A 51,608-nucleotide genomic window follows, 5' to 3' on the forward strand; every position below is an offset into this window, starting at 1 on the left:
CTACGACGTCCCACCGAAGATCCTGATCACACCACGCTTAACTTAGCGGCATTGCACCACATCGTGTTCTGGCGCCACCACGGCGAAACCAAAATCGACAACCTCGTCCTGCTCTGCACCAAACACCACCGGCTCATCCACCGCAGCGAATGGAAAGTCCAAATCGCCCAAGACGGCCTACCGGAGTTCACCCCACCCGCTTATCTCGACCCCACCGGCGAACCCCGGCGCAACACCGTGCACCTCAGAGTTCGCATTTAGTCGACTGAATGCGGCGGCTCGGCCCGAGCCACTCACCAGATGGGCGAATTTTCAGGAAAGGAGGCGATTCCTTACTTCAGTGAGTTGGACGGGGCTCGCGCCGCCCGCCAGCAGGTAGGCGCGCACGCCGCCGTGCCGGTTCTCGAGATGGGCCAGTGTGCGGAGGATGGTGTCGCCGCTACAGCCTTCCGTGCGTGCGTAATCGGCGGCGATCGAAGCGGCCGGGACGCCCGCGACGCTCAGCGCGAGTGCCACGAGTACTCCCGTGCGGTCTCGTCCGGCGCTGCAGTGCACCGCGATCGGGCCGGGCGGGGCCTCGCCCAGCTGGAGGAAGACTTCGGTGATGCGGCGTTGGTTGACGTCGAGCATGGTTCGGTACGCGTCCGGCATGGTGGTGCCCTGCTCCGCCGGCTCGGCGATCAGCGGCGCGTTGCGGTACACGGGATCGGCCGCGAACGGACTGGGCTCCCGCTCGATCTCGTGCGCCCATCGGAGGTCCAGGATGCGACCGATCCCCACCGCGCGGACCGCTGCTATCCCGTCGGCGGTCAACCGGGTGTGGCTGTCCGATCTGAGCAGCGCGCCGGAACGGATCCGCCTGCCGTCGGCTGTCGGCAATCCGCCGACGTCACGGCCGTTGAGGCAGCCGTCCCACTCCAACGTCATCAGGCGACTCCATCACCACTCGCGGGAAGCGAACCGGTCCAATGCCTCCAGCTTCCAGGCCCGTTTCACGTCGCTCGACCGGTGACCCGATCCGTCGTCGATCAGCAGTTCCGCACCAGGCCAGGCCCGCGCGAGTTCCCAAGCGGTGTCCACCGGGCAGCTCAGATCCCGGCGACCGTGGATCAGCACGCCGGGAATGTCCCGCAGCAGACCGGCATCACGGATCACCGCGCCGGGTTCCAGCCAGCCGGCATGGGAATAGTAATGCGTGACAACGCGCGCGAACGCCAGCTCGTACTCGCCGATCGGACCATTGTGGACGGTCGCGCCGGGTTCCAGTGAGAGCACCGTGTCCTCCCAGGCGCACCACGCGCGAGCGGCTTCGGTCCGCACGTGCGGGTCGGGATCCTCCATGAGCCGCGCGTAGGCCGCGACCAGGTCACCGGAGTGGTCACCGCGAAATCGGGCCCACTCTTCGGGGAAGAACCGGCCGGCGCCGTGATACAGCCAGTCGATCTCGGAGGGCCGGGTGGTGCTGATGGCGCTGACGACGATCTCCGTGACCCGCTCCGGATACCGTTCGGCGTAGACGAGCGCGAGCGTCGTGCCCCACGAGCCGCCGGTGACGAGCCAGCGTTCGATGCCCAGGTGTTCCCGCAGGCGCTCCATGTCGGCGACGAGATGATCCGTCGTGTTGTGCCGCATGTCGGTCGCCGGGTCGGCGGCGTGCGGGGTGCTGCGGCCGCAGCCGCGTTGATCGAACAGCACCGTGCGGTAGCGGGCCGGGTCGAACATCCGCCGCATTCCCGGCGTGCAGCCCTGACCGGGGCCGCCGTGCAGCACGACCGCCGGTTTCCCCGCCGGGTCGCCGCAGGTCTCCCAGTAGACGAAGTTGCCGTCACCTACATCGAGCAATCCCTTGTCGTAGGGCTCGACGGGTGGATACAGGTCGGCCATGTGCCCAGCGTACCCAAGTCGATCAAGACATTCCGTGATTCCACGAAACACTTTCGCCGCAACGAAGTTCAGCACACCGGCCCTTTCTTCGGCGGGCCAGGAGGGGGAGATTCAGTGGTACCGGCGAAAAACCACCAGAGACGGGGACCCATGGCGGTTGACGGCACTGTTTTCACCCTTGGCGTGGAAGAAGAGTTCGTCCTCCTCGATCCGCTGGACGGCTCGGTCGCCTTGCGCGCGCCCGATCTTCTCGAGCACCTCGCCTCCGAACCGGACGTCACCGGCGAGCTGATGCTGTTCCAGATCGAGACCGCGACCGGCATCTGCCGCGGTCTCGACGAGGTGCGCTCGGAGCTGACGCGGTTGCGGCAGCTCGTCGCGAAGGCGGCGGAGGCCGACGGCTGCCTCATGGTGGCGGCGGGGATTCCGCCAGGTGACCTGCGCCGGGGCGCGATCACGCCCGAGCCCCGGTACCGGCGGATGGCCCAGGCGTTCCCCGAGCTGATCGACGAAGCGGGCACCTGCGCCTGTCATGTGCACGTCGGCCTGCCGTCGCGGGATCTGGGCGCGCGGGTCCTCGCCGGATTGCGGCCGTGGCTCGCCCCGCTGCTGGCGCTGACCGCCAACTCCCCGATCCAGTACGGCGCCGACTCCGGCTGGGCGAGCAGGCGGTTCCCGATCTGGGACCGGTGGCCGACGGCCAGGCCGCCGGACGAATGGTCCGATGCGGACGCGTACGACCGCAGTGTCGAGGACGCCTTACGCCGTGGCGCCGCCCTCGACGCGCCAGGCGTGTACTTCTACGCCCGGCTTTCCCCTCGCCATCCCACGGTGGAGGTGCGGATCGCCGACGTCTGCCTGTCGGTCGAAGACGCCGTGCTCCTCGCGGCACTGGTACGCGGGCTGGTCGCGACCTGTGCCGTGACGACCGACCCGCCGCGGGCCCGCGGCGCCCGGATCGGTGCGGCGTTGACGGCCGCCGCGCGCCGGGGTCTCGACGGGCCGGGTATCGACGTCTTCACCGGGCGGGAAGCCGATCAGCGCGACCTGCTCGGCGAACTCGTCGACTTCATCCGGCCCGCGCTCAGTGCCACCGGTGACACCGAGGACGTCGAGCAAGGACTGAACTCGCTTTTCGAGCACGGGACCGGCGCGGCCCGGCAGCGCCGGTTGTTCGCGGAAGCGGCCTCGCCCGGCGCCTTCGCCGCGGATCTCGCCCTCGCGACGATGAACGTCCCGACCCGGTGAGCCGGTCCGGCGTCACAGCCAGCCGGACTCCCGCGCGATCCGCACCGCGTCGACGCGATTGCGGGCGCTGAGCTTCGCCACGATCGTCGTCAGGTAGTTCCGCACGGTCCCGGCCGAGAGGAACAGTTCGGCCGCGATCTCGGTCGGGTCGGAACCGACCGACGCCAGCCGCAGGACCTCGATCTCGCGCGCGGTCAGCGGGCATTCCTCGCTGTCCCAGGCGGCGAGCGCCAGATCGCCGTCGACGACGCGCCGCCCGGCGGCGACCCCGCGGACGGCGTTCGCGAGCCTGTCGGCCGGCGCGTCCTTGCGCAGGAAGCCGTTGACCTTCGCGGCCAAGGCCCGGCGAAGGGTTCCGGGGCTGCCCAGCGAGGTGAGGATCAGCGTGCGTACGCCGGGCAGTTGTTCGTGCAGTTCGGCGGCCGCGGTGAGCCCGTCCTTGCCCGGCAGGTCGATGTCGATGAGCGCGATGTCGGGACGCGCGGACTGGGCGAGCGGGAGGATCTCGTCACCGCTGGCGCATTCGGCGACGACCTCGATATCGGCTTCCAGCCCGAGCAGCGCGACCAGGGCCCCACGGACAATGTGCATGTCCTCCGCCACCAGGACCTTGATCATCGCCCCATCTGCCTTTCTCCAGCGCCTCGCCCCCGAGCCGACAATACTATCCTCACACACCCGTCCCACGAAATGGAAACCGGCCCTTGACCGTCGCGGGGGGACACGGTCAAGGGCCGGTTCTGTGTTGCCGCGGGAATACTTTCTTCGAACCGCGCCAACACGGCCGGGGTGCGTCCGGCATGATTGCGCTACCAGGAATTCTGCGGCCCCCGACGCCTGGGATCCAGTGTGCGCACCACCGCCGACCTGTGGTTTTCGCATGTGAGATTTTCACGTCCCGCGGCACAGGAATCCATATCCGCCGGTGAATCAAGCACTTCAGGAGAAGCGGCGGCGAACACTACTGTCGGAAATCGCAAGGCAAGCCAGAATTCCTCGAGCGAAAGGACGGTACAATGGATGAGACTGTCCGGCGAGCCGTGGAGCGAGCCATTGGGGCCATGAACGAGAAACTGGGGGAAGAGCTCACTATCGACGACATCGCCCGCGCCGCGACGTTCAGCAAATTCCATTTCACCAGGGTGTTCCAGCAGGCCACCGGCGTTTCGCCCGGCCGGTTCCTGTCCGCGCTGCGGCTCGACGAGGCCAAACGCCTGCTGCTGACGACCTCGATCACGGTCGCCGACATCAGCCACCGCGTCGGATACAACAGTGTCGGCACCTTCAGCACGCGGTTCAGCAGCCGCGTGGGTCTCTCCCCCTCCGCGTACCGCCAGCAGGGCGGTTTCCAGCGACGGCTGGCGGGCGAACCCGGGCCCGGCGCGAAGCCGGCGATCGTCCGCGGGTTCGTGTCGGTGCCGCCGGAGATCTCGCCCGGCCTCGTCTTCGTCGGCCTCTTCCCGACGCGGATCCCCGAGGGCGCGCCCGTGCGCTACACGGTCATCGACGCGCCCGGCCCCTATCAGCTGACCGAGGTCCCGGAAGGCACCTGGCATCTCGTCGCGCACTGCGTGACCGGTCCGCTCACGCGCCGCGGCACCGGGTACACCGGCCACCACGGCCCGATCACGGTCGAACCGGGGGTCACCGCGCGGCTGGCGGACCTGCGGGTACGCCCGAAGCGCCTGTTCGACCCGCCGGTCCTGCTGGCGCTGCCCGATCTGCGGCACCGGCCGGAACCGTTCAAGCACGCCGCCTGATCTTCACCTGGGGTGTCATGAGGGGTCCCATCGGACGAATTTCGTCCGATGGGACTCCTCATGACGTTTCCAGGACCTCAGGCGGAGAGTCGTCCGGCCGAAGGGGCGAAGGCCTCGCGGATGTTCTGCCGCCACAGTTCGTAGGCGGGCGTCCCGTCGGCGGCGTTCTCCGCCACCTCGGTCCGGTCGGCCAGGTCGACGGCCTCCTCGATGCTCAGCCCGGCGAGCGTCCGCACGGCCCGGCGGGTGTGCGGCGGGACGAACGACGAGAACGTCCGTGCCTTCACCGCGAACACCACGCCGAGGCCGAGTTCGTCCTGGTGCTCCCCCGCCGCTTCGCGTAGCGTCGTCAGGCCCCGCTGGTCGCAGCCGCCCGCGAAGGTCGAGGCCAGTCCGACGCCGCTCCACAGGTCCGGACGGCGCCCGGCCGGGAAGCGGTTCACCGCGGCGGCGACCTTCACCGGGTCGGCACCGTTGATGAACCACAGCGCCCGCCCGACACCCTGATCGCAGGCGCGGGCGAAGTACGACGGCGCGCCGGCCCACGCGTACGGGGCGGGGACGAACTGCTCCTCGACCCATTTGCGGGTGTCGAAGTACGCGCGGTCGAAGCCGTAGCCGTCGACAGCCAGCCAGCTCATCGTCGGGTGGTAGGGCACGCCCTCCAGATCCGGCAGCACCTTCTTCCACAGCGGCCGGGGCAGCCGCGCCATGGCGAACCCGATGCCGATGTAGGTCAGGAACAGATGGGGACGGCCGGGGCCGCTCATCAGCTCGGCCGTGCGGTCCTTCCGGCCGCCGGGCATGACGTCGAGGATGGTGAACGCCATCGCCGCGCCCTCGTAGGCGAACCCGCGCATCTCCGGCTCCACCATGTCCAGCCGCCGTTCGGCCTCCCACAGCGCCGGGGCGTCGATCCCCCATTCGAACCCGCACACCACCGACTGCGGGATCGACTCCAGCCGGGCCGTCGCCGCCGTCGGCGGCACCCCGAATCCGCGGCCCTCGAAGCCGACCGAAGCCAGCGAGGGGGCGAACAGGACCTTGCGCAGGGCACCCAGCAATGAGCTCATCACATACGTCCTTTGTGGATAGTGTCGGCTTCGCGCGCGAACTCGGCTCATGCCGAGGAGACCACGCGGTGATCGCCGTGCGCTCGACGGCCGATCGAGGTGTCCGCCGGTACCGCCGAACAGTCCATTCCCGGAACCGGACAATGGTGAATTCACCCGTTCGCCGGACGAATTCACCGGGTCGCAACGTACTCACCGGGGAATGAAAAGCACTTCTGGCGGCATTTTTACCGTCTTCTGACCTGACGCTGAGTAATCGATCGATAGCACTTTCATGATTCCCGAAGCTTTCCCATCACCGCAGCTCACCAGGGCCTTGATCGGCTGAACATGGTGCCGGGAAAAGCACAACCTTGTATCGTGCGATTCAGATTCACTCTTCCGGGTTTGCTATGTACACTGAGAGTTAGCGCGTCTGGGGAAGAGGAGGTCGGAGTGATCCGAGTCCTATTGGCCGAAGATATGCACATGGTTCGCGGCGCTTTGGTCGCACTGTTGAACCTCGAACAGGACATCGAAGTCGTCGCCGAGGTCAGCTCGGGCGACAAGATCCTCCCGATGGCCGCGGAGTACCTCCCGGACGTCGCGATCATCGACATCGACCTGCCGGCCAAGGACGGGCTCTCCGCCGCTTCCGAGCTCTACCAGCAACTTCCCGGCGTCCGCACGCTGATCCTCACCTCGCTCGGCCGTCCGGGCACCGTGCGCCGGGCGCTCGACGCGAAGGTCAACGGCTTCCTGCTCAAGGACGCGCCCGCCGACAAACTCGCCAACGCGGTCCGCTCGGTCGCGATCGGCCGCCGCGTCATCGACAGCGAACTCGCGCTGTCCGCCTGGGAAACGGAAGATTGCCCGCTGACACCGAGGGAAGCCGAGATCCTGCGCCTCGCCGCGAACGGGCACACGGTCGCCGACATCGCGGCGGAACTGTTCCTCTCGCCGGGGACCGTGCGCAACTATCTCGCCACGGTGGTCACGAAACTCAACGCCCGCAACCGGGTCGACGCCATCCGCATCGCCACCGATTCCGACTGGCTCTGAGCCGTTCCGCGTCTTCTCCTTTGCCCCGAACGGTTCCCTGCGCCATGTCATGACGATCGCATACAGGGCAACCGATAAATCACGGTTCCCCGGATGTTTCCGGCACTGTTCCGCGGGTTCTCGCTCTGTCACCGTCACAGAGGGGGAGTTCTCCGGAGGGGCAGGGGAGACACGGGATGAGTACCGGACCGGTCGACATCACGACCACCGCGCACCGGAGGCCGGACGCGGTGCGCGCGCGGCTCCTCGGCCCGCTCGAACTGCACGCCGGCGGGGCCGACCGCGCGCCGACCACGCCGAAGCTCCTGCAGCTGCTGGCGATGCTGCTGATCCGCCCCGGCAAGACCGTCCACGTCGACTCGCTGGTCCACGAGCTGTGGAACGACACTCCCCCGCGTAGCGTGCGCCGCACCCTGCACACCTACGTCCACCACCTCCGCCGCCATCTCGACCCCGACGGTGACGGCGGCCTGCTGGTCACCAGCCCACCCGGCTACCGGCTGGACGTCGATCCGGCCATGGTCGACGTGTCGGAGTTCGGGGACCTGCTGTGCCTCGGCCGCGACCTGCTGGCCGAAGGCGACAACGCGGCGGCCGCGCACGCGTTCCGTACCGCGCTGGACCTGTGGTCCGGTCCCCCGCTGGCGAACATCCACTGTGGACCGACACTGGCCGCCTACACCGTCTATCTGCTGGAGCACCGGCGCAACGCCCGTGACCTGTGGATCGAGGCCGAGATCCGGGCCGGGCGGCACCGGGAGATGCTCGGCGTGCTCCGGTCGCTGGCCACCGCGAACCCACTCGACGAAACCCTCCACGCCCAGCTGATCCGCGCGCTGGGGCTCAGCGGGCGGCGCAGCGACGCACTGGCGTCCTACCAGTGGCTGCGGGCGAGGCTCGACGAGGAACTGGGGGTGGAACCCTGCGCCGAGCTGCGAGAACTGCACCGCGAACTGCTCTCCGAGGGACACCCGATCCGCTGATCGCCGGACCGGCCGACGAACACCACCCCGTCACCAGATCAAGGAAGTTGAGGAGTCAAGCATGACCGCTCGCACCTACGGCCAGTTCTGCGGCCTCGCCCGCGCGCTCGAGATCATCGGGGAACGCTGGTCCCTGCTCGTGATCCGCGACCTGGTGCTCGGCCCGAAACGGTTCGACGAGCTGCAGCAGGGCCTGCCGAAGGTCCCGACCAGCATCCTCTCGGCCCGGCTCAACGAACTCGAACGGCACGGCGTCGTCCAGCGCCGGGTGCTCTCGCAGCTCGACGCCGGTGTGGTCTACGAGCTGACCGAGTACGGCAACGATCTCGACCAGATCCTGTTGCAGCTGGGCCTGTGGGGCGCCCGGTCGCTCACCGACCCGGCGGCGGACGACCTGTTCACCCTCGACGCGGCCATCCTGTCGCTGTACACGACGTTCCAGCCGGACGCGGCCCGCGGCGTCCAGGGCGCGTTCGAACTGCATTACGGCGACCAGATGATCGTCCACGCGGTGGTGGAGGACGGCGCGGTGACCGCGGGCGAGGGACCGCATCCGGATCCGGACATCGTCATCGAGCCGCGCGGGCCGCTCATGCTCAAGCTGCTGAACGGCGAGCTGGACGCCACCAGCGCGCTCACCTGCGGCGCGGTGGCCATCAAGGGCGACGCGGCGCATCTGGAACTCTTCACGCGCCTGTTCCACATCCCCGCGGCCCCGTCGAAGGCCGAAGGGCTCGTCACGCACTGACGAGAAGGTATCCGCGCGCGAGCCGGCACCGCCGAGGTGCCGGCTCGCGGTCATTCGAAGCGCGCGGTGTCGCCGGCGCCGCGGCGGACGATCTCCGGCTCCCCCGACGAGAAATCGATCACCGTGGTGGGTTCGACGCCGCACTCGCCGGAGTCGATCACCGCGTCCACCACGTACTCCAGCCGCTCCTTGATGTCCCAGCCCTGGGTCATCGGCTCCTCCTGGTCGGGCAGCAGCAGCGTGCTCGACAGCAGCGGTTCGCCGAGTTCGCCCAGCAGCGCCTGCGTCACCACGTGGTCCGGGATGCGCACGCCGACCGTCTTCTTCTTGGGGTGCATCAGGCGGCGCGGAACCTCCTTGGTGGCCGGGAGAATGAACGTGTAGCCGCCCGGTGTGGACGCCTTGACGGCGCGGAACACCGCGTTGTCCACGTGCACGAACTGGCCCAGCTGGGCGAAGTCCTGGCACACCAGGGTGAAATGGTGGCGATCGTCGAGTTTGCGGATACTCCGGATGCGATCGATGCCGTCCCGGTTCCCGAGCTGGCAACCGAGGGCGAAGCAGGAGTCCGTCGGGTACGCGATGAGCCCGTCTTCGCGCAGGATGTCGACGACCTGTCCGATCGCGCGTCGTTGCGGATTTTCCGGATGTACGTCGAAATACCTGGCCATGCGCCGAGCTTAGGGCCACCCGTGTCCTGGCGCCGTGACAGGCCGTCCCGGCGTGGCGTACACAGTGGAGCCGTCCTCGTCGCACGTCTTCCATCGTGGCGTGTCGTGCGATCGTTCGCATGGTGCGAACGTCCCACACCCGCGCGGGTGAGTGGCGGGATTTCCCTGTCACCGAGGGGGAAATGTCCTCGCCTTCGCCGTTCTCCCTTACCCGAAAGGATCAACCGGGGTAACGAGCATGGGCTAGTATCCGAATACACCGCGATGGAAGGTCGTTCAGCACCCGGCCACGGCCATCGTGCGGGCGAAGCACGACGAAGTAAGACGTCTCCTGTCATCACTGGAGTGCCTGTGCCGGATCAGCTCGCGGTGACCGCCGAACCTCTGGGGACCGCCGGGATCGACCGGCGCCCCCGGCGGGCGCTGTTCCTGGCCGGGCTGATCATCACCGTCGTCTTCGTCAACTCCTGCCTGTTCGGTCTCCTCGCGGTGCTGTTGCAGCCCGGGGTGGACTTCTGGCAGGGCCTGCTGGCGGTGCTCTACGTCGGGCCCGTGCTGGCGATCCAGCTCCTGTACTTCAGCCGTCCGGCCGTCCGGCTGGACACCAGGCTCGCGAAGGCCATGCTGGCGGTCCAAGCCTGCCTGGCCTACCTGCCGACCCTGCACTTCGAGGCGGCGCTGAGCTCGCTGACCACCCTCGCGGCGGGCAGCGCGCTGCTGCTCTTCCGGCCACGGACGGGCTGGACGGTGTTCACCGTGTTCATGGCGGCCACTACGTGGATCCTGTGGACCTACGACGACACCTGGCTCGGGGCGGTGTTCGACAGCATCACCGCGGTCTTCTACGCGCTGGTCGTGTACCTGCTGACCTGGCTCGCGCGGCTGGTGACCGAACTGCACCAGGCCAGGACCGAACTGGCGAGGCGCGCCGTGGCCGAACAGCGGCTCGCCTTCGCGAGGGACCTGCACGACCTGCTCGGGCTCAGCCTCTCCGCGATCGCGCTCAAGGGCGAGCTGGTGCACCGGCTGCTGAGCAAATCGCTGGACCGCGCCCGCGAAGAACTCGCCGAGATCACCGAGATCGCGCAGCGCACGCTGTCCGACGTGCGATCGGTGGCCAGGGGCTACCGGGAGCTGTCGCTCGACAAGGAATCGCGGACCGCGGTCTCGCTGCTTTCGGCGTCGAACGTCGCGGTGCGGGTCGACCTCGAACAGGTCGAGCTGCCGGTGAAGCTGCGCACCCTGCTGGCGAAGGTGCTGCGGGAGGGTGTCACGAACGTGCTCCGCTACACCGGCGTCGAGCACTGCCAGATCACCGTGCGCACGAGCGAGGGCCGGGTCGCGCTGGAGATCGTCCACGACGGCACGGCGCACGAGGACGTGCCCGAGGAGACGGCCGAGAGCCTGCGCGAGGTGACCCAGGAGGTCGACGGGCACGGCGGGACGCTGAGCGCGGGCCTCGACGCGGCCGGCCGGTGGCGGCTGCACGCCGAGCTGCCGGTGCCCGACCAGGCCGAGCCCGCCGAAGCGGTGCTGGCACAGGGCCCGGGCCACTGGTCGAGGATCGACGCCAGGAACGTCCAGTGGACGCTGACGGCGGTCTTCATCCTCTTCGGTCTCTCCGCGATGACGCGGGCGTTCATGCTGACCGACGACGGCTGGTACCTCACGCTCATCGCCGGGTATCTCACCGCGTTGATCACCCTGCAATTGTCCTATTTCGCCCGGCCGAACGTCCGGCTGCGCTCGCGGCAGAGCTACGCGCTGCTCTTCGTCCAAGCCTGCCTGATCTTCCTGCCCCTGATCCCGCTCGGGCACGCGTGGGTGAGCCTGCCCAGCCTGTTCGCCGGTACCGCGCTGCTGGTGCTGCCCCCGCTGGCGGGATGGACGGCGTTCGCCGCGACCGCCGCCGGCGTCGTGCTGATCCGGATCGGCTACGGCACCGACTTCCTCGGCGGCTTCTACAGCTTCGCGTCGATCCTGAACACCGGGCTGATGGTCTTCGGTCTCATCTGGCTGATCCGGCTGGTGACCGAACTGGGCGAGACCCGCAAACGCCTGGCCGAGGTCGCGGTCGCGGAGGAGCGGCTGCGGTTCGCCCGCGATCTGCACGACCTGCTCGGCATGAGTCTTTCGGCGATCGCGCTGAAGAGCGAGCTGACCAGCCGGATCATGGACATCGACACCAGCAGGGCCTCCGACGAGCTGCTGGAGATCCTCGGGCTGACCCGGCAGGCACTGACCGACGTCCGCTCGGTGGCGAGCGGCTACCGGGAACTGTCGCTGGACCAGGAGTCCCGGTCGGCGCAGGCGGTGCTGGTGGCCGCCGACGTCCAGGTGCGGCTGGAGGTCGAGCACGAGGACCTGCCCGCGACGGTGCGCACGGTGCTGGCCGTGGTGCTGCGCGAGGGCGTGACGAACGTGTTGCGGCACAGCAAGGTCGAACGCTGCGAGATCGCCGTGCGGCGGACCTGTGACGGCGTCGCGCTGGACATCGTCAACGACGGTGTCGGCAACGGGCGGCCCGCCGGATCCGGCAAGCCGGTGCGCGTCGAGGCCGCCGGCAGCGGCATCACGAACATGTCCGACCGCGTCGCCGGTTTGGGCGGCGAACTGACCGCCGGGGTCGAGCCCGACGGCCGCTTCCGGCTGCGCGCGGTGGTCCCCGTCTAGAGCTCCCGGACCACGCGCTAGATCCAGCCGGACTCCTTGGCGATCCGGATGGCGTCGACCCGGTTGCGCGCGTTGAGCTTCGACACGATCGTGGTCAGGTAGTTGCGCACGGTTCCGGTGGAGAGAAAGGCCTTCGCGGCCACCTCCAGCGTGTCGCGGCCTTCCGCGGTCAGCCGCAGGACGTCGATCTCGCGTGGTGTCAGCGGGCAGTCCACGGTGTCCCACGCGGCCAGCGCCAGATCGCCGTCGACCATCCGCCGTCCGGCCGCGACACCGCGTACGGCGTTGGCGAGTTTCTCCGCGGGCGCGTCCTTCAGCAGGAACCCGTTCACCTTGGCCGCGAGCGCCCGGCGGAGCGTGCCGGGCCTGCCGAGGCTGGTCAGGATCAGCGTCCTGACCTCGGGAAGCTGTTCGTGCAGTTCGGTGGCGGCGGTGAGGCCGTCCTTGCCGGGGAGGTCGATGTCGATGACCGCGACCTGGGTGCGCGAAGTACGTGCGGCGGTGAGGATCTCGTCACCGGACGCCACTTCGGACACCACTTCGATGTCCGGCTCGAGCCGCAGTAGCGCCACCAGCGCCCCCCTGACGATGTGCATGTCTTCGGCCACCAGAACTCTGATCACCATCGCGCCGCCCCTCCGAGCACGCCCCCGTGACCCAACATAAACACGGCCGGGCGGAACGCGTTCCGCCGTTCGGGTGGCGAGTCGTCCCCGTCAAGCGGCGTCCACATCGTGGGCGTTACGGCGAATGAGTCACACCGCTACGGATTCCCCAGTCGGTCGGTTACTTTCCGTCGTCCTGCCGGGCATCCGCACGGCCAGGAACGCGGCGGCCACCAGTACGACCGCCAGCATCAGGTAGGTGGTGCGCGCCGCGACGAACGGACCGCCGGGCACCGTGGTCCGGAACAGCACGCCCGCGACCGCGGCACCGAGCGCGGACCCGACGTGGCGGGCGGTGTTGAGCACCCCCGACGCGGCGCCGGCGGATCCGGGCGGGATGGCGCGCAGGGCCTCGGTCGTCGCGGGGGCGATGGCGAGTCCCTGCCCGACGCCGACGGCGATCAGCGGGAGCACGAACACGGCGGCCGTCGACGTTTCGTCCGGCAACAGCGCGGTCCCGGCCACCCCGGCCGCGTACAGGCCGAGACCGCCGACGAGCAGCCACCGGCCGCCGAAGCGGTCCGCCAGCCTGCCCGCGACCGGCGCGACCGCGCTGAGCGCCAGCGTCCACGGCAGGGCCGCGACCCCCGACATCAGCGGGCTCATCCCGAGCAGGTTCTGCGTCTGGAGCACGAACACGAGCAGGAAACCGGCGATCGAGAACGCGGTCACCAGGGTGAGCACGGTGGCGATCCGGTAGCCGCGCTCGCCGTAGAGGTCCAGCGGCATCAGGGGGTCGCGTCTCCCCCGCTCCCAGAAGACGAACGCCACGAGCGCGACGACCGCGACCGCGAAACTCGCGATCGTGACCCAGCGCTGGCGCTCGCTCTCGATGAGGCCGTGGACGACCCCGACCAGGCCGAGGGTCACCAGCACCACGCCGACGACGTCGAACCGGTGCCGGTCCCCGGTCCGCGTGTCGGGTACCACCCGCAGCGCGAGCACGATCCCGGCGAGCCCGGCGGGCACGTTGAGGAGGAACACCGACTGCCAGCCGAACTCGGTGACCAGCAGCCCGCCGAGGGTCGGCCCGCTGATCGCCGCGATCCCGGCGACCGCGGTGAACAGGCCGAACGCCGCACCCCTCCGCTCGGCCGGGAAGATCGCCGCGATCAGCACGAACGCCTGCGGGCTCAGGATCGCCGCGCCGATCCCCTGCGCGACCCGGGCGGCGATGAGCCAGCCGGGGCCGTCCGCCAGCCCGCAGAGCGCGGAGGCGGCGGTGAACACGGCGAGTCCGAGGACGAAGAGCCGCCGGGGCCCGGCGAGATCACCGAGGCGGGCGAAGAAGATCAGCAGCGACGCCAGTGCCAGCAGATAGCCGTTGAGGATCCAGAGGATCTCGCCGAGACCGACGTCGAGGCGGCTCATCATGTCGGGGACGGCGGTGTTGACGATGGTGGTGTCCAGCAGGACGAGGAAGTTCGCGACGCAGAGCACGCCGAGGACACGCCACGGGTTCGTCTTGGCGGTGGTCATCACGTCTCCCTCCGGACGCGCGACCGGCCGTCTCCCGCGTTCGGGGCGCGGGAGACGGCCGGAGGGATGCGCTCAGCTCGCCTCGGCCAGGGGCGGGGCGGTGCAACACGCGCCGGTGAAGCAGTCGAAGACCTGACCGCCAGGGCGGTTGGTCCAGTTGTCGAAGCGGTCGATCACCAGGTCGACCTGGTTCACGGCGGAATCGGTGTCGATTCCCCGGACGGCGAAGAGCGAACGGACGTTGTCGGTCACAGCGTTCTTCATCGAGTGGCTCCCAGACGTTTTCGGAGGTTATCGGGGTGTTCCTTCGATGAAGAGATCGTGCTGCCCGGGGCCGGTCGTCAACCAGTGCCATGCATCATCGTGGAGTCGTGCTTTTCACCTACGCCAGAAGGTTCTCTTCGACTGCCCCGTTTCCGCGCGCACGGCTATCGAATGGAGTAGTCCGGGTGGATTCGCGTGACGGAGCGCGATCACGTGCTCTCATCAGGCGATAATGACCGAGCGTGGTCGCCGACCGGCACTGGCTTCACGAATGGCGTAGTCATTCGCGCGCTCAGGAAGTGAGCAGCCGCGCGAGGCCGGCGTATCCGCCGTCCTTCAACCGCACGCCCGACGTCTTGGCGTACGCGGCGTCGGCGCGGATCCCGAGTCCTTCGACCATCCGGTTCATGAAGTTGAACAGCGCACAGACGAGGACGGCGTCGTGCAGCGCGGCCTCGTCCCAGCCCGCCGCGAACACGGCTTCTGCGTCGGCGTCGGTCATCTTCGACGGTGTCCGCGTCAGCTTGCCCACGTAGGCCAGGACGGGCTTCATGCGCGCGTCGACGGGCGAGGAGTCCAGATCGGCCAGTGCGGCGGCCAGAAGGCCCTCCGGCACACCGAAAGCCTCGGCGGTGACGGTGTGGACCCCGTGGCAGTACTCGCACTCGTTGATGCCGGAGACGTACGCCGCGATCAGTTCCCGTTCGCCGGCGTCGAACGCCGACGGCGCCCGCATGACGAGTTCGTGCAAGTCCAGCAGCCGCGACGCGGGGGCCGGGAACTTCTGGAAGACCTGCAGCAGCGTGGTGTCAGTCGGCAAAGACTTGAGATAGGACATCGCGCGTACTCCCCTTTTCCGGCGCCCGCCCGTGTTCGGCGAACTGGTCGACGTCTTCGCGGCGCAGCCAGCAGGCGGCGAGGCAGGCGACCGAGGCCGGTCCCAGCCCGGTCACCGTGGCGGTGACCCGCGCCGTGGTCTGTTCCCATTCCTTGCGCAGCGAACCGGCCGTGGTCATCTCCGGGCCCGCCTCGATCAGCGGACGGACCGCGCGCCAGCGGGCGATCCCCGCCGCGACCAGCGCGTCGGTGCCGAGATCGAGCGCGTCGTGCCGGGCCTGGTCGACGGCGAGGGCGACCAGCGCGGGCTCGTCGGCGATCCGGGCGAGGCCGACCCCGGCGAGCAGGCGTTCGGCGTCCAGTCCCATCAGGATCACCCCCGCCTCGGTCGACGGGGCGTCGTCGATCGAGGGCAGGGTGAACCGGGAGTCGTAGGGCTCAGACACGGACGACATCCTTCGTGGCGACCCGCGGCGAGGCTTCCCGGCGCAGGTTCCCGGCGACGGTGGCCGCGACCCGGGCGGTGGCGACGCGGTGACCGTCGATGTTGCGGGCGGCCGGGCCCAGCGCCATCCCGGCGGCCGCGCCGACGGCGAAGACGCGAGGGGCGCCGACATAGGCGAAGGTGCGTTCGTCCAGCCGCGGCCAGCCACCGCGGTCGAGGACGGCTTCGGCGGGCATCAGGCCGTCACCGATCGACGGCGTCGTGCCGAGCGCCAGGACGGCGTGGTCGACGGTGACCGTCTCACCGCCTTCGAGGTGAAGGCGGACCCCGGGCGTCACCTTCGTGATCGCCTTGCCCCGGTGCACGACCAACCGGCCCTGGGCTTCGGCGGCTTCGAGCATCGGCCGGAACTCGAACATGATCGACGCGCGCCGGAAACGGCCCATCAGCTCGAGACGTTCCGACCAGCTCACGCCGTCGAAACGAGCGCGGCCCTCGGGGCGGAAGAACGACGAATTGACATCGGCGCACTGGTAGCGCTCGCCCGCTTCACGGACCACCCAGTGCACCTCGCGGCCTTGGGCGAGGCCGTTGGTGATCAGATGCGCCGCGGTGAGGCCCGCGCCGACGACGGCGAGCCGCTTTCCGCCGGAGGGAACGGGTTCGTCCCAGTAACTCACGCCGCGCGGCGGATAGCCGCCGCCCCACCAGGTGTCCGGGGCCGGACGGCGTTCCTCGCCGAGGCACAGCACCGCGTGCCGCGCGGTGACGGAGAACCGGTCGGCGCGCACGGTGACCGCGTCCGCCGTCGGCAGCACCTCGCGGACCGAGCCGCGCCAGGTCCGCTCCGTGACGTGGTGACTGGCGGCCAGATGGGCGCAGTAGGCCTCGAAGACATCGACGGGGACGACCGACCGGTGCCCGGCCTGCGCCATCCGGATCTCCCGGCGCTCCACCGGGGTCAGCACCGACCAGTGCAGCCGGGCGAAGTCCAGCAGTTCGCAGTCGCGATACCCCTCGACGCCGGGATGGTGTTCGTACGGTGAGCGCAGCACGCGCTGGCCGAGCAGGTCGATACGGTCGAAGAACCGGCCGCAGGGACGGCCGTCGCGGTCGACGATGACGAGGTCGCGGACGCCGTGGTGCCACAGCGCGGAAGCGACCGCGAGCCCGGCCGGTCCGGCCCCGACGATGACCACGTCGGCACCGGGCGGCGGTTCGGGGGCGATGGTCGCGCGGGTGGCCGGGAGGACCGGCCACTCCCGCCCGCGCGGCGATTCGAGCAGATGGGGTTCCGGGACGAAGGTGATCACCGGGGTGCTCAGCCGATCACGGTCACCGGGACGATCAGCTCGATCACGGGACGCTGCTTCATCCCGTTGCTGATCAGTTCTTCCAGCGTCTGCTGCGACTGCTCCGCGGTGTCGGTCGCGATCGGGCTGTAGCGGGAGTAGGAGTAGGTCGGCTTCCGCCCGCCCGCATCCAGCGAGTACACCTTCAGCACGGCCTCGCCGGGGCGGACTTCACCGTCGTAGAAGGTGAGGCGGCGCTGGTCCGGCGTCATGAAGGACTTCGAGAACTGGCGCGAAAGCACCAGGGTCTCGGCGTCGTTGACGAAGGTCGAATCCTCGTCGGTGACGACCTGCATCGCGACCCAGGTCTTGTCGGTCAGGTTGGTCTCGGACTTGATCACCTGCCAGCGGCCGGGCTCAGGCAGGTTGACGCTGACCGAGACGTCGTGGTCGGTGGTGTCGATCGCGCCGGAGATCATCAGGACCCGGCGGCGGACGTCGGCGACACCGGCCATTTGAATGTCACGCGCGCGTACCCGCGTGGAAACGTCCAGTCCAGGGAATTCGGGTGACGACATTTCGTGCCTCCATACCTCGATGACCGCACGCAGCCTTTTCGACCACACCGTTTCGGCAACACTGTCCGGCCGCTATGATTTCCCCATCCGCAAACACCGGAAGAATTTCACGCCGAAGCGGAAGATGTCAAGATGAGGAACGCACGATCCGTTGGTGCGAAAGGGTGCGGGTATCGATGACGACACTCGGCCGTTCAGCGGTATGAAGTTCGCCCTGGCCGCACTCACCTGCCTGATCAGCAGGTCAGGACCCGTCCGAATCCTCGGCCCACGCCGCGGCGGGCGTACCGTGCTCCAAGGCGCCGATATAGACGATCTCGAACGAGGAATCGGTCCGCTTGAGCCCTATTCTGATGACGAGGTCATGTTTCACCAGAATAATGAACTGATGCGGATCGCGGCCATCTCCGAAAATGTCGTAAATGAGGAAAGCCGAACCGTCGGCGACCGCGAACAGCGCTTCGTAAATCACGTTGCGGTCCGCTTGTGGTGCGTCGGCGGCCCATTCCTCCAGCACCTGCAAACCCGATGTGAGCTGGAGGCGCATAGCCATCCGAAGGCCTCCTCGAGGTCTCGCCAGGTCGCGGACGGTGTCCATTCTCCCGTCCGCGGGCCCCGGTGGTCTTCTCTGTTCGTGCTGTCCGTGCTGGTCGCGGCCCATATCGTCAGTTGTATCCAAGGACGATGTTTTCAGATACGAATTCGTTCTCCACGGCCCGCCTCGGCTCCGGAACGAACGTCGTCTCGTCGGTGTCGGTGATCCCGCGCGGGTCGAAATCATCGGTCACGACCCAAATTCGCACCTGTGCCGTCATGACGTTCCTCCCGGCCTTCGATGAACCGCTCACTTGACAACCAAGGATGGCCCCCGCCGATCGGAGTGCGATCGTGGCACGCTCGAAGATGACTGGAGGCCGCGATGAGCAAAGGACAAGTCGCCGGTGTGGGGGCCCCGGTAGTGCCCTTGTCATAGCCGAAAACTTAAGGAGCACACCATGACCGAACGCCTCGACCCGTACGAGATCTACGCCGACGACGAACTGGACGTCGATCTGCTCGGCCTGTCGTGGCCGGACCCGGCCGTCCCCGAACAACGGGACCGGCCATGAGCGCCGCGGAGCGGCAGCGGACCTGCGCCGCCTGCGGGGGCCCGTTCGAGCCTGGGGAGCGAACGGACCTGGAGACGGTGGTGGCCGGCGGGATCCTCTACGTCGCCGTGCACCCGCACCACAGCACGTACCCGCCGCGGCGGGAAACCGCGGCCGCGCACCGGCTCACGACCGTCGCGTAAGAGAAAGGCTCGTGAGTGGTAATGACGGTTCTAACCGTCATTACCACTCACGAGCCTTTCTCTCAGCGCAAGACCGAAGTACGCCAGGTCGCCCTTGTCCGCGACGACCACGCCGAGCGCGCGGGTGCGTCGGGCGGGGGCGCCGCCGAGGCGAGCGCGCCGAAGACGGCGACGAGCGCGGCCAGTTCGGCGTCCTCCGGGTCCCCCCGCAGGACCCGGAAGACCGGCGTCGTGTCCTTTTCGGACGGTGACATGTCTTCCCCGTTCAGATCGGGTGGTTGCCGTGCTTGCGCTGGGGTGCCGCCTTTCGCTTGTCCTGCAGCATGTCCAGGGCCCTGGCGACGGCCGAGCGGGTGTCGGCCGGGTCGATGATGTCGTCGACGAGGCCGCGTTCGGCCGAGTACTGCGGGTTCATGAACTCCTCGGTGTACTCGGCGACCAGGTGGGCGCGCAACGCGTCCGGATCGGCCGCGGCGGCGAGGTCCTTGCGGAACAGCACGTTGACCGCGCCCTCGGCACCCATCACGGCGATCTGGTTGGTCGGCCAGGCCAGCGACAGGTCGGTCCCGATGGACCGCGAGTCCATCACGATGTACGCGCCGCCGTAGGCCTTGCGCAGGATGACCTGGATCCGCGGCACGGTCGCCTCGCAGTAGGCGTGCAGCAGCTGCGCGCCGTGCCGGATGATCCCGGAATGCTCCTGCTCGACGCCGGGCAGGAAGCCCGGGACGTCCACGAGCGTCACCAGCGGGATGCTGAACGCGTCGCAGAACCGCACGAACCGCGCCGCCTTCTGCGAAGCAGGCCCGTCGAGCACCCCGGCGAACACCACCGGCTGGTTGCCGACCAGGCCGACCACCCGCCCGTCGATCCGCGCGAGCGCGCACAGCACGTTCCGGGCCCATCGCTCGTGCAGTTCGAAGAACTCCCCGTCGTCGGTCAGTTCCGCGAACACGTCCCGCATGTCGTAGGGCTTGTTCGGCTCCACGGGGACGAGGTCGGCCAACCGGGGCCGCCGGTCCCTGCCCGCGTCCTGCGACGGCTCGCGCGGCGCGGGGTCGAGGTAGTTCGACGGCAGCAGCGACACCAGGTAGCGGACGTCGGCGAGGCAGCTCTCCTCGTCGTCGTGCACCACGGTCGCGACGCCGGACGACGCGCCGTGCACGTCCGCGCCGCCCAGTTCGTCGTGGCTGACGCGCTCCCCCGTCACGGTCTCGACGACGTCCGGCCCGGTCAGGTACATGCGGGCGGTGTCGCGCACCATGAAGACGAAGTCCGCCAGCGCCGGCGAATACGCCGCCCCGCCCGCGCACGGCCCCAGCACCACGCTGATCTGCGGGATGACGCCGGACGCCTCGACCTGACGGCGGAAGATGCCGCCGTAGCCGTTGAGCGCCATGACGCCTTCCTGGATCCGTGCCCCGCCGCTGTCGTTGAGCCCGATCAGCGGCGAACCGGTGGCGATGGCCAGGTCCATCACCTTGTGGATCTTCGCCGCGTGCGCCTCGCCGAGCGAACCGCCGAAGACGGTGAAGTCCTGCGCGTAGACGAACACGCGCCGACCGTCGATGGTGCCCGAACCGGCGACGACGCCGTCGGTGTACGGCCGGTTCTCCGCCAGCCCGAGCCCGTTCGCCTGATGCCGCCGGTACAGCTCGACCTCGGTGAAGGAATCGGGATCCAGCAACAGTTCCAGTCGTTCGCGCGCGGTGTGCTTGCCGAGCGAGTGCTGCCGCCGGACACCGTCGAGCCGCCCGTCGACGATATGTTCGCGCAGTTCGTCGCGCTGGGTCCGCAGCAACGGCATCGTCGGTTCGGGTGGATGCACCGGTTCGGCGCCGCGGGCGAGCGGGATCACCTGCCCGTCGGTCGCCCTCGGGATCCGGGGGCGCCGCAGCCGGTCCTCCGGCAGCGGCACCACCTCGGAGTCCTCCGTGCGCTGAGCGCCCGGATCGCCTTGCAGGGTCACGCCGCCTCCCCCATACGGGACTCGCGCTCGAGCTCGTCGAGTTCGATCTCGCGCACGATGTCGCTCCAGCACACCCCCCGTCCGAGGCGGGGCATGGTGGTGACCACCGGCGGCCGCTCCGGCGAGAGGGCCGGGGCGGGCGTGGTGGGTTCGTTGATGGTCATGACAGTTCCTCTCCCGTCAGGCCGATGCCCGAATCCGGCCGTCGATCTGGTGGTAGCCACCGCTGTAGAAGACCAGCGAGTCCTGCGCCGTGCCGCGGCTGGAGGCGACCACCTTGCCGAGGAAGATCGAGTGGTCACCGCCTTCGTGGACCTCGGCGAGTTCGCATTCCAGCCACGCCAGCGCGCCGTCGAGCAGCGGGGCGCCGGTCTGCGGCCCGGCCGTCCAGTCCACCGAGTCGAACTGCGCGAGCCCGGCCGGTCGGCGCCAGTCGGCGAAGTACTTCGCGAGGTCTTTCTGGTCCGACGCGAGCACCGTGACCGCGTACGAGCCCGCCGTCACGATCGCGTCGTGCATCCGGGCGGCCCGCGAGACGCAGCACAGCACCATCGGCGGCTCCAGCGACACCGAGGTGACGGCGTTGGCGGTCATCCCGTGGGCCCGTTCGCCGCCGGCGGTCAGCACGGTGACCCCGGTGGCGAACTGGCCCATCACCTCCCGCAGCCCGGCCTGCGCCGACAGCCGACGCCGGGTGGCGGGTGTCGGCAGGCGTTTCAGCACCGGCCGCGAAGGTTCCGGGGACTCTTCTGCAGGCGCGCTCGTGCCCACGTCATTCTCCCTTGCCGTTGACCGCGTACGGGGCCAGCGCCTCACGCAGCTGCTCGGGCACCCTGCTGGGCACCGTCGCCGTGTTCGGGCCGCGCATGCACGCGATCCGCTGCCGTCCGCGCGCCACCAGCCGCTCGCCCTCGTCGGTGAGGTGGACGTAGTCGAAGGTGAACTGGATCTGGGTCTGCGTCAGCTCTTCCAGCCGCAGCCGGATGGACAGCTCGTCGAACGCGGTGATCTCCGCGTAGAACTCGCAATCGACCTTGAGCGTGAACAGCTTGAGGTCGTGGCGGACCTCTTCGAGTACCGCGGGTGCCTTGTCCTTCAAGAACATCTCGCGGCACCGGCCCTGCCAGCGCACGTAGTTCACGTAGTAGACGTTGCCCACCAGGTTGGTCTCTTCGAACCCGACCGTATGCAGGATCTCGTAGTAGTCGGCCATGGTCAGTTCTCCTCTCCCTGGAGCACCGCGAAGACGACGGGATCGGTCCGGTCGTTGACGGTCGTCGCCCAGGTGGCGATGCGGGCACTGCCGTGGGAAAGCACCGCCCAGCCGTCCGGGTCGACCCGGTGCACGGTGAGCGCCTGTGTCATGTCGCCGGTCTTGCGCACGCATTCCAGCGCGCTCCAGACCCGGGTGTGCGCGACCGAGAGCGGTTCGCGGGCATCGGCGGCGAGCAGTTCGCCGACCGAAAGCAGATCCTCGCCGAGCAACCCGGCCCAGTCCTCCGGTGTCCGCTCGATCGCCGTCTCGACGTCGCACGCGATCCGGCCGCTCCCGGCGATCGCCAGGGTGAGGTCGGCGCTGTGCGACGCGCTCACCTCGACCCCGTCGGCCTCCGGTTTCCCGTCCGGGCGGTAGCGGATCTCGAGCGGGGCGTCGACCGCGCGGCCGGCGGCCAGCGCCGTCTGCGCCCGTCGTTCCGGTGTGGTCTCGACGGAAACGCCCACCGGGTCCGGTTCGACGACGATCGCCCGGGACGAGCCGAGCAGCCGTTCGGCGGAACGCTCCAAATAGGACCCGAGCATCGACGGGACCCAAGGCCCTTCACCGTCGCGTTTGCGGACCGCGCGCAGCTTCAGCCCTTCCCAGCGCTCGACGAGCTTCCCGTCGGGGTTGCGGACGTCGAGGTCGTAGACGTAGCTGTCGCCGTCCTGCGACCGCTCACGGGCGTCGAGGAGCACGTACTCCGGATGCTGCTCGCCGGGTTCGGCGAGGTACAGCCGCTCGATCCCCTGCGGCAGCAGCGTCGCGTCCGGGACGCAGCACTGGATCGCGTGCATCATCGCGTCGCGGGTGCCCGGGTCGGCCAGAAGCTGTTCCTGCGGGAGGAACGGCGCGAACCAGTCGACCTCGGCGCCGGTCGCGATCTCCGCGACCGCGTGCCGCGCGCTGGCCCGCCGGTAACCGGTGACCCGCTGGAACCGCTTGCCCTGGAACAAAACCGTGCCGTACAGCTCGGTCGTCGGGTCGACCGGGACCGGTGGCAGCGCGACGTCGCGGACCACCGTGTCGCCGAGCGGATCCGGACGGCTGAACCGCAGCCGGGCACGGAAGTGGTCGGCGCTGAACCCGGTCTCCCCGCTGCGCAGCACCACGTCCACCGTTTCGGCGTCCCTGGCCAGCGCGGCGAGCCGGATCGTGGTCGAGCCGCCCGGCGAGACGATGATCGGCCGCAGGAACTCGACGTCGGAGAACACCGGCGCCGGCAGGCTTTCCGCGGCCAGCGTGGCCTTGGCGACCTGCGTCATCGCCTCCATCCCGATCACCGCGGGGAACAGCAGCTGACCGTCGAGCAGGTGGTCGGCCAGATACGGGTCGCTGCCCGCGGAGAGATCGGCCTCGGTGATCAGCTCGACCCCCGGGTAGTGCACCACGGCGCGGTCCACGAAGCGGTTCAGCGGCAGCTCGCGCTTCTCCACCGGCAGGGTGGCGAGCCCCGCGGTACGGCCGCAGACGACCAGTACCGACGGGGCCGCCGGATCGCCGACGACCTGACGGAGGATCTCGATGCCCTCCTCGGTCGGGATGGGGGTGATGCCGTCGCGCATCAGGGCGCTGACGACACCGAGCTTCTCGCCCATCCCGGTCCCGGACCAGACCGACCATTCGAGCGCGATCGCCCGCGCACCGGGGTGCTCGAGGCCGAAGCGCACGGTCAGTTCGGTCATCCAGTCGTTGGCCGTGGCGTAGTGCGCCTCGCCGCGCAGGCCCGCCCGCCCGATGATGCTGCCGAAGGTGACCAGCAGCTTGATCTTGTCCTTGTCGACGGCGTCGAGGACGGCGTTGAGGCCGCCGATCTTCGGCGCCAGTGTCTTGCGGAAGGTCTCCTCGGTCAGGGAGAACAGCGCGGCGGGCTCGTTGCGGCCCGCGCCGTGCAGGACCGCGGTGACCGGGCCGAACTCGGCCTGGATCCGGCCGATGGCGTCCGCCACCTGCCGGTCGTCGGTGACGTCGGCGCGTTCGTAGCGGTAGGTGATGCCCGCCGCCGCCATCCGGCCGAGGTTCTCCGACAGTTCGGCGTCGTCGGCCGGGTCGCTCCGGCCCAGCAGTGCCAGTTTCGCGCCGGAGTCCTTGGCCAGCGCCAGCGCGCTCTCCGCGGTGATGCCCTTGCCGCCACCGGTGACGAGCAGGACGTCGTCGGTGCCGAGCGGCGTGCCTTCCGCCTCGGCCGGTTTCAGGGCGCCGAGTTTCGGCACCGTGCGGACCCCGGCGGAGTCGTAGCGGACCTCGCTGAAGTCGTTCGTCGCGGCGACTTCGGTGACCACAGTGGACACCGCCCCGGCGACGGCTTCGGGGTCGACCGGGTTGACGTCGGCCAGATCGACGATCGTGGTGCGGGCCGACGGGTCCTCCAGCCGCAGCGTCTTCGCCAGGCCGGAAGCGCCGAGACCGTGCTGCACCACGACGAACCGCGTGCCGTTGGGCGCGGCCAGCACCGCGCGGCCCGCGTCCAGGAACAGACCGACGTCGTCGGCGTCGCTGTCCTCGTTCAGGCAGAGAAGGACACCGTCGCCGACACCGGCGCCCGCCAGTGCCGCGCGCAGCGGCTCCGCCAGCGGGTGCCCGGGCGGGGCGAACGACGTCCACTCCGCGGTCGAAATGCCGGTCGTGAGATCGGGCGCGGGCTTCGGCGCCACCACGTACTCGACCGCGAACGGCCGGACCCACGGTCCGACGCCGGCGACCTCGGCCTGGTTGCTGTCGGCGGGTTTGGCGGTCTGCGCGAGTTCGTCGATCATCTCGGCGAGTTCGCCGAGACAGACGGTCGCGAAGTTCGGCATGCCCTCCAGGGCCGGACGGCCGAGCGCGCGGGTGACGTCGTTGACCAGCTGCCCGACGGTGATCGACGAAAGGTGCAGGTCGTCGAGCGGATGCGTGTCGGCGGTGACCGCCTCCAGCGGCAGTTCGACCCGCTCGGAGGCGAGTTTGCGCAGCAGGTCCAGCGTGCTGCTGCCGCCGTTCTCCGATGCCTCCCCGGAAGCGGCCGCCTCGGCGGGTTCGGCGACCCGGTCGCGGGCCAGTTCCGCGCCGATGGACGGCGCGGCCTCACACGGGCTGGCGAGGAACGAGAACTCGCCGTCCACCGGCAGGGCCCGGACGACCCGGCCGGCGAACAGTGCCGAAGTCTCCAGCGGGGCGCCGAACGCGAACGCCGCGCCGGCGACCTTGAGCACCGCGGCCAGCGTCGGGCTGTCGGTGTCGATCGCGAGCACCGGGGTGCCGGGCGCGATCTCGCCGAACAGACCGGTGAGGACCCGGCCGGGGCCGACCTCGATCACCAGGTCGCTGCGCTCGGCGACCTTCGCGGCCGCCTCACGGAAGCGCACCGGCAGCACGACCTGGTCGCGCAGCAGATCGCGCAGGTCCTCGGCGGCGTGCAGGACGTCGCCGGTCACCGTCGACACCACGGGCCGGTCGAGCCGCGCGAACTCGAACGCGGTGAGTTCCTCGGTCATCGCTTCGGCGGCCGGGACGACCGCGGGCGAGTGGAAGGCATGCGAGACGTTGATGCGGGTGGCGGTGAAACCCTCCGCCCTGGCACGGGCGACGACCCGGTCGATCGCCTCCGACGGTCCGGAAAGGACGGTCTGCTCGGGCGCGTTGTACCCGGCGATGACGACCTCTTCGCCCTCGGCGAGCCGTTCGGCGACGCCCGGCGTGACGGCGATCCCCGCCATGGCACCGTTTCCGTCGCTGGCGGTCGCCATCACCCTGCCGCGGATCTTGGCCAGCTTGAGGACTTCGCGTTCGGTGAGCGCACCGCCCCAGTGGAGCGCGGTCAGCTCGCCGAGGCTGTGCCCGGCGGCCGTCTGCGCCTCGATGCCGAGGCTCTTGAGGACCCGGAGCCCGGCGAGCGAGCCGGTGACGATCCGCGGCTGCGCGACGTCGGTGGCGACCTGGTCGGCGCCGGTCGAGAGCCCCGCGGCGCGGTAGATGTCGTCGGCGTGGGCGAACCGCTTGCGCACCGCGCCGACCGTGCCCTGCCCGGAACCCTGACCGGGGAACAGGAAACCGATCTTCGGGCTCTTGGTGCGCGAACCGGCGAAGATCCCTTCACCGGCGGAGAAGACTTCGGGTTCGCCTTCGCCGAGGAGGTCGAGCAGCTTGGCCAGCTTGCGCTCGGCGTCCTCCGGGTTGGTCGCGACGATCGCCGCCCGCACCGGTTTTCCGGACAGTTCCGCCGAAAGCGTGCCCGCGAGGTCGGCTAGTTCCGCGAGCGAAAGCTTCGGGACGACCTCCAGCAGCCCGGTGAGCTGACCGCGCAGCGACGCGGCGTCGTCGGCGTCGAGCAGCAGCAGCTCGCTGTCCTGCCGTCCGGCGACCAGGGACCGGGTCCGCTCGTCGAGTTCCTTGCGCCGGGCGGCACCCGGCGCCTCGGTGACGGTGACGTGCGAGTTGATGCCGCCGAAGCCCATCGCGGAAACCCCCGCGCGGACCGGGTGACCCGAGGGCCACAGCCCGGCCTCGGCCGGGACGTACATCCGCGCGGAGTCGCCGACCAGCGACTCGTGCGGTTCGAAGTGACCGGTCGCGGGCGGGATGACCTGGTGGTAGACCGCCAGGGTGGCCTTGATCAGCCCGGCGACCCCGGCCGCGGCCTTGGTGTGGCCGATGTTGCCCTTGATCGTGCTGAGCGCGGCCCGGTCGGCGAGCGGGTCGGCGTCGCGGCGGGCGGTGGAGAGCGCCTCGATCTCGGTGGCGTCGCCCAGCGCGGTCCCGGTTCCGTGGCCCTCGAAGTAGGACACGGTTTCGACGCCGTAGCCGGCCTTTTCGTAGGCGCGCTTGAGTGCCAGGCGGTGCCCCGACGCCTCGGGCCGCGTGATGCCGCCCTTGCCGTCGGAGGAGACACCCCAGCCACCGATGGAGGCGTAGATCCGCTTGCCCTGCGCGATCGCGTCGTCCTCGCGCATCAGCACGAGCATCCCGGAACCCTCGCCGGGCCAGAAACCGTTGGAGTCGGCGTCGTAGACCTTCATCTCGCGCTTGGCGAGCGCACCGGTCTTGGCGAAGCCGATCACCTCGAACGGGTCGATCGACAGGTCGACACCACCGGCGATGGCGACGTCCAGGTCGCCCTCCGACAGCGCGTTCGCCGCGGTGACCACGGAAAGCAGCGACGACGAGCAGGCACCGTCCACAGTGAACCCGCCGCCGCCGAAGTCGAAGAAGTTGCAGACGCGGCCCGCGATCGTGTTGGCCAGCCCGCCCGCGAGGGTGTCCTCGTCGATCTCGGGGAACGGCGCCTTGTACTGCGCCTCGAGATCGTGGAGGAACTCGGCGGTGTCGCCCTCGGCCCAGCCGCGCTCGGCGAGCGCCGCCGCGACCGTGCGGCGGACGTACGGCCAGCGCAGCCGCATGATGTTGGCCCGCGAGAACTCACCGGTGAGGCTGTTGCCGATCACCACGCCGGTCGCCGGCCTCGGCAGCCCTTGGCCCTCGGGGAAACCCGCGTCCGCCAAGGCCTGCGCCGCGACGTCGAGGGCCAGCCAATGCGTGGTGTCGGTGGACCGGAACGTACTGCCCGCGACCTTGTACTTGATCCGGTCGAACTCGTAGTCACGCAGGACCGCGGCCTTCTTGGCGTAGAAGCGGTCCGGAGCCTTGGGATCGGGCGAGTAGTAGTCCTCAAGGTTCATCCGCTCGTCGGGCAGTCTCCGGAATGCCCGGCGGCCGGCGAGGACGTTCTCCCACAGTTCTTCCGGGGAACCGGCGTCCGGGTATCGGAGACCGATACCGACAATCGAAATCCGCTCAACGCTCATGCCACCGCACTCCCCTAGCTCTCAACCACTCAAGTCATGGAATCCGGCCCCGGCGCCGGGCTCTGCCCTCGGAAACACGCCGCCGTCCGCATCTGCAGTCCGGTCAAGCATGACCCTGAGCCGGGCTGACAGTCTTCTCTCATGTTGTTGAAGGCCCGCGCGCCTTTAGAGGACGAAACGCGTGGGGCGCTGCGAAACACGGTGCGCGGCGGCGGTGAAAGCCGCCCAGCCCACCAGCTCGATCAGTTCCCGGTCACCCAAACCCGCGGCGGCGACCAGAGCGTCGTCGACCTGGTAGGGCGCTTTCACCACCAGCAAAGCCAACCGGACGACGGGATCGTCGAAGGCGTCCACCCAGGACCGGCTCACTCCCGGCGGCGATCCGTCCCAAGTGGACAGTTCACGCTCGACGACCTCACGCACCGAAGCGGGAATCGCCAATGAGGCGAACACCGATTCAGCACGGGAGAAGGCATCTTCGACGACCGGATTCCCGGCCGCCCAGGAGAAATCCCGCGAACCGGGGCCCAGCAACGGCAAGGACAGACCGGGCGAAGCGTCCTCGACGGGCTTCAAGAACCGGCCCAGCATCGCCTTCGCCTTCGCCCGGGCCGAATCCGGCACGGACGAAGGCAGCGGCGACGCCCCGAGGAACACGCTCACCACCCGGTTCAGGTAGTGGAACGTGAACGCCACCGCGGTCAGCTCCGTGCGAGCCGCGGGCGGCAACGGCCCCGCGAGGGGATCCGCGACCGGACGCCCCTCCACGATGGCCGAGGCCGCCGAAGAACGCCCGAGCGAAGCCAGCGCCATCCCGTGGACCTCGACGCAGTACGGGCACGCGTTCGACCGGGACACCAGGGAAGCGACGACCTCCCGGTCCGCCCGGCTCGTCGCGCCCGCCGCCACCAGCGATTCCCGCAGCATCACCCAGCTCGCCGCGAGCACCGGTGGTGACGGCGAATGCAGCGCCACCGGCGGGGCCAGCATGCCGAAGTCCCGTTCGACCTGCCGGTAGACCGCACGCACCTGCCCGGTCGCCCGGCCGTAGGACACCGGCCGGACGTGCCGCACCTCCCGCAGCGCCCGCCGCAGCGCGAGTTGTACCAACTTCGGTGTCATCGAATCTCCCATCTCGAATGTCCCCGAGGGGGCCGTGAAGGCCCCTTCTCGCGGCCGAGATCGCGTTTAGCGGGCTGGTTCTGCGTGGGGTCGTGAGTGGTAAGTGTCGTTCTAACGCCCTTTATCACTCACGACCCCCGCACAAATCCGCGCAAATTACCTAAACCAGGCGCCGTCGCCTCGAAAAGTGGCCCTTATGGACAGTCCAGAGCCGGGCTGAGCCCAATCAGCTTCCGGCGACCAGGGACAGTTTGCTGACGGCGCGGCGCCCGGTGATGGATCCGTCGGGTGCCGGAGCACCGTAGGAGACGTCGACCCCGCGTGCCTGCAGCGCCCGCACGATCCCCGGCACCGAACGCTCGGCCAGCGCCGCGATCGTCATCGCCGGGTTCACCGTCAGCGCACCCGGCACGGAGGCGCTGTCGGTCACGAAGATCCCGGGATGGTTCCGGAGTTCGTGGTTCGGGTGCAGGGCCGAGGTCTCCGGGTCGTCACCGATCCGGCACGACGCCAGCGGGTGCACGGTGTACGCGCCGACGACGTCGTTGGTCCACGGCGAGACCTTCGCGAGGCCGTCCTTCTCCAGGATCTCCTTGCACTCCGCGTCGGCCAGCGACCAGCCGTGCAGGGTGTTCGGCGTCGGGTCGTACTTCAGCGGCCCGCGGCCGAGCATCTGCTGGGAGATGCGGTAGGCATTGCCGGTGGGCGGCGGCGCGCCGAAGACGCCCTCGTTGTCGTCCTCGGTCATCAGGAAGATGGTGAGCCAGGACGCCCACTGCTTGAGGATCTCCTTTTTTTCCACCCCGAACCAGCGCGGCACATCTTTATCAGACCCAGTGCCTTCCGGCACCTGCGCGAGGATCGTGCCGAGCCCGGGCGGGAAGTACAGCTGCTCCAGCGAGTACCGCTCGTACTCCGGCAGCGAACCGTCGAGCTTGTCCCAGTTCGCCACGGTCGGGCCCTTGCCGATGTGGTTGGCCTCGTAGACCTTACCGTCCTCACGGGACAGTCCGAGCACCTCGCGGACCCGCTCCTCGTTGATGATCGCGGTGTTGAGCCGCTCGCCATTGCCCGAGAAGTACCGGCCGACCGCGTGCGGCATGGTGCCCAGCGCGGACTCCGAACGCTGCAGGATCACCGGTGTCGCACCGGCGCCGGCGGCGATGATGACGACCTTCGCGTCGATCGTCCCGCTGCCGGAGTGCACGCGGTAGTCGACGTCGTCGACGACGTTGAAATGCACGCGGTAGTCGCCGTCGTCGATCCGCTCGATGCGCTGGACCTCGTGCAGCGGCCGGATCTTCGCGCCGTGCGCGAGCGCGGCGGGCAGGTAGTTGGTCAGCAGTGAGCGCTTCGCGTCGAAGCGGCAGCCCGCCATCATGAAGTTGCAGTTGACGCAGCGGTCGTTGTCCACCGCGACCGGCGCCGGGTTGGCGGTGCGCCCGGAGTGGTCACAGAAGGCCGCCCACAGGCCACCGGCGTACGAGACGTCGTTCCAGTCCTGTTTGGACACCGGAAGCGAATCCGAAACCCGGTCGTACCAAGGCTCCAGCGAGTCCCGCGTGATCGCCGACGGCCACATACGACGGCCGATGCTGCCGTGCCGCTCGAAGACGAACTTCGGCGCCCGCGGCATCGCGGCGAAGTACACGACGCTGCCGCCACCGACACAGTTCCCGCCCAGCACGCTCATCCCGTCGCCGACGACGAAGTCGAACGCCCGGGTGTAGGACGAGCCGAGCAGGTAGTCGTGCTCGAAGTCCTTGGTCTCCAGCCAGGGCCCGCGTTCCAGCACGGTGACCTTCGCCCCGCCGGCGGCCAGGTGGTAGGCGGGGATCGAACCGCCGAACCCGCTGCCGACGATGACGACGTCGGTCTTGTCGTAAGCACTCATGCCGGGCTCCCGGAGGGCGTGGTGTCAGGGTGGAGTTTCGCCAGTTCGCGGCGATAGGAGAACTTCGGGAACCGCCACAGGCCGTCCTCGTCCGGCGCGGTGTAGCCCATCGCCAGCAGGCCCGGGTGGCCCTCGGCGATGGCTTCGGCGGTGTGCTTGTGCGCCGCGCTGTCGAAGGACATGTTGCAGAACAGGGCGAGGCTGACCCAGCCGTCCTTCTCCGGATGTCCCGGCGCGGTCAGCGAGCGCACGAGCGCGGTCCTGTCCACGAAGGACAGTGCGACGAACGAGGGAAGTCCTTCGTCGAGGGTGAGGTCGTGTTCCTTGGCGTAGACCTTCGCGTGCTCGTTGAGGGACTGCGCGAGATACGGCAGCCCGACCGTCACCCCGGTCGCCTCGGTGTGCAGCAGTTCGAGCGCGCCTGCCACCACCGCACCGGGTCCCGGTGAGGCCCCGGCGATCGCGTGATCACCGGGGAACCGCTTCTCCCCGGGGATGATCGTGTCCGCGTAGGCCTCCAATGTGGACACCTTGGTCTGTTCGTCCGAATCCACGGAACCTACCTCCTGTTCCTGGTGTGCACGGTCATCGGCAGCCCGCCGCGTACCCGGAGCGACAACATCGCCTCGGGAACCACGTCGTAGCCCGGGAGTTTCCTGAGCTCGAGGTCCCGCAGGACCATCGTCAGCACGAAAACGGCCTCCATCACCCCGAGGCTGTTGCCGATGCAGAACCGCGGCCCGGCGCCGAAGGGGATGTAGGCGTAGCGCGGACGGCCGCTCGGCCGGTCCGGATCGAACCGGTCCGGGTCGAACTTCTCCGGTTCCGGCCAGAAGGCCGGATGCCGGTGCAGCGTGTAGGGCACGACGACGACGTCGGAGCCGGCGGGGATGTGGTAGCCGCCGATCTCGTCGTCGGCCTGCGCCACCCTCGGCAACAGCCACACCGGCGGATACAGCCGCATGACCTCTTCGACGACCCTCGCGGTGTACGGCAACCGGTGCAGATCCTCGTGAGTCGGCAGCTGGTCGCCCAGGACGGAATCCGCCTCGGCCCGCAGTTTCGCCGCGACGTCCGGATGCTCGTCGAGCAGGTGGAACGCCCAGCCCAGCGTGCTCGCCGTCGTCTCGTGCCCGGCCAGCAGCAGGGTGATCAGCTCGTCCCGCATCTGCTCGCGCGTCCCCGCCGAGTCGATGAGCCGGGACAGGACGTCCTCGCCATTCTCGACCGGGTTCGCGAACCGCTGCTCGACGAGTTCCTCGGCGATGCGCCGGAGATCGTCCCGCGATTCCCGGAACCGCAGCTGTTTCTTCAGCGGAGCCCACTGCGGGACCATGCTCAGCGTCACCGCTTCGAACATCGCCTGGTCCTGCACGGCCTCGAACGAATGGCCCAGCGAGGTGAACCCGCCGAGGTCCGCGTCGAGCAGCGTCTTGCCGAGCACACCGAGGGTCAGCCCGGTCATCTCGTGCAGGATCTCCACCGGCCCCTTGGTATCCCGCAGGCGTTTCACGAGACCTTCGACCTCGTTCGCGACGACGGAGGCCTGCCGCGCGATCCGCTTCGGCTGGAACACCGGCTGGATCGTGCGGCGCTGCTTCCGCCAGATCTCGCCGTCGCTGGTGAGCAGCCCGTCGCCGAGCGCCCGCCTGGCCTCCTGGAGGCCGATTCCCTTGTGGTAGTTGGCCGCGTTGTCCGCGAGCACGTGTTTCGCCAGCTCGGGGTGGTTCACCAGGTACATCGTCTTGGGACCGATCGCGATCCGGACGACGTCCCCGTGCGCCTCCGCCGAATCCGACATGAGCGCCAGCCGGTCGGTGAAAAGCTTCTTCAACAGACCGAAGGTCGCTCTGCGCGGCGGCCCGGGGGGCGCGAGACGCGCCCCCCGGGTGGATTCCGCACCGGAGGTCATGCCGCCACGGCCCCGGTTTCCGTCTCCGGCTTCTCGGCCGGCTTGGGCAGGGTCGTGATCTCGGCCGACTTCGCCTGCTCGGCCTCCCACTTCTCGGTGGCCTTCTTGGAGAAGTGCAGGCCCCACAGGAACATGCCGCGGATGAGGCAGACCAGCGCGGTCGCCAGGAACAGGCCGTACGCGACGTGCACGATCATGAAGAACCCGTACGCCAGCGCCACCCCGGAACCGAACAGGACCTGCGACGCGGGCTTCGACGGGGTCGTCCCCGGGTCCGTGACCATGTAGTTCGTGTAGAGCACGAACGCCACGCCGGTCATCATCCCGAGCGCGCCGGGGATCGCGGTGTCGAACACCAGTCCTCGGATGATCGCCTGGAGCGCGAAGGTGATGAGCCACGCGCCGATCAGCCACATCCGCTGGGTCAGCATCGCGTTGAGCACGGTGCCCGACACCATGATGATGCCGACGATCAGCCAGCCGACCCAGGAGTCGACCTGCTCGGTGAAGTGGTAGGGCGGCGCGATGCTCGCCCACGGGAACACCAGCAGGATGATCGTGATGCCGAAGTTCGACGGGTTCATGTAGTGCCGGAGCCTGCCGCGCACCGGGGCCTGGAGGACCCACTTGGCGCCGACGGCGACCACGACGCCGAACATCATCACCAGCACCTGGTCGTTGACGTAGGTCAGCATGTTCAGCGCGAGACCGGTGATGTGCGCCGGGAAGAGGAACTCCACCAGTCCCTTGAAACCGTTGCCGCGGAAGCGGACCGGGCGGCCCTGCGCCCGGGCGCCGATGATCTCCAGCAGGATTTCCGTGGTGTACGCCGTCGCCAGCGCGATGAACGGATAGGTGTAGGGCTGCTCGAAACCGAGCACGGTGTAGCCGATGATGTTGAAGATGGTGATCGAGATCGCGAACCGGCGAAGGGCCGTGATCGTCTTGTTGCTCTTCGGTGCCGCGAGTGTCTGCTCAGCCATGACGGTCACTTCTCCTTAGCCTGAGCGCCGAGCTGGAACGTGTGGCTGCCCGGGGTCAGCTGGACATCCTGGGTACGGATCTGTCCGGTCAGGTCGCGCCACTGCAGGCACACCTTCACCGGCCCGGTGACCTTGCCGAGTCCGATCTGGATCTCGTGGCTGCGCTTGCCGGAGTGGCCGCTGCCGCCGTCGACGCGGTCCATGTACTTCTTGCCGTCGGGGGTGACGACGGTGACCTGCGCGCCGATCGCCGCGGTGCCTGCCGCCTTGAGCGGGCCGTCGGCCGAAGCCTTGTCGTGCACCAGCTTCAGGTTCAGGTACGCACCGGAATCGGGGCTGACGTTGTGGTAGAAGATCGGCTGCTCCCACTGGCGGGCCACGGCGAAGTCGAGCTTGCCGTCACCGTCGGCGTCGCCGGTGGCGATACCGCGGGTGGGCACCGGGACGGCCAGACCGAGGCGCGGGGCCAGGTCGGTGTAGCGGCCGTCGGGGCCCTTGGCCCAGAAGTGCAGGGTGTGGTCGCCACCGACGTCGTCACCGGCGACCATGTTCGGCCAGAAGTACGGGTGCTTCAGCAGTTCGTCGTTCGACGTCGCCAGCTCCTGCAGCTGCGGCCAGCGGTTGACGTCACCCTTGACGAAGCCGGTGGCCTGGGTGATCACCGATTCACCACTGTTGTTGTAGTCGGCGATCTTGACGTCCCAGCCCCAGCCGGACCACGCGGTGCCCGCCTGTGCGCTGCGGTCGACCCACGGCGCCTCGCCACCCTGCAGACGGCCGCGCAGATCCGCGGTGTCCTTGGCGGTGTTCATGAACTGGAAGTGGCTTTCCTCGATACCCCAGGAGGTCGTGATGTTGCTGACGTACAGGTCGTAGAGACCGTCGTGGTCGAGGTCGGCGAAGTCGACGCCCATTCCCTTGAAGGAGTCGTTGCCGAGCACCTTCGACTTCGGTTCGTTGGGCCCGCGAACGCCCTTCACCTCGGCGAATTCGACGTGGCCGGGGCGGGACTTGTTGTACAGCAGGCGGTCGTGCCCGAAGTCGTTGCCGATGTAGAGCTCCGGCAGGTTGTCCCCGTCGACGTCGGTGGCGCTGGCGGCCAGCGACCAGCCGCCGCGGGCGTCGGCCGGGATGGCCTGGTCGTCGCATTCGAAGGTGACCGAAGGCTTGCCGCCCTGCGTGGTGGCGCCGGTGAACCGGAAGATGTACTTGCCACCGGCGTTGTCGGCGTGCGACATCGACTTGTTCATCTCGACCCCGCCCTCGACGCGGTCATCGAGCACCGCGCTGTCGGGGAAGTAGTTGCCGATGAAGATGTCCTGGTGGCCGTCGCCGTCGAAGTCACCGACGGTCGCGGCGTTGGTGTTCCACAGTGGACCGGAGTACTCGCCGTTCTTGGCGTTGTTGCCCGGCACCAGTTCCACCGGCACGTAGGACTTCGGTTCCAGGGTGGTCGCGGAAGGCTTGGCGAGGAACACGACCGGCGTGCGGCCCCAGTAGTAGGCCAGCAGGTCGACCCGGCCGTCCTCGTTGAAGTCACCAGGGACACAGCCCATGGGCGCGATGTACTTGCCCATCGGCAACGGCGCCGCGTCGAGCGCGAACGGCTTGTACCGGTCACCGCCCTTGCCCGGCGTCGGGGTGACGACCACCTGGTCGCTGCGCGGATCCACGAAGCACAGATCGTTGGCGAGCTTGTCGCCGTCGAGGTCGTTGACCGCGATGGCGGCGCCGACCGAGGAGATCCAGGCGCGGATGTGCTCGTACTCCTTGTTCACCGTCCGGATCGACTGGCTCTTCGCCGCCTCCGGCAGGGCGATCGTCAACGGCTCGAACGCGTACTTCGAGGCCATGGTGTCCGCCTCGGCTGTCGAGACCGTGGGCAGCTGTGCCACCACGAACAGCCCCGCCATCAGCAACAGCGCCACGATGCCCGCAAGCTGCTTGCGGAGCCAGCCCAAGGTCGCGGTCATTTACCTGCACCTCCAGAAGTGAGTACCTCGGTGGCGATGCGCTGTCGCCAGGTTTCGAAATGCGGGAGTTCGCCGTCGACCACCACGGCGGGGCGGACTTCCTGGGTGATGGCCGCGGCGCGCTCGGCCGACAGCCCGCAGATCGCCTGGGTGGCGACCTCGGTCTCGGGGATCAGCAGTCCGGCGCGGATTCTGGCCTCGGCGGCGAAAGCACTGCCCTGGGCCAGGTTCCCCCGGTGCTCGCCGGCGAATTCGGCCAGCTTCAGCAGTTCGTCGGAGGTGACACCGCACGCGTAGGTCGAGGCGAGCCCGATCCCGGCATAGAGGTCTCCGTGCCGGTGCTCCGGGAATCTCGCGACCGTGTCGGCGACGAGATCGACGTCGGTGCCGCAGATGAACCACAGCGCCCGGCCGATGCCCTGGTCGATCGCGCGCAGCGAGTAACCGTTGTTGCCCGCGGGCCAGTTGAAGTCCTTGTCCTGGAACTGACCGTCGATGTACTTGGCGGTCTTGAAGTAGGCCTGGTGGAAGCCGTACCCGTCGAGCACCAGCCAGCGCAGCAGCGGGTCGAACTCCTCGGCGGACGGCCAGCGGAAGCGCGGCAGCCGCGCCATCGCCCAGCCGACGCCGACGTAAATGATGTAGTCGTGCTTCACGGCCGGGCCGTCGAGGAAGTCCGCGATATGCCCGCGACCGCCGCCCGGCAGGCCGTCGAGCATTCCGTAGCCCATTCCCGCGCCCTCGTAGGCGAAGCCTCGGTATTTGACCGGAATGCGCTCCAGCCATTCCTCGGCCTGTTCGGTGCTACGCGCTTCCACCGCGTGCGCGTAACCGAGGAGGAATTTCTCTCCGACCGTCTCCAGCAATTCTTGAGCGGCTGGGCTCTTCTTGTGGAAACCCCGCTTGTCCAGCGACGTCTCGGAGACGTCCGGTGTGATCATGCGACGTCGTAACGTGCGCCAACCATTGCCCAACGCACTCTCCCCCTAACGGGTGGATTCGAATTCTGCGGACTGGTTAAAGGCTCACATGGGTGCCGATGCCCCAGCTACTCCACGGTTGCGCCCGGGGTTCTCCCGGTTTGCGTAACCGGGAGAACCGGGGAATAGGCCCGGCTCAGGCCACCGCGCGGAGATAGTCGGGGGCGGGCATGGTCATCCGGTTTCCGGTGGAGGTCGGGCCACCGGCGAGGGTGATCGCCATCGGCGCGTCGGTCGGCTGCGGGGTGCGCATCGGCATCCGCAGGTGGACGCGGCCGTGGCGGGTGATGTCGACGCGGCCGGGCAGGGTGCCCACCGAGAACGACGACGCCGCGGTCCCGGCGGCGTGCTCGGCGACCGCGATCACGGTCCACCGGCCCTCCGGGACGTTCTGGATCTCGATGTCCGCCGAAAGGACGTTCGCCCTGCCGCCGAACGCGACCGGGCCGCACTGCGGGATCGACTCGGCGAACAGTCCGATGAGGACACTCGCCGGACCGGCCCCGCGCGGGGTCTCGACCCGCACGCTGATCGTCCCGGTGCCCGCGTGCAGCGACGCGCAGCCCATTCCGGCGTTGTGCAGTGACTCCAGCGACGGCAGCCGCTGGAAATGCGGGGCCAGCGCCACCAGCAGCTCGCCGACCTCGGGATCGCGGTACTGGGTCGGGGTCATCCCGACCGCACGGGTGAAGCGGCTGGTGAACGTGCCGACGCTGCTGTAGCCGACGCTGCACACGATGTCCGACACCGTCAGCGATGTCGTCAGCAGCAGTCGTTTGGCTTCGAAGAGCCGGATCGCGGTGAGATACCTGCCGGGGGTCACCCCGGTCGCCTTGGTGAAGATCCGCGAGAAGTGGAACGGGCTGACGAAGACTTCCGATGCCAGCACGCCCAGGGTGATCGGGTCGAAGTACCTCGCGTGCATCGACGAGATGGCCTGCAGCACCGCGGGTTGCAGGGGAGACGCCGGCTCGGGAAGCCGACCGGGTTCGATGGCGCCTTTCTCGTTCGCCGCCGTGGCGACTGTTCGTAGCTGCATCAAGACCAACCTCGGATTCGCTGTCGCTTTTCCTCTGCTCGCCAGCAAACGCGCCGGCTGTTTCAGAGCACTCGACACGCGATCGAGATCGGCCTCACCTGGGGTTATCCGGTTCTGCCCGATCGGCGAACGGTCGAATCGGCGGCACGGAAGGAGAACCCGGGCCTGGCGGACCTCACCGTGTAGGTCAGAACGTGACGGTCAGGAGGGGAAGTCGAGAACGCACTCACCGACGCCCACTTCGGCGGGCCAGTCGAGTTTGAGGGCGCGGTCGACGCGGTCGCCGGCGTCGACCGGGACCGCGTGCGCGGCCAGCCCCATGGCGCGGGCCACGAGATAGAGCGTCTGCTGCAGAGCGCCGACATGCGACAGGGTCGTGGCGTACGCGCCACCGCCGAGCACCGACGCCATCCGCGGCATCCGGGCGGTCACCGTGATCAGCGCCGAGGGCCGCCGGTGGTTGCCACCGCCGATCATCGCCATGTCGAGCATCGCGGCGAGATCGGCCTCGTCGTCGTTGACCAGGCTGAGCCGGTGGTCGAGCGGGTCGTAGTGGTAGATCCCGCGATCGAGCCCCGAGCAGCGGTTCACCGAGACGTACAACTCGAGTTCGTACAGGCACGCGACGCTGAAGTACGGCCGTTGCGAGGCGCTGTGCACCGGTCCTTCGGAAGCTTGCCCGTGCGGGAAGTGCGCGGGCCCGATCGACCGAATCCTCGCGCCGCGGAACAGGAACTCACCGATCTGCTCGGCCGAAAGCACACTCTCGGTGAACTCGGGGCAGGTGTGATCGTTCTCCAGCAACGTGGTCAGCGTCGGATCGGTCACCGCGCGGGCGGCCAGATCCGGCCGGTAGAGCAGATGGACCGGCCCCGCACCGGGTGCGGCCTTGACCACCGGAGGGTTCCCGAGCCCCGGCAGATCGGCCGGGCCACCGGGCCGCCAGGTCCGGCTCGTGGTGTGGAACAGCAGTTCGTCCGGGGACCACAGGCTCAGTTCGGGATCTTCGTCCTCGGCGAACCGGCCGTGCTCCCCGGCGAGCTGGACGACACCCGCGGCCACCAGATAGGAGGCGATCGCGGCGACCACCCCGGCCTCGATCCCGGTCGTGGACACGATCTCCCCCACCGACTTCGCCGTCGCCAGCGTCGCCGCGACGTGCACCGCCCACGGCTGGTAGAGCACGACGCGGTAGCGCGCGGACGGCGACTCCAGCCCCATCCCGTAGGCGTCGGAACGCAGGGAACAGAAGCGGGACAACCGGATCGGGCGCGCGGGCGGGACCTCCTCCGTGCCGAACACCGGTGCCAGCGCCACCGGGATCACCGACAGCAGCGGACCCCTCCCGTCGGCGAGCCCGAGCGAATGCACGACGGAGCCGCCGAGTTCCTTGAGCGCCTGCCGCAGCGCGTCGGCGCCCTCGGCCGTCCAGCTCAGCTCGCCTTCGAGGTCGGGCTCCCGCTCGACCGGCTCCCACGACGACGTCACGTTCGCCAGCGAGATCGGCCCCAAGGCCATCCGCCGCAACGATTCCCGGACCAGTGGCTCGGCGTGGTCGAAATCGAACTCCCCCCAGCGCGTGACGACCACCAGTGAGCCGTCCTCACCGATCTCGACAAGGCTGTCGTCGGTGAGCGACCACAAGGGGATCGTCTCGGCAACACCGCCGGGGGGATCTGTCCTCAACTGCTGCTCCAGCCGGGTCTACAAGAACATGGGGAAGGGATTCAATCTTTCGTACGGGGTCGCCTCGTCGAGCCTGCCCAGCCGCACCGGGACGTCGAACAGCCGTCCCGGTGCGAAGCGGCTCCAGAAGGGCCGCAACCCCGGAACGACGACCCGGACCACCGGGAGGTCGATGTCGGGCCTGGTCTGATCGAGCACCAGCGTCTCCATTCCGAGCACGGAAAGCTTGCGCACCAACGATTCCACGTCGTCCCGCACGTCGGACCGCCGGACGAACTTGAAGTCCGCGGCCCGTTTCGCCGAACGTCCAGGCGCCGGCAGCAGATACGGCTGGTTCGCGACCGTAGCGTGCCGGAGCCACCGCGCCGCGTCGGGATCGTCGAGCTCGACGTCGTTCTCGAGCACCGCCGGGATCATCTGGTTGAGCTCGCTGACCGCCCTCCGCAGCGCCGTCCTGGGATCCAGGTGGGCGCCGAAGCCCATCATGACGTTCTCGCGCGGCCCGGCGATACTCCTGGACAGCGCGACCATCACCGGGACACCGAGATCCGCGGTCAGATCGAGGACCCACAGCTCGCGGCCCGCCCGCGCGTACTGGCCGGCCATCTCCTCGGCCCACGGGTCGTCGAACGAGGCGATGTCGACGCCGGGCACGGGAAGCCGGTTGTACCACCACATCGCGACGGCGTCGCGTTCGACGAGTTCGAGCAGTCCCTGCAGGATCGCGTCCTCGAGGCTGCTGCCCGCCGCGCAGCCGTTGGAGTCGGCGCGCATCCCGCCGATCCCGCATTCCGGCGGCACGCCGTAGTAGAGGTACGCCGTCGGCATCAGTTTCCGGCGCTGCTGCGACAGCGACCACAACGGCGTCCAGTCGACGGCGGCGGCGTCGTCGAACCGTTCCGGGACATGCTGGAAGATCGCGTGCCTGGCGTTCCACTCGTCACGGCCCGCGTACTGGCGCTCGTCGAAGAGCATGCACGAGTTCGGGTGGACGGCGTCGTCGCCGAGCGCGCGGAAGGAGTCGTGGATGCGCAGTTCGTCGCCCTGGTAGTTCGCCGAGAACCGTTCGAGCGCCTCACACAGCGCGCCGACCTCCGCGTCGAGCGGGCTCGCGCCCTTGCCGCCGTTGTCGCCGCGCAGCCCGGCCTGCAACCCGGCCTCCCCGCGGACGCGGCGGGCGACGTTGAGCCCGGAACGGTAGGCGTTCACGAACGCCGGCGCCCTCGGGTCACGGGCGATCTCCTTGATGATGCCGGTGACCGGGCTGACCAGATGGCCGTAGCGGTCGAGCACCTCGACCGGGGTGAGCGTCCGGTGCCCGCCACCGCCCGACGTCGCCTTCTTGGCCTCCCGCAGCACGACCGGCTCGGCCGTCCGCGCCGCGACGATCCCCTCGTCACCGCATTCCGGGCACTGCGGGCGCCGCCGCAGTTCGTGCAGCCGCCCCTGCAGGTCGAGGGTGTCCAGGATCCACACCGCCTGCTGACCCGGATACCGGTGACCCGCCAGCCATTTCGACGCTTCGAGCGAGATCAGCTGCGACGCGGCCGCGGTCAGCGGCGGCACGGCGGGCATCGGGAACGAAGCCGGGCCGTCGTGCCCGAGGACCTCCTGCACACAGGCCTCCGCGTGCCGGTGCCCCCACAGCCGGTTGGTCAGGCAGTGCCAGCAGCCGGACCGGCCGGGCTGCAGGATCGGGCCGATCCACACCTGCGAACCCGAGGGCCTGGCCAGCAGCCACGGCCTCCCGGTGCGCCGGTGCTCCGCGTCGATCTCGGCCAGCATCGGGTCGAGGTAGTCGTCGCACAGCACGATCGCCAGTTCCGACGCCGTCGCGACCACCTCGATCCCGCTCGCGCCGAGCGCGTTCTCCACCTGCGAGGTGTCGACACCGCGGCCGATCGCGGTCAGGCTCGCGGTCGCGGGCTTCTGGCGGGAGGCCACCGCGGACGCGTCGAGACCGCACGCGTCCCAGTACGCGAGCGCGCGCTCGTCCCCGCTGAGCTCGTCCGGGACATGGACGGTGACCAGACCCGCCTCGACCAGCCTGGCCAGTACGCCGGTGACCTGTTCGGTGCTCATCCCCTCCGGGCAGGCGGAGAGGACAGCGTCGAGGTCACGGGTGCCGTCGAGCAGCGCCGCCACCGAGGCGACCTGCGCGCCGCGCATCGCGATGACACCCTGTTCCGAGAACAGGTAGGCGCCGTTCCCTTCGCTGATCTCCGCACGCAGGTGCCGCTTGAACCCCAGGCCACCGCTGATCGAGCCGGACGTCGACGATGCCTCGCGCATGAGAACCCCCATGGTCGGTTCGGTCCCCCGAATCCTGCTGGGCGGGGACGGGCACCGACCAGTGCGCTCTTCACGGCTCGGATGTGAAAAACCCATGTTTTCCCGGGACGCACGCACGCGGGACCTGGTGGACGGCTCACTGGCCCGGCGCCCCGCCGCTCTGTCACTGTCGACGTGCTGGAAAACGGACACGACGCGTATCGAGCTGGAGGGCGCTTGCGATGTACGCCGGATCACGAGTATCGGACACGCACCACGGCTCGGCACCTAACCCGAATCCGGACCTGTCCGCAAGCCCCGTCCGCTTCACCCTCCTCGGCGCGCTCGAACTGGTGCGGGACGGGATCGACTACGCGCCGACGACGCCGAAGCTGCTGCAGGTGCTCGGCATGCTGGTGATGAGCCCGGGGAAGATCGTGCACATCGACACGATCGTGCAGGAACTGTGGGCCAACGACCCGCCGCGCAGCGTCCGCACCACCATGCACACCTACATCTACCAGCTACGCCGGTGCATCGACGAGAACGACCTCGCCCCCTACGGCGAGGCCATGCTGGCGACGAAACCGCCGGGGTACGTGTTCCGGATCGCCCCGGAGCAGGTGGACGTCTTCGAGTTCCAGGCGCTGCAGAAGAAGGGCCGGGAACTCCAGCTGCGGGACGAGCACATCGAAGCGGCGAAGGCCTTCCGGTCGGCGCTGGACCTGTGGTCCGGGCCGCCGCTGGCGAACGTCCACTGTGGACCGGTGCTGTCGGCGTACGCCGTCGACCTGGTCGAACAGCGGCGCAGCACCCTGCACCTGCGCATCGAGGCGGATATCGCGGCCGGGATGCGGCACGAGCTGATCGGCGAACTGCGCTCACTGGTCAGCGCGAACCCGCTGGACGAGGCCCTGCACGGCCAGCTGATCCGCGTACTCGGCCGCAGCGGACGACGATCCGACGCCCTCGCGACCTATCGCCAGGTACGCGCGAGGCTCAACAATGAACTAGGCGTGGAACCCTGCGACGAACTGCAGGTCCTGCATCACGGCCTGCTTTCCGAGGGTGAACCGGCGTGAACGGCGGAGCACACTCCCGGCACGGAACGAAAGTGAGGATCGGCGGATGAGCAGTCGTACCTATGGGCAGTTCTGCGGTCTGGCCCGCGCGCTGGAGATCATCGGCGAACGCTGGTCACTGCTGATCGTCCGTGACCTCGTCCTCGGCCCGAAGCGGTTCACCGAGCTGCAGGCGGGCCTGCCCAAGATCCCGGCGAGCACGCTGTCCGCCCGGCTCAACGAACTCGAGCAGTCCGGCGTGCTCCGCCGCCGCCTGCTCCCCCAGCTCGACGCCGCGGTGGTCTACGAACTCACCGAGTACGGCGGCGAACTCGACCAGATCGTGCTGGACCTGGGCCTTTGGGGCGCGCGGTCGCTGGGGCGGCCCGCCCCCGAGGACGTCTTCACCCTGGACGCGGCGATCCTCTCGCTGTACACGACCTTCCAGAGCGAGAAGGCCAAGGGCATCCACGCCACCTACGAACTGCATTACCCGGGCGGGATGGTCCTGCACGCGATCATCGAGGACGGCGCGCTCAAGGTCGCGGACGGCGCGCATCCCGGTGCCGACGCGATGATCGAACCGCTGGGCCCGTTCATCACGGACCTGCTGAGCGGCCAGCTGTCCCCGGCCGAAGCGCTGCGGACCGGCAAGGTCCGGCTCGAAGGGGCCACGGAGTACCTGGAGCTGTTCACCGAGCTGTTCCAGATCCCGGCCGCACCGAAGGCGGCACCCGGCATCGTCGTGCGCTGAACGACCTGATCCGCAGGTAGTTCCGCAATTCAGAGTAACGGAAACCGCCGATACGCCGGTTATCGTCGGTATCCGTCACCGGTCGGTCTTTCCCCCAAGGAGCCCCTTCATGGCCGCACTCGATTCAACACGTCCCGGCCTGCTCGCCTCGCTCAACGGGAAATACCACCGCGCGGCGCTCGCCGTCTTCGCGGTGGTCGTGGTGGCCCACTGGGCGGAACATCTGGTGCAGGCGTTCCAGATCTACGTCCTGGGCTGGAAGACCCCGGACGCCCGCGGCGTACTCGGCATCCCGTTCCCGAAGCTGATCAGCTCCGAATGGCTGCACTACGGCTACGCCATCGTCATGCTGATCGCCCTGTTCGCCCTGCGGAAGGGGTTCGCCGGCCGTTCGCGGCAGTGGTGGAACCTGGCGCTCGGCCTGCAGTTCTGGCACCACATCGAACATCTGCTCCTGCTGATCCAGGCGCAGACCGGCTGGCGGCTCGGCGGCGGCACCGCGCCGAGCAGCATCATCCAGCTGTTCATCCCCCGGGTGGAACTGCACCTGTTCTACAACACGATCGTCACCATCCCGATGATCATCGCGATGATCGTGCACCGGAAGGCCTCCGCCGCCGAACGGGAGCTGACCGGCTGCACGTGTTCGCCCGAAAGCCGGCGTGAGCTGGCGACAGCGGCGTCGTGACCAGGAGACTCTTCGCGCTCCTCGCCCTCGTGGCGGCGTGGTTCGGGGTCGCGGTACTCGCCGCGGCCCCGGCCTCGGCCCACGTCGAACTCCTCTCCTCGGACCCCGCCGACGGCGCCCGGCTCATTTCGGCGCCCGCGCAGGTCTCCGTCACCCTGTCGGAGAACATCGGCATCCAGCCGAACTCGATCAAGGTCGTCGACACCCAGGGCACGAACGTCGCCACCGGACCGGTGTTCCAGCCGGGTGACGTCGCCGAGCAGGTCGCCGTCAAGCTGGAATCCGATCTCCCCGACGGCAGCTACCTCGTCGAGTACGCCTTCGTCTCGACCGATTCGCATCCGGTGCGCGGCACGATCGCGTTCGTCGTCGGCACCGGCCCACTGATCACGTCGGCGGGCGCGGTGTCCGCGTCGACCGGCACCGATCCGGTGACCGACGCGCTGTTCACCACCTTCCGCTGGGGCTCGTTCGGCGGGGTCGCGCTGCTCGGCGGGCTGGTGTTCGTGCTGGTCTGCCGTCCGGGCGGCCGGACCGACCCGGCGGCGCGGAAGCTGATCACCGCGGGCGTCTGGCTCTCGGCGGTCACGGCCGTGGCCGGGTTCCTGCTGCAAGGCCCGTACGTCGCGGGCCGCGGTGTCGACGCGGTCTTCGACCCGGCCCTGATCGAGGCGACCCTGCGGGTGGCCTACGGGAAACTGCTGCTCCTGCGGCTGGCCGCGATCGTCGCGCTCGCCGTGCTCGTACGACGGCTGCTGGCGGGCGACCTCTCGGAGCGGCTGCGGTCACGGTACGAGAACCTCGGCATCGCGGCCGGGTTCCTCGTGATGCTGAGCTTCTCCGCGACCGGGCACGCGGTGGCCGACAAGATCATGTTCCTCTCGGTCAGCGCCGACCTCGCGCACTTCGGCGCGATGGCGGTCTGGGTCGGCGGCCTGATCCAGCTGGCCGTGCTGCTGCGCGGCCGGTATCCGGCGGAGGAGGCCGAGCCCGCCTTGGCACGTTTCCACCCGATCGCGACCACGTCGATCGTGATCATGGTGGTCAGCGGCGCCTACCTGGGTTTCCGGCTCGTGCCGTCGGTGGAGGCGCTCTGGACGTCGGCTTACGGCATCGTCTTCCTGCTGAAGCTGACCGGGTTCGCCGCGTTGCTGCTGGTGGCGAACGTGAGCCGCGCCGCGGTGCGCCGCGGGATCCCCGGCCGCGGCGGCACCGGCGTCGTGACCGCCGACCTGCGGCGGCTGCGGGTCAGCGTCGGGGCCGAGGTGCTGATCGTGGCCGTGGTGCTCGCACTGGCCGCGGCACTGTCGTCGATGTCCCCGACCGGCTGAGCGGCGCTCAGCCCTCGGTCGCCTCGTCCGGCGGGACGAACGGCCCCCAGGTGAAGGCCTGGAGCCACGGCTCGGGATCGCCCAGCCAGTCGAGAGCGGCGATCTGGGCCGGGCTCCGGCGCCCGGCGAGCGACCGGTACAGGTCCGCGGGCGGTCCCGAGAGCACCGCGGCGACCGGTTCGGTGCCGGCGATCCAGCTCGCCCCCTCGGTCTCGATCCGCATACCGGGCAGCCCGTGCCTGGTCAGCGAGGCGCCGAGGCCACTGATGAGCACCTCGAAACCGCGGAGCCAGGCCGGGTGGGCCTCGGGCAACGGGGCGCCGAGCGCGTACCGGAGATCGAGTTCGTGGGTGAAGGCGTCCATCACCATGATGTCGCCGCGGCTCTTGCCGTCGCCGTCCGCGGCGAGGAGGGTGTCGGCCTCGGGCCCGCGTTCGCTCCAGAGACGCAGCAGCGCGGCGACCGGCGCCTGCTCCGGATTCGGGCGCGGTTCACCGCCGAACCGGGTGATCACCCGGTCGCAGATCTCCGTCAGATGTGCGAGCAGTTCCCGCACGGTCCACTGTGGACAAGCGGGGACGATCCGGTCGCCCGCGCCCGCGTGATCGGTGAGCAAGATCGCGATGTTCTCTCTGACCTGCCGATATCCTTCGGCCGCCGTCGCCGTATTCCAGCCAGGGACCCGAATTCGGCTGCTCGTCACGCGGCCACCTCCTGTGGGAAATCGATGGTCGTCCATTCTCCCACCACTTCGGGGATCACCCTTCTCGCAGCTTGCGCCGGACCGTTCGGCGCAAGATCACCCACCCGTGACGCGTGTCCTTGCGCCTTCAGGCACACTGGACGCAGCAACCCCGTGTGGCAAGAGCCCTGTGCACCAAGGGAAACGCACACCGGTGACGGATCGCCCACTGTGGAGGTGACCAATGGAGATGCCCGGCTTCGATCTGGCGTGGCGTGGTTTCAATCGCGCCCAGGTCCGGGAATTCGTTCGAGAGGTGGAAACCGAACTACGACGAGTGGCCGCCGAACGCGACGAAGCGATCCGTCGCGGAGAAGCCCTCGCCGCCAGACTCACCGCCGCGCAAGAGGAAAATCGCGAACTGAAGGCGAGCGTCGACCGGATCAGCCGGGTGCCGATCGCGCCGGACGCGCTGCAGGAGCGTTCGCGCCGGATGCTCGAACTCACCCGCGAAGAGGCCGACGACATCATCGCGCGCGCCACCGAGGAGGCCGCCGCGGCCGAGGCGGAGCGGAAGCGGATCACCGAAGACTTCGAACTGGCCATGACGCTGCGCCGGGCCGAGGCCATGCGCGCGCTCGCCGCCCGGGACGAAGCCGCGCAGGCGCGGGCGCGAAAACTGCTCGAGGACGCCGCCGAGAAGGGCGAACGCCTGGTCGCCGAAGCGCGGGAGAAAGCCGACGAGGCCCTCAGTCTGCGCGATGACGTGCTGAAACAGCTGATCGGGGCCCGCGAACTGCTCGCGGAAGCCGGGACGGTCCTGGCGGTCACCGTGGATCCGAAACCGGAAGTGCCCGTTCAGCGCCGGAGCAGGTCAGAGCCCCGCGCCGGCGCCGAAGCGGCCACGACCACCTAGGCGTTGTCTCCCGAGGAAAAGACCACCGGGCGGATCTCCATCGCGTTGACATGCGCGTCCGGGATCTGGCCGGCGATCTCGATCGCGCGTTCCTTGCTGTCGCATTCGACCAGGTAGAAGCCCGCGAGGTACTCCTTCGACTCCGCGTACGGGCCGTCGGTGACCACCGGGACGCCGTCACGCACCCGGACCACAGTGCTCTCCTTCGGCTCCGCCAGCGCCTGTGTCCCGAGCAGTTCGCCACTCTCGGACAGCTTCTTCATGAAAGGGTCGATCCTGGCGACCACCTCGTCGCGCTCCTCCGCGGGAAGGGCGTCCCACGCGGTGGGGTTCATCGTGATCATGATCATGTACTTCATCGGTGTTCCTCCTGGTCGTCCGGCCGGTGCCCGGCCACTCACGCAGGAGTCGGAGCCGCCGGATCGTCCTCGACATCCTGGCAGCCACGAATTTCGCCCGCCCGGGGTGGATACGTGGGGAGGGTATACTGGCCGCAGGTTGGGGATCGACGAGAGAACGGGTGCGGAATGACGGGCTACGGCAGCGAGCGAGAGGCCTATCTCAAGCGCCTGCGCCGGATCGAGGGGCAGATCCGCGGCTTGCAGCGGATGGTCGAAGAGGACAAGTACTGCATCGACATCCTGACCCAGGTGTCCGCGGCCACCAAGGCACTGCAGTCGTTCTCTCTCGAACTGCTGGACGAGCACCTCGCCACCTGTGTGGTGCAGGCCGCCGCCGCGGGCGGGGAAGAGGCCGACCTCAAGGTCCGGGAAGCCTCGGACGCCATCGCCAGGCTGGTCCGCTCCTGATCACCCGGCGGCGGCGAACCTTCGCAGCCGCAGGCTGTTGGTGACCACGAAGACCGAGGAGAACGCCATCGCCGCCCCGGCGATCATGGGGTTGAGCAGGCCGAGCGCGGCCAGCGGCAGCGCGGCGACGTTGTAGGCGAACGCCCAGAACAGGTTGCCCTTGATCGTGGCGAGCGTCCGGCGCGAGAGCCGGATGGCGTCCACGGCGGCACGCAGGTCGCCTCGTACGAGCGTCAGGTCACCCGCCTCGATGGCGGCGTCCGTCCCGGTACCCATGGACAGGCCGAGGTCGGCCTGCGCGAGCGCGGCCGCGTCGTTGACACCGTCACCGATCATGGCGACCACCCGGCCTTCGGCCTGCAGGCGTTTGACGACGTCGACCTTGTCGGCGGGCAGGACTTCGGCGATGACCTCGTCGATGCCCACCTCGGCCGCGACGGCCTTCGCGGAGCCGGTGTTGTCGCCGGTGAGCAGGACCGGCCGGAGCCCGAGCGCCCGCAGTCCGGCGACGGCCTCGGCCGACGTCGGCTTGACCGTGTCGGCGACGACGACCACGCCCCGCGCCTCACCGTCCCAGGCGACGACGACGGCGGTCGCGCCGCGTTCCTCGGCGGCCGCTTTGAGCTGGGAAAACTCCTCGCCGACGGCGATGTCGTGCTGTTCGAGCAGCGCGGTGCGCCCGGCCAGAACGGTCTTCCCCTCGACCTCGCCGACGACACCCAGGCCCTCGACGGCGCGGAACCCCTTGACCGGGGGCAGCTCCCCGAGCCGCTCTTCGGCGGCGGAAGCGATCGCGCGGGCGATCGGATGCTCGGAAGCGTGCTCGACGGCCGCGGCGAGCCGGAGGACCTCGGTCTCCTCGGCACCGTGGACGCCGGTGAGGCTCATCTTCCCGGCGGTCACCGTGCCGGTCTTGTCCAGGACGACGGTGTCGACCTTCCGCGTGGATTCGAGCACTTCGGGACCCTTGATCAGGATGCCCAGCTGCGCGCCGCGGCCGGTGCCGACCAGCAACGCGGTCGGCGTGGCCAGGCCCAGCGCGCACGGGCAGGCGATGATCAGGACCGCGACGGCGGCGGTGAAGGCGGCGTCCGCCCCGCCGCCCGCGCCGAGCCAGAAGCCGAGGGTGCCGACCGCGAGCGCGATCACCACCGGGACGAAGACGGCCGAGACGCGATCGGCGAGCCGCTGGACCCGCGCTTTGCCGTTCTGCGCGTCTTCGACCAGTCGCGCCATCTGCGCGAGCTGGGTGTCGGCCCCGATGCGGGTGGCCTGGACGACGAGCCTGCCTCCGGCGTTGACCGTCCCGCCGACGACGGCGTCGCCGATGGTCACCTCGACCGGGACGGCTTCCCCCGTCAGCATGCTGAGGTCGACCGCCGACCCGCCGTCGGTGACGAGACCGTCGGTCGCGATCTTCTCTCCCGGCCGCACGACGAACTCGTCCCCGACCTCCAGTTCGCCGATCGGGACGCGGCTTTCGGCACCGTTCCTCAGGACGGCGACGTCCTTCGCGCCGAGTTCGAGCAACGCACGCAGGGCGGCGCCGGAGCGGCGCTTGGACCGGGCCTCGAAGTAGCGGCCGGCCAGGAGGAACGTCGTGACCCCGGCGGCGACCTCGAGGTAGAGGTTGCCCGCACCGGATCCGCGTTCCATGGTCAGGTCGAAGCCGTGCCGCATCCCGGGCGTCCCCGCGGTGCCGAACAGCAGCGCGTACAGCGACCAGAGCGTGGCGGCCGCGACGCCGAGGGAGATCAGGGTGTCCATGGTGGCGGCGCCGTGCCGGAAGTTCGTCCAGGCCGGCCGGTGGAACGGCCACGCGCCCCAGGTGACGACGGGGGCAGCCAGGGCGAGTGAGACCCACTGCCAGTAGGTGAACTGCCAGGCCGGGACCATCGCCAGCACGATCACCGGAACAGCGAGCGCCGCGGAGACCGCCAGCCGGGTACGCAACCCGTCGGCCTGGTCCGCGTCGTCGTCCGGCCGGGGCGGCTCGGCCGTATAACCCGCGGACTCGACGACGCCGACGAGGTCGTCCACCGAGACCACGGCCGGGAAATCGACCTGCGCCTTCTCGGTGGCGTAATTGACCGTCGCGGAGACGCCGTCGACCTTGTTCAGTTTGCGTTCGACCCGGGCGGCGCAGGACGCACAGGTCATCCCGCCGATGGCCAGTTCGACGCGCCGGGTCGTCACGGCGTGCCTCCCGGATGGTGCCCGCCGTGCTCGCCGGTCGGCGCGGGTGGAGCCGGCGCCTCGTCCAGCGGTCCCACGGCGGAGCCGATCGCCCAGGCGACGACGAACACCGCGACCAGAGCCGCGGCGAACGCCGACACCTTGACGGGGGTGCTCACGAGACGAGCTGGTAACCGGCCTCGGTGACGGCCGCGTCGACGACCTGGACGTCGAGCGGGGCCTCGCTGGTGACGGTGACCTTGCCGCCCGCCACGTCCACGTTCACGGCGCTGACGCCGTCGATCCCGCTGACCTCCTCGGTGACCGAGGCGGCGCAGTGCCCGCAGGACATGCCCTTGACGGTGTAGGTGGTTTCGGCCATCGGTACGAACTCCTCTACAGGACAGACGAAGCGATCACCCTATTTATACCCCATGGGGGTAGGGGTGTGCCTGACGGGGGCGGGCACACTGCGACGATGAGGAAGATCTCCGCCATCGGCATCGGCGCCGGCGACCCGGAACACCTGACCGTCCAGGCCGTCCGCGCACTGAACGAGACCGATGTCTTCTTCGTGCTCGACAAGGGTTCAGAGAAGCAGGACCTGGTGGGGCTGCGCCAGGAGATCCTGGACCTGTTCGTCGAGCGGCCCGGTTACCGCGTCGTACGGGCACAGGACCCCGAACGCGACCGTACTCCGGACGACTACCGGAAGGCCGTCGCCGACTGGCACCGGCTCCGCACCGACGTCTACGAGGAGATGATCCGCTCCCTCGGTCCCGGCGAACGGGGCGCGTTCCTCGTCTGGGGAGACCCGGCGCTCTACGACTCAACCCTGACCCTGCTGGACGCCGTGCTCGCGCGGGGGAACGTCGAGTTCGAGTACGAGGTCATCCCGGGGGTCAGCAGTGTGGCCGCGCTGACGTCCCGGCACCGGACCACGATGAACCAGATCGGACGGCCGGTGCTGATCACGACCGGCCGTCGTCTCGAGGCTGGCTGGCCCGCGGACGTCGACGACGTCTTCGTGATGCTGGACGCCCAGTGCACGTTCTCGCGGTTCGTCGACGAGGGACTGGAGATCTACTGGGGCGCGTACCTGGGAACCGCGGACGAGCTCCTGCTCTCCGGTCCTTTGGACTCCGCCCTCGCGTCCCGGATCCGCTCCGTCCGCACCGAGGCCCGGTCCCGCAAGGGCTGGATCATGGACATCTACCACCTCCGCCGCCCCACCACCCCTCGCATTTAGTCCACTAAATGCATCGCCAGCCCCACACCCCCATGCATTTAGTCGACTAAATGCATGGGGTGTGGATGGGGTGTGGATATGGGAAAAGGCCCAGATCGGGAGAACCGGGGGTTCTCGACCGATCTGGGCCTTTCCTTAATGTTA

50 protein-coding genes are annotated in these 51,608 nt (G+C 69.2%); 15 read left to right on the forward strand and 35 right to left on the reverse strand.

Annotation, left to right across the window (positions count from 1 at the left end):
• The coding region (locus L324_RS08325) for an HNH endonuclease signature motif containing protein (protein WP_161780829.1) at window positions 1–261 on the forward strand (261 nt) is incomplete at its 5' end.
• A gap of 51 nt (window positions 262–312) precedes the next feature.
• Here the strand turns inward: L324_RS08325 and L324_RS08330 are convergent.
• A complete protein-coding gene (locus tag L324_RS08330) occupies window positions 313–927 on the reverse strand; it encodes a tyrosine-protein phosphatase (protein WP_037305493.1) in 615 nt (204 codons plus the stop codon).
• Between the two features lie 12 nt (window positions 928–939).
• Window positions 940–1,884, reverse strand: a complete 945-nt coding sequence (pip, locus tag L324_RS08335) for a prolyl aminopeptidase (protein WP_037305494.1) — start codon at window positions 1,882–1,884, stop codon at window positions 940–942.
• A gap of 150 nt (window positions 1,885–2,034) precedes the next feature.
• Here pip and L324_RS08340 point away from each other — a divergent pair, with 150 nt between their 5' ends.
• Complete coding sequence (locus L324_RS08340) at window positions 2,035–3,132, forward strand: carboxylate-amine ligase (protein WP_037305495.1); 1,098 nt, start codon at window positions 2,035–2,037, stop codon at window positions 3,130–3,132.
• Window positions 3,133–3,144: 12 nt separating this feature from the next.
• Here the strand turns inward: L324_RS08340 and L324_RS08345 are convergent, their stop codons facing one another.
• The gene (locus tag L324_RS08345; protein WP_037305496.1) at window positions 3,145–3,750 is read right to left on the reverse strand and encodes a response regulator transcription factor; all 606 of its coding nucleotides are present in this window, start codon (window positions 3,748–3,750) and stop codon (window positions 3,145–3,147) included.
• A 443-nt stretch (window positions 3,751–4,193) separates the two neighbouring features.
• Here L324_RS08345 and L324_RS08350 point away from each other — a divergent pair, with 443 nt between their 5' ends.
• Window positions 4,194–4,892: an AraC family transcriptional regulator gene (locus L324_RS08350; RefSeq protein WP_037305497.1), complete on the forward strand. Its 699-nt coding sequence runs from the start codon at window positions 4,194–4,196 to the stop codon at window positions 4,890–4,892.
• A gap of 77 nt (window positions 4,893–4,969) precedes the next feature.
• Here the strand turns inward: L324_RS08350 and L324_RS08355 are convergent, their stop codons facing one another.
• Window positions 4,970–5,965 (reverse strand): DUF1702 family protein, encoded by a 996-nt coding sequence (locus L324_RS08355; RefSeq protein WP_037305498.1) that lies wholly within the window; start codon window positions 5,963–5,965, stop codon window positions 4,970–4,972.
• A 435-nt stretch (window positions 5,966–6,400) separates the two neighbouring features.
• On the opposite strand from L324_RS08355, the gene L324_RS08360 reads away from it, so the two are divergent.
• From L324_RS08360 to L324_RS08370, 3 genes are all read left to right on the forward strand, one after another.
• Window positions 6,401–7,006 (forward strand): response regulator transcription factor, encoded by a 606-nt coding sequence (locus tag L324_RS08360; protein ID WP_037305499.1) that lies wholly within the window; start codon window positions 6,401–6,403, stop codon window positions 7,004–7,006.
• Between the two features lie 176 nt (window positions 7,007–7,182).
• Window positions 7,183–7,989, forward strand: a complete 807-nt coding sequence (locus tag L324_RS08365) for an AfsR/SARP family transcriptional regulator (protein WP_051173761.1) — start codon at window positions 7,183–7,185, stop codon at window positions 7,987–7,989.
• A gap of 61 nt (window positions 7,990–8,050) precedes the next feature.
• A complete protein-coding gene (locus L324_RS08370) occupies window positions 8,051–8,737 on the forward strand; it encodes a winged helix-turn-helix transcriptional regulator (protein WP_037305500.1) in 687 nt (228 codons plus the stop codon).
• 50 nt (window positions 8,738–8,787) lie between these two features.
• On the opposite strand, the gene L324_RS08375 is transcribed toward L324_RS08370, so the two are convergent.
• Window positions 8,788–9,408: an L-threonylcarbamoyladenylate synthase gene (locus L324_RS08375; protein ID WP_037305501.1), complete on the reverse strand. Its 621-nt coding sequence runs from the start codon at window positions 9,406–9,408 to the stop codon at window positions 8,788–8,790.
• Window positions 9,409–9,759: 351 nt separating this feature from the next.
• Between L324_RS08375 and L324_RS08380 the strand changes: the two genes are divergently transcribed.
• Window positions 9,760–12,081, forward strand: coding sequence for a sensor histidine kinase (locus L324_RS08380; protein ID WP_081736236.1), 2,322 nt, complete (start codon window positions 9,760–9,762; stop codon window positions 12,079–12,081).
• Between the two features lie 17 nt (window positions 12,082–12,098).
• On the opposite strand, the gene L324_RS08385 is transcribed toward L324_RS08380, so the two are convergent.
• The 9 genes from L324_RS08385 to L324_RS43050 form a co-directional block, all read right to left on the reverse strand.
• Window positions 12,099–12,704, reverse strand: a complete 606-nt coding sequence (locus L324_RS08385) for a response regulator transcription factor (protein WP_037305532.1) — start codon at window positions 12,702–12,704, stop codon at window positions 12,099–12,101.
• 132 nt (window positions 12,705–12,836) lie between these two features.
• On the reverse strand, window positions 12,837–14,225 hold the full coding sequence (locus L324_RS08390; RefSeq protein WP_037305503.1) for an MFS transporter: 1,389 nt from the start codon (window positions 14,223–14,225) through the stop codon (window positions 12,837–12,839).
• Window positions 14,226–14,297: 72 nt separating this feature from the next.
• Window positions 14,298–14,489 carry a hypothetical protein gene (locus tag L324_RS08395; RefSeq protein ID WP_037305504.1) on the reverse strand — a complete coding sequence of 64 codons (192 nt, stop codon included), beginning with the start codon at window positions 14,487–14,489 and terminating at the stop codon, window positions 14,298–14,300.
• A gap of 292 nt (window positions 14,490–14,781) precedes the next feature.
• On the reverse strand, window positions 14,782–15,327 hold the full coding sequence (locus L324_RS08400; protein ID WP_037305505.1) for a carboxymuconolactone decarboxylase family protein: 546 nt from the start codon (window positions 15,325–15,327) through the stop codon (window positions 14,782–14,784).
• On the reverse strand, window positions 15,299–15,772 hold the full coding sequence (locus L324_RS08405) for a DUF6187 family protein (RefSeq protein WP_037305506.1): 474 nt from the start codon (window positions 15,770–15,772) through the stop codon (window positions 15,299–15,301). The genes L324_RS08400 and L324_RS08405 overlap by 29 nt, the downstream gene beginning before the upstream one ends.
• Entirely contained in the window at window positions 15,765–17,084 is a 1,320-nt protein-coding gene (locus L324_RS08410) for an FAD-dependent oxidoreductase (protein ID WP_037305507.1), read from the reverse strand. Before L324_RS08410 ends, L324_RS08405 begins: the two co-directional genes overlap by 8 nt.
• A gap of 8 nt (window positions 17,085–17,092) precedes the next feature.
• On the reverse strand, window positions 17,093–17,578 hold the full coding sequence (locus tag L324_RS08415; protein WP_037305508.1) for a DUF6423 family protein: 486 nt from the start codon (window positions 17,576–17,578) through the stop codon (window positions 17,093–17,095).
• 307 nt (window positions 17,579–17,885) lie between these two features.
• Complete coding sequence (locus L324_RS08420; protein ID WP_037305509.1) at window positions 17,886–18,194, reverse strand: DUF6235 family protein; 309 nt, start codon at window positions 18,192–18,194, stop codon at window positions 17,886–17,888.
• A 112-nt stretch (window positions 18,195–18,306) separates the two neighbouring features.
• A complete protein-coding gene (locus L324_RS43050) occupies window positions 18,307–18,456 on the reverse strand; it encodes a hypothetical protein (RefSeq protein ID WP_162835855.1) in 150 nt (49 codons plus the stop codon).
• 290 nt (window positions 18,457–18,746) lie between these two features.
• Here L324_RS43050 and L324_RS08425 point away from each other — a divergent pair, with 290 nt between their 5' ends.
• Entirely contained in the window at window positions 18,747–18,932 is a 186-nt protein-coding gene (locus L324_RS08425) for a hypothetical protein (RefSeq protein ID WP_037305510.1), read from the forward strand.
• A 62-nt stretch (window positions 18,933–18,994) separates the two neighbouring features.
• On the opposite strand, the gene L324_RS08430 is transcribed toward L324_RS08425, so the two are convergent.
• The 16 genes from L324_RS08430 to L324_RS08500 all read right to left on the reverse strand — a co-directional run bounded on the left by L324_RS08430 (window position 18,995) and on the right by L324_RS08500 (window position 41,820).
• Window positions 18,995–19,186 (reverse strand): acyl-CoA carboxylase subunit epsilon, encoded by a 192-nt coding sequence (locus L324_RS08430; RefSeq protein ID WP_037305511.1) that lies wholly within the window; start codon window positions 19,184–19,186, stop codon window positions 18,995–18,997.
• A gap of 11 nt (window positions 19,187–19,197) precedes the next feature.
• Window positions 19,198–20,739: an acyl-CoA carboxylase subunit beta gene (locus tag L324_RS08435; protein WP_438938443.1), complete on the reverse strand. Its 1,542-nt coding sequence runs from the start codon at window positions 20,737–20,739 to the stop codon at window positions 19,198–19,200.
• A gap of 158 nt (window positions 20,740–20,897) precedes the next feature.
• Window positions 20,898–21,065, reverse strand: a complete 168-nt coding sequence (locus L324_RS43055) for a DUF6222 family protein (RefSeq protein ID WP_162835856.1) — start codon at window positions 21,063–21,065, stop codon at window positions 20,898–20,900.
• 16 nt (window positions 21,066–21,081) lie between these two features.
• Window positions 21,082–21,672, reverse strand: a complete 591-nt coding sequence (locus L324_RS08440) for a flavin reductase family protein (RefSeq protein WP_051173762.1) — start codon at window positions 21,670–21,672, stop codon at window positions 21,082–21,084.
• A 1-nt stretch (window position 21,673) separates the two neighbouring features.
• The gene (locus tag L324_RS08445) at window positions 21,674–22,114 is read right to left on the reverse strand and encodes an acyl-CoA thioesterase (protein ID WP_037305514.1); all 441 of its coding nucleotides are present in this window, start codon (window positions 22,112–22,114) and stop codon (window positions 21,674–21,676) included.
• A 2-nt stretch (window positions 22,115–22,116) separates the two neighbouring features.
• Window positions 22,117–27,939 carry a type I polyketide synthase gene (locus L324_RS08450; protein WP_037305515.1) on the reverse strand — a complete coding sequence of 1,941 codons (5,823 nt, stop codon included), beginning with the start codon at window positions 27,937–27,939 and terminating at the stop codon, window positions 22,117–22,119.
• Window positions 27,940–28,104: 165 nt separating this feature from the next.
• A complete protein-coding gene (locus L324_RS08455) occupies window positions 28,105–29,061 on the reverse strand; it encodes a carboxymuconolactone decarboxylase family protein (RefSeq protein ID WP_037305533.1) in 957 nt (318 codons plus the stop codon).
• Between the two features lie 226 nt (window positions 29,062–29,287).
• Window positions 29,288–30,955 (reverse strand): GMC family oxidoreductase, encoded by a 1,668-nt coding sequence (locus tag L324_RS08460; RefSeq protein ID WP_037305516.1) that lies wholly within the window; start codon window positions 30,953–30,955, stop codon window positions 29,288–29,290.
• Complete coding sequence (locus L324_RS08465; protein ID WP_037305517.1) at window positions 30,952–31,509, reverse strand: DUF5987 family protein; 558 nt, start codon at window positions 31,507–31,509, stop codon at window positions 30,952–30,954. The genes L324_RS08460 and L324_RS08465 overlap by 4 nt, the downstream gene beginning before the upstream one ends.
• A gap of 5 nt (window positions 31,510–31,514) precedes the next feature.
• Window positions 31,515–32,867 (reverse strand): cytochrome P450, encoded by a 1,353-nt coding sequence (locus tag L324_RS08470; RefSeq protein WP_037305518.1) that lies wholly within the window; start codon window positions 32,865–32,867, stop codon window positions 31,515–31,517.
• Window positions 32,864–33,850, reverse strand: coding sequence for a hypothetical protein (locus L324_RS08475; RefSeq protein ID WP_037305534.1), 987 nt, complete (start codon window positions 33,848–33,850; stop codon window positions 32,864–32,866). Before L324_RS08475 ends, L324_RS08470 begins: the two co-directional genes overlap by 4 nt.
• 5 nt (window positions 33,851–33,855) lie before the next feature.
• Window positions 33,856–35,823 (reverse strand): CRTAC1 family protein, encoded by a 1,968-nt coding sequence (locus tag L324_RS08480; protein WP_037305519.1) that lies wholly within the window; start codon window positions 35,821–35,823, stop codon window positions 33,856–33,858.
• Entirely contained in the window at window positions 35,820–36,797 is a 978-nt protein-coding gene (locus L324_RS08485; protein WP_081736238.1) for a DUF1702 family protein, read from the reverse strand. Before L324_RS08485 ends, L324_RS08480 begins: the two co-directional genes overlap by 4 nt.
• Before the next feature lie 142 nt (window positions 36,798–36,939).
• Complete coding sequence (locus L324_RS08490) at window positions 36,940–37,842, reverse strand: helix-turn-helix transcriptional regulator (protein ID WP_037305521.1); 903 nt, start codon at window positions 37,840–37,842, stop codon at window positions 36,940–36,942.
• A 201-nt stretch (window positions 37,843–38,043) separates the two neighbouring features.
• Window positions 38,044–39,528, reverse strand: coding sequence for a SagB/ThcOx family dehydrogenase (locus L324_RS08495; protein ID WP_037305522.1), 1,485 nt, complete (start codon window positions 39,526–39,528; stop codon window positions 38,044–38,046).
• A gap of 18 nt (window positions 39,529–39,546) precedes the next feature.
• A complete protein-coding gene (locus L324_RS08500) occupies window positions 39,547–41,820 on the reverse strand; it encodes a TOMM precursor leader peptide-binding protein (RefSeq protein ID WP_037305523.1) in 2,274 nt (757 codons plus the stop codon).
• A 221-nt stretch (window positions 41,821–42,041) separates the two neighbouring features.
• Here L324_RS08500 and L324_RS08505 point away from each other — a divergent pair, with 221 nt between their 5' ends.
• The 4 genes from L324_RS08505 (at window position 42,042) to L324_RS08520 (ending at window position 45,633) form a co-directional block, all read left to right on the forward strand.
• Entirely contained in the window at window positions 42,042–42,881 is an 840-nt protein-coding gene (locus tag L324_RS08505) for an AfsR/SARP family transcriptional regulator (protein WP_175583832.1), read from the forward strand.
• Between the two features lie 46 nt (window positions 42,882–42,927).
• On the forward strand, window positions 42,928–43,614 hold the full coding sequence (locus L324_RS08510) for a winged helix-turn-helix transcriptional regulator (RefSeq protein WP_037305536.1): 687 nt from the start codon (window positions 42,928–42,930) through the stop codon (window positions 43,612–43,614).
• 109 nt (window positions 43,615–43,723) lie between these two features.
• Complete coding sequence (locus tag L324_RS08515) at window positions 43,724–44,302, forward strand: hypothetical protein (RefSeq protein WP_037305524.1); 579 nt, start codon at window positions 43,724–43,726, stop codon at window positions 44,300–44,302.
• On the forward strand, window positions 44,299–45,633 hold the full coding sequence (locus L324_RS08520) for a copper resistance CopC/CopD family protein (protein ID WP_037305525.1): 1,335 nt from the start codon (window positions 44,299–44,301) through the stop codon (window positions 45,631–45,633). The genes L324_RS08515 and L324_RS08520 overlap by 4 nt, the downstream gene beginning before the upstream one ends.
• 7 nt (window positions 45,634–45,640) lie before the next feature.
• Here the strand turns inward: L324_RS08520 and L324_RS08525 are convergent, their stop codons facing one another.
• Window positions 45,641–46,249, reverse strand: a complete 609-nt coding sequence (locus tag L324_RS08525; protein WP_081736239.1) for a maleylpyruvate isomerase family mycothiol-dependent enzyme — start codon at window positions 46,247–46,249, stop codon at window positions 45,641–45,643.
• A 310-nt stretch (window positions 46,250–46,559) separates the two neighbouring features.
• On the opposite strand from L324_RS08525, the gene L324_RS08530 reads away from it, so the two are divergent.
• Window positions 46,560–47,231, forward strand: coding sequence for a M protein (locus L324_RS08530; RefSeq protein ID WP_037305526.1), 672 nt, complete (start codon window positions 46,560–46,562; stop codon window positions 47,229–47,231).
• Here L324_RS08530 and L324_RS08535 read toward each other — a convergent pair.
• Entirely contained in the window at window positions 47,228–47,590 is a 363-nt protein-coding gene (locus tag L324_RS08535) for a YciI family protein (RefSeq protein WP_037305527.1), read from the reverse strand. The genes L324_RS08530 and L324_RS08535 overlap by 4 nt on opposite strands.
• Window positions 47,591–47,758: 168 nt before the next feature.
• Here L324_RS08535 and L324_RS08540 point away from each other — a divergent pair, with 168 nt between their 5' ends.
• A complete protein-coding gene (locus tag L324_RS08540; protein ID WP_009081418.1) occupies window positions 47,759–48,040 on the forward strand; it encodes a metal-sensitive transcriptional regulator in 282 nt (93 codons plus the stop codon).
• On the opposite strand, the gene L324_RS08545 is transcribed toward L324_RS08540, so the two are convergent.
• From L324_RS08545 to L324_RS08550, 3 genes are read right to left on the reverse strand one after another with little or no spacing between them, the layout of a single operon-like run.
• On the reverse strand, window positions 48,041–50,200 hold the full coding sequence (locus L324_RS08545; RefSeq protein ID WP_051173765.1) for a heavy metal translocating P-type ATPase: 2,160 nt from the start codon (window positions 50,198–50,200) through the stop codon (window positions 48,041–48,043). It lies immediately after the preceding gene.
• Window positions 50,201–50,232: 32 nt separating this feature from the next.
• A complete protein-coding gene (locus L324_RS43060) occupies window positions 50,233–50,394 on the reverse strand; it encodes a hypothetical protein (protein WP_162835857.1) in 162 nt (53 codons plus the stop codon).
• Window positions 50,391–50,597 carry a heavy-metal-associated domain-containing protein gene (locus L324_RS08550; RefSeq protein WP_037305529.1) on the reverse strand — a complete coding sequence of 69 codons (207 nt, stop codon included), beginning with the start codon at window positions 50,595–50,597 and terminating at the stop codon, window positions 50,391–50,393. The genes L324_RS43060 and L324_RS08550 overlap by 4 nt, the downstream gene beginning before the upstream one ends.
• 96 nt (window positions 50,598–50,693) lie before the next feature.
• On the opposite strand from L324_RS08550, the gene cobF reads away from it, so the two are divergent.
• Window positions 50,694–51,464 carry a precorrin-6A synthase (deacetylating) gene (gene cobF, locus L324_RS08555; protein WP_037305530.1) on the forward strand — a complete coding sequence of 257 codons (771 nt, stop codon included), beginning with the start codon at window positions 50,694–50,696 and terminating at the stop codon, window positions 51,462–51,464.
• Window positions 51,465–51,608 lie beyond the last annotated feature (144 nt).

Source organism: Amycolatopsis orientalis DSM 40040 = KCTC 9412, assembly GCF_000478275.1.
GTDB classification, from domain to species: Bacteria; Actinomycetota; Actinomycetes; order Mycobacteriales; family Pseudonocardiaceae; genus Amycolatopsis; species Amycolatopsis orientalis.

Bases quoted from the DNA above. Each gene is read 5' to 3' on its own strand.
- L324_RS08330 (WP_037305493.1), bottom strand. From the start codon at position 927: ATGACGTTGGAGTGGGACGGCTGCCTCAACGGCCGTGACGTCGGCGGA.
- pip (WP_037305494.1), bottom strand. From the start codon at position 1,884: ATGGCCGACCTGTATCCACCCGTCGAGCCCTACGACAAGGGATTGCTC.
- L324_RS08340 (WP_037305495.1), top strand. From the start codon at position 2,035: ATGGCGGTTGACGGCACTGTTTTCACCCTTGGCGTGGAAGAAGAGTTC.
- L324_RS08345 (WP_037305496.1), bottom strand. From the start codon at position 3,750: ATGATCAAGGTCCTGGTGGCGGAGGACATGCACATTGTCCGTGGGGCC.
- L324_RS08350 (WP_037305497.1), top strand. From the start codon at position 4,194: ATGAACGAGAAACTGGGGGAAGAGCTCACTATCGACGACATCGCCCGC.
- L324_RS08355 (WP_037305498.1), bottom strand. From the start codon at position 5,965: ATGAGCTCATTGCTGGGTGCCCTGCGCAAGGTCCTGTTCGCCCCCTCG.
- L324_RS08365 (WP_051173761.1), top strand. From the start codon at position 7,183: ATGAGTACCGGACCGGTCGACATCACGACCACCGCGCACCGGAGGCCG.
- L324_RS08370 (WP_037305500.1), top strand. From the start codon at position 8,051: ATGACCGCTCGCACCTACGGCCAGTTCTGCGGCCTCGCCCGCGCGCTC.
- L324_RS08375 (WP_037305501.1), bottom strand. From the start codon at position 9,408: ATGGCCAGGTATTTCGACGTACATCCGGAAAATCCGCAACGACGCGCG.
- L324_RS08390 (WP_037305503.1), bottom strand. From the start codon at position 14,225: ATGACCACCGCCAAGACGAACCCGTGGCGTGTCCTCGGCGTGCTCTGC.
- L324_RS08395 (WP_037305504.1), bottom strand. From the start codon at position 14,489: ATGAAGAACGCTGTGACCGACAACGTCCGTTCGCTCTTCGCCGTCCGG.
- L324_RS08400 (WP_037305505.1), bottom strand. From the start codon at position 15,327: ATGTCCTATCTCAAGTCTTTGCCGACTGACACCACGCTGCTGCAGGTC.
- L324_RS08415 (WP_037305508.1), bottom strand. From the start codon at position 17,578: ATGGCCGGTGTCGCCGACGTCCGCCGCCGGGTCCTGATGATCTCCGGC.
- L324_RS08420 (WP_037305509.1), bottom strand. From the start codon at position 18,194: ATGGCTATGCGCCTCCAGCTCACATCGGGTTTGCAGGTGCTGGAGGAA.
- L324_RS43050 (WP_162835855.1), bottom strand. From the start codon at position 18,456: ATGACGGCACAGGTGCGAATTTGGGTCGTGACCGATGATTTCGACCCG.
- L324_RS08425 (WP_037305510.1), top strand. From the start codon at position 18,747: ATGAGCGCCGCGGAGCGGCAGCGGACCTGCGCCGCCTGCGGGGGCCCG.
- L324_RS08430 (WP_037305511.1), bottom strand. From the start codon at position 19,186: ATGTCACCGTCCGAAAAGGACACGACGCCGGTCTTCCGGGTCCTGCGG.
- L324_RS08435 (WP_438938443.1), bottom strand. From the start codon at position 20,739: ATGCCGTTGCTGCGGACCCAGCGCGACGAACTGCGCGAACATATCGTC.
- L324_RS43055 (WP_162835856.1), bottom strand. From the start codon at position 21,065: ATGACCATCAACGAACCCACCACGCCCGCCCCGGCCCTCTCGCCGGAG.
- L324_RS08445 (WP_037305514.1), bottom strand. From the start codon at position 22,114: ATGGCCGACTACTACGAGATCCTGCATACGGTCGGGTTCGAAGAGACC.
- L324_RS08450 (WP_037305515.1), bottom strand. From the start codon at position 27,939: ATGAGCGTTGAGCGGATTTCGATTGTCGGTATCGGTCTCCGATACCCG.
- L324_RS08455 (WP_037305533.1), bottom strand. From the start codon at position 29,061: ATGACACCGAAGTTGGTACAACTCGCGCTGCGGCGGGCGCTGCGGGAG.
- L324_RS08460 (WP_037305516.1), bottom strand. From the start codon at position 30,955: ATGAGTGCTTACGACAAGACCGACGTCGTCATCGTCGGCAGCGGGTTC.
- L324_RS08470 (WP_037305518.1), bottom strand. From the start codon at position 32,867: ATGACCTCCGGTGCGGAATCCACCCGGGGGGCGCGTCTCGCGCCCCCC.
- L324_RS08475 (WP_037305534.1), bottom strand. From the start codon at position 33,850: ATGGCTGAGCAGACACTCGCGGCACCGAAGAGCAACAAGACGATCACG.
- L324_RS08480 (WP_037305519.1), bottom strand. From the start codon at position 35,823: ATGACCGCGACCTTGGGCTGGCTCCGCAAGCAGCTTGCGGGCATCGTG.
- L324_RS08490 (WP_037305521.1), bottom strand. From the start codon at position 37,842: ATGCAGCTACGAACAGTCGCCACGGCGGCGAACGAGAAAGGCGCCATC.
- L324_RS08500 (WP_037305523.1), bottom strand. From the start codon at position 41,820: ATGCGCGAGGCATCGTCGACGTCCGGCTCGATCAGCGGTGGCCTGGGG.
- L324_RS08505 (WP_175583832.1), top strand. From the start codon at position 42,042: ATGTACGCCGGATCACGAGTATCGGACACGCACCACGGCTCGGCACCT.
- L324_RS08510 (WP_037305536.1), top strand. From the start codon at position 42,928: ATGAGCAGTCGTACCTATGGGCAGTTCTGCGGTCTGGCCCGCGCGCTG.
- L324_RS08515 (WP_037305524.1), top strand. From the start codon at position 43,724: ATGGCCGCACTCGATTCAACACGTCCCGGCCTGCTCGCCTCGCTCAAC.
- L324_RS08530 (WP_037305526.1), top strand. From the start codon at position 46,560: ATGGAGATGCCCGGCTTCGATCTGGCGTGGCGTGGTTTCAATCGCGCC.
- L324_RS08535 (WP_037305527.1), bottom strand. From the start codon at position 47,590: ATGAAGTACATGATCATGATCACGATGAACCCCACCGCGTGGGACGCC.
- L324_RS08540 (WP_009081418.1), top strand. From the start codon at position 47,759: ATGACGGGCTACGGCAGCGAGCGAGAGGCCTATCTCAAGCGCCTGCGC.
- L324_RS08545 (WP_051173765.1), bottom strand. From the start codon at position 50,200: ATGACCTGTGCGTCCTGCGCCGCCCGGGTCGAACGCAAACTGAACAAG.
- L324_RS08550 (WP_037305529.1), bottom strand. From the start codon at position 50,597: ATGGCCGAAACCACCTACACCGTCAAGGGCATGTCCTGCGGGCACTGC.
- cobF (WP_037305530.1), top strand. From the start codon at position 50,694: ATGAGGAAGATCTCCGCCATCGGCATCGGCGCCGGCGACCCGGAACAC.